53 protein-coding genes, 1 tRNA gene and 11 pseudogenes (2 of these 65 only partly in view) are annotated in these 55,195 nt (G+C 65.6%); 19 read left to right on the top strand and 46 right to left on the bottom strand.

Going from position 1 to position 55,195, the window contains the following annotated elements; genetic code table 11:
- The 4 genes from PE067_RS08040 to PE067_RS08025 all read right to left on the bottom strand — a co-directional run.
- Positions 1-1,646: the 5' portion of an aldehyde dehydrogenase family protein gene (locus PE067_RS08040; RefSeq protein WP_276188714.1), read on the bottom strand. 685 nt of this gene lie to the left of the window's left edge; the window shows 1,646 of its 2,331 coding nt (coding positions 1-1,646); its start codon is at positions 1,644-1,646; its stop codon lies off the left edge, out of view.
- Positions 1,647-1,666: 20 nt separating this feature from the next.
- Positions 1,667-2,617, bottom strand: coding sequence for a deoxyribose-phosphate aldolase (deoC, locus tag PE067_RS08035; protein WP_276188712.1), 951 nt, complete (start codon positions 2,615-2,617; stop codon positions 1,667-1,669).
- 83 nt (positions 2,618-2,700) lie between these two features.
- On the bottom strand, positions 2,701-3,351 hold the full coding sequence (locus tag PE067_RS08030) for a DUF1523 family protein (RefSeq protein WP_276188710.1): 651 nt from the start codon (positions 3,349-3,351) through the stop codon (positions 2,701-2,703).
- Positions 3,352-3,363: 12 nt separating this feature from the next.
- A complete protein-coding gene (locus PE067_RS08025; RefSeq protein ID WP_276188708.1) occupies positions 3,364-3,645 on the bottom strand; it encodes a hypothetical protein in 282 nt (93 codons plus the stop codon).
- Between the two features lie 144 nt (positions 3,646-3,789).
- Here PE067_RS08025 and PE067_RS08020 point away from each other — a divergent pair, with 144 nt between their 5' ends.
- The 6 genes from PE067_RS08020 to PE067_RS07995 all read left to right on the top strand — a co-directional run bounded on the left by PE067_RS08020 (position 3,790) and on the right by PE067_RS07995 (position 9,840).
- Positions 3,790-5,076 (top strand): acetylornithine deacetylase/succinyl-diaminopimelate desuccinylase family protein, encoded by a 1,287-nt coding sequence (locus tag PE067_RS08020; RefSeq protein WP_276188706.1) that lies wholly within the window; start codon positions 3,790-3,792, stop codon positions 5,074-5,076.
- Positions 5,077-5,145: 69 nt separating this feature from the next.
- The gene (locus PE067_RS08015; protein ID WP_276188704.1) at positions 5,146-5,439 is read left to right on the top strand and encodes a septum formation initiator family protein; all 294 of its coding nucleotides are present in this window, start codon (positions 5,146-5,148) and stop codon (positions 5,437-5,439) included.
- 180 nt (positions 5,440-5,619) lie between these two features.
- Positions 5,620-6,642 (top strand): pyruvate dehydrogenase (acetyl-transferring) E1 component subunit alpha, encoded by a 1,023-nt coding sequence (gene pdhA, locus PE067_RS08010; RefSeq protein ID WP_276188702.1) that lies wholly within the window; start codon positions 5,620-5,622, stop codon positions 6,640-6,642.
- A 16-nt stretch (positions 6,643-6,658) separates the two neighbouring features.
- The gene (locus PE067_RS08005; protein WP_276188700.1) at positions 6,659-8,023 is read left to right on the top strand and encodes a pyruvate dehydrogenase complex E1 component subunit beta; all 1,365 of its coding nucleotides are present in this window, start codon (positions 6,659-6,661) and stop codon (positions 8,021-8,023) included.
- A 12-nt stretch (positions 8,024-8,035) separates the two neighbouring features.
- A complete protein-coding gene (locus PE067_RS08000) occupies positions 8,036-9,343 on the top strand; it encodes a pyruvate dehydrogenase complex dihydrolipoamide acetyltransferase (protein WP_276188698.1) in 1,308 nt (435 codons plus the stop codon).
- A 2-nt stretch (positions 9,344-9,345) separates the two neighbouring features.
- Positions 9,346-9,840, top strand: coding sequence for a hypothetical protein (locus PE067_RS07995; protein ID WP_276188696.1), 495 nt, complete (start codon positions 9,346-9,348; stop codon positions 9,838-9,840).
- Positions 9,841-9,843: 3 nt separating this feature from the next.
- On the opposite strand, the gene PE067_RS07990 is transcribed toward PE067_RS07995, so the two are convergent.
- From PE067_RS07990 to PE067_RS07980, 3 genes are all read right to left on the bottom strand, one after another.
- The gene (locus PE067_RS07990) at positions 9,844-12,942 is read right to left on the bottom strand and encodes an efflux RND transporter permease subunit (RefSeq protein WP_276188694.1); all 3,099 of its coding nucleotides are present in this window, start codon (positions 12,940-12,942) and stop codon (positions 9,844-9,846) included.
- Between the two features lie 39 nt (positions 12,943-12,981).
- Positions 12,982-14,178, bottom strand: a complete 1,197-nt coding sequence (locus tag PE067_RS07985; RefSeq protein WP_276188692.1) for an efflux RND transporter periplasmic adaptor subunit — start codon at positions 14,176-14,178, stop codon at positions 12,982-12,984.
- Between the two features lie 61 nt (positions 14,179-14,239).
- Entirely contained in the window at positions 14,240-15,019 is a 780-nt protein-coding gene (locus tag PE067_RS07980; protein ID WP_276188691.1) for a division plane positioning ATPase MipZ, read from the bottom strand.
- A 265-nt stretch (positions 15,020-15,284) separates the two neighbouring features.
- On the opposite strand from PE067_RS07980, the gene PE067_RS07975 reads away from it, so the two are divergent.
- Positions 15,285-15,536: a hypothetical protein gene (locus PE067_RS07975; protein ID WP_276188690.1), complete on the top strand. Its 252-nt coding sequence runs from the start codon at positions 15,285-15,287 to the stop codon at positions 15,534-15,536.
- Positions 15,533-15,763 (top strand): hypothetical protein, encoded by a 231-nt coding sequence (locus tag PE067_RS07970; RefSeq protein WP_276188689.1) that lies wholly within the window; start codon positions 15,533-15,535, stop codon positions 15,761-15,763. Before PE067_RS07975 ends, PE067_RS07970 begins: the two co-directional genes overlap by 4 nt.
- 111 nt (positions 15,764-15,874) lie before the next feature.
- Here the strand turns inward: PE067_RS07970 and rpmE are convergent, their stop codons facing one another.
- From rpmE to PE067_RS07925, 9 genes are all read right to left on the bottom strand, one after another.
- A complete protein-coding gene (rpmE, locus tag PE067_RS07965) occupies positions 15,875-16,096 on the bottom strand; it encodes a 50S ribosomal protein L31 (RefSeq protein WP_276188687.1) in 222 nt (73 codons plus the stop codon).
- An 11-nt stretch (positions 16,097-16,107) separates the two neighbouring features.
- Complete coding sequence (gene rplS / locus PE067_RS07960) at positions 16,108-16,488, bottom strand: 50S ribosomal protein L19 (protein ID WP_276188685.1); 381 nt, start codon at positions 16,486-16,488, stop codon at positions 16,108-16,110.
- Between the two features lie 2 nt (positions 16,489-16,490).
- Positions 16,491-17,369 (bottom strand): tRNA (guanosine(37)-N1)-methyltransferase TrmD, encoded by an 879-nt coding sequence (gene trmD, locus PE067_RS07955; RefSeq protein WP_276188683.1) that lies wholly within the window; start codon positions 17,367-17,369, stop codon positions 16,491-16,493.
- Positions 17,366-17,872 carry a ribosome maturation factor RimM gene (gene rimM, locus PE067_RS07950; RefSeq protein ID WP_276188682.1) on the bottom strand — a complete coding sequence of 169 codons (507 nt, stop codon included), beginning with the start codon at positions 17,870-17,872 and terminating at the stop codon, positions 17,366-17,368. Before rimM ends, trmD begins: the two co-directional genes overlap by 4 nt.
- A gap of 211 nt (positions 17,873-18,083) precedes the next feature.
- Positions 18,084-18,458, bottom strand: a complete 375-nt coding sequence (rpsP, locus tag PE067_RS07945; protein WP_276188681.1) for a 30S ribosomal protein S16 — start codon at positions 18,456-18,458, stop codon at positions 18,084-18,086.
- Between the two features lie 47 nt (positions 18,459-18,505).
- Positions 18,506-18,802: a chorismate mutase gene (locus tag PE067_RS07940; protein WP_276188680.1), complete on the bottom strand. Its 297-nt coding sequence runs from the start codon at positions 18,800-18,802 to the stop codon at positions 18,506-18,508.
- Positions 18,803-18,890: 88 nt separating this feature from the next.
- Positions 18,891-19,397 carry a GNAT family N-acetyltransferase gene (locus PE067_RS07935; RefSeq protein WP_276188679.1) on the bottom strand — a complete coding sequence of 169 codons (507 nt, stop codon included), beginning with the start codon at positions 19,395-19,397 and terminating at the stop codon, positions 18,891-18,893.
- A gap of 51 nt (positions 19,398-19,448) precedes the next feature.
- Positions 19,449-20,948 (bottom strand): signal recognition particle protein, encoded by a 1,500-nt coding sequence (gene ffh, locus PE067_RS07930; RefSeq protein ID WP_276188677.1) that lies wholly within the window; start codon positions 20,946-20,948, stop codon positions 19,449-19,451.
- A 171-nt stretch (positions 20,949-21,119) separates the two neighbouring features.
- Positions 21,120-21,377, bottom strand: a complete 258-nt coding sequence (locus PE067_RS07925) for a hypothetical protein (protein WP_276188675.1) — start codon at positions 21,375-21,377, stop codon at positions 21,120-21,122.
- A gap of 574 nt (positions 21,378-21,951) precedes the next feature.
- Here PE067_RS07925 and PE067_RS07920 point away from each other — a divergent pair.
- From PE067_RS07920 to PE067_RS07905, 4 genes are all read left to right on the top strand, one after another.
- On the top strand, positions 21,952-22,524 hold the full coding sequence (locus tag PE067_RS07920; protein WP_276188674.1) for a peroxidase-related enzyme: 573 nt from the start codon (positions 21,952-21,954) through the stop codon (positions 22,522-22,524).
- Positions 22,521-23,471, top strand: a complete 951-nt coding sequence (locus PE067_RS07915) for a DMT family transporter (protein ID WP_276188673.1) — start codon at positions 22,521-22,523, stop codon at positions 23,469-23,471. Before PE067_RS07920 ends, PE067_RS07915 begins: the two co-directional genes overlap by 4 nt.
- A gap of 222 nt (positions 23,472-23,693) precedes the next feature.
- Positions 23,694-24,176: a GNAT family N-acetyltransferase gene (locus PE067_RS07910; RefSeq protein ID WP_276188671.1), complete on the top strand. Its 483-nt coding sequence runs from the start codon at positions 23,694-23,696 to the stop codon at positions 24,174-24,176.
- Between the two features lie 227 nt (positions 24,177-24,403).
- A tRNA-Arg gene (locus PE067_RS07905) sits at positions 24,404-24,480 on the top strand.
- A gap of 82 nt (positions 24,481-24,562) precedes the next feature.
- Here the strand turns inward: PE067_RS07905 and PE067_RS07900 are convergent.
- On the bottom strand, positions 24,563-24,859 hold the full coding sequence (locus PE067_RS07900; RefSeq protein WP_276188669.1) for a hypothetical protein: 297 nt from the start codon (positions 24,857-24,859) through the stop codon (positions 24,563-24,565).
- Between the two features lie 262 nt (positions 24,860-25,121).
- Positions 25,122-26,528, bottom strand: a complete 1,407-nt coding sequence (locus PE067_RS07895; RefSeq protein ID WP_276188667.1) for a peptidoglycan -binding protein — start codon at positions 26,526-26,528, stop codon at positions 25,122-25,124.
- Between the two features lie 130 nt (positions 26,529-26,658).
- On the opposite strand from PE067_RS07895, the gene PE067_RS21830 reads away from it, so the two are divergent.
- A complete protein-coding gene (locus PE067_RS21830; protein WP_346429670.1) occupies positions 26,659-27,906 on the top strand; it encodes a hypothetical protein in 1,248 nt (415 codons plus the stop codon).
- A 435-nt stretch (positions 27,907-28,341) separates the two neighbouring features.
- On the opposite strand, the gene PE067_RS07885 is transcribed toward PE067_RS21830, so the two are convergent.
- Positions 28,342-28,920, bottom strand: a complete 579-nt coding sequence (locus tag PE067_RS07885) for a gamma-glutamylcyclotransferase (protein ID WP_276188665.1) — start codon at positions 28,918-28,920, stop codon at positions 28,342-28,344.
- Positions 28,921-29,012: 92 nt separating this feature from the next.
- On the opposite strand from PE067_RS07885, the gene PE067_RS07880 reads away from it, so the two are divergent.
- Complete coding sequence (locus tag PE067_RS07880) at positions 29,013-30,191, top strand: DUF2125 domain-containing protein (protein ID WP_276188663.1); 1,179 nt, start codon at positions 29,013-29,015, stop codon at positions 30,189-30,191.
- Between the two features lie 48 nt (positions 30,192-30,239).
- On the opposite strand, the gene PE067_RS07875 is transcribed toward PE067_RS07880, so the two are convergent.
- From PE067_RS07875 to yajC, 13 genes and pseudogenes are all read right to left on the bottom strand, one after another.
- Complete coding sequence (locus tag PE067_RS07875) at positions 30,240-31,148, bottom strand: prephenate/arogenate dehydrogenase family protein (RefSeq protein WP_276189503.1); 909 nt, start codon at positions 31,146-31,148, stop codon at positions 30,240-30,242.
- A gap of 28 nt (positions 31,149-31,176) precedes the next feature.
- Positions 31,177-32,288: pseudogene (gene hisC / locus PE067_RS07870) on the bottom strand (histidinol-phosphate transaminase).
- A 66-nt stretch (positions 32,289-32,354) separates the two neighbouring features.
- Positions 32,355-32,870 carry a DinB family protein gene (locus tag PE067_RS07865; RefSeq protein WP_276188659.1) on the bottom strand — a complete coding sequence of 172 codons (516 nt, stop codon included), beginning with the start codon at positions 32,868-32,870 and terminating at the stop codon, positions 32,355-32,357.
- 1 nt (position 32,871) lies between these two features.
- Positions 32,872-33,012, bottom strand: coding sequence for a hypothetical protein (locus tag PE067_RS21825; protein WP_346429669.1), 141 nt, complete (start codon positions 33,010-33,012; stop codon positions 32,872-32,874).
- A complete protein-coding gene (locus PE067_RS07860; RefSeq protein ID WP_346429668.1) occupies positions 33,009-33,419 on the bottom strand; it encodes a redoxin family protein in 411 nt (136 codons plus the stop codon). The genes PE067_RS21825 and PE067_RS07860 overlap by 4 nt, the downstream gene beginning before the upstream one ends.
- Positions 33,412-33,555, bottom strand: a complete 144-nt coding sequence (ccmD, locus tag PE067_RS07855) for a heme exporter protein CcmD (protein WP_276188657.1) — start codon at positions 33,553-33,555, stop codon at positions 33,412-33,414. Before ccmD ends, PE067_RS07860 begins: the two co-directional genes overlap by 8 nt.
- Positions 33,552-34,277, bottom strand: a complete 726-nt coding sequence (gene ccmC / locus PE067_RS07850) for a heme ABC transporter permease CcmC (RefSeq protein WP_276188655.1) — start codon at positions 34,275-34,277, stop codon at positions 33,552-33,554. Before ccmC ends, ccmD begins: the two co-directional genes overlap by 4 nt.
- 51 nt (positions 34,278-34,328) lie before the next feature.
- Complete coding sequence (gene ccmB / locus PE067_RS07845; protein WP_276188653.1) at positions 34,329-34,985, bottom strand: heme exporter protein CcmB; 657 nt, start codon at positions 34,983-34,985, stop codon at positions 34,329-34,331.
- On the bottom strand, positions 34,982-35,617 hold the full coding sequence (ccmA, locus tag PE067_RS07840; RefSeq protein ID WP_276188651.1) for a heme ABC exporter ATP-binding protein CcmA: 636 nt from the start codon (positions 35,615-35,617) through the stop codon (positions 34,982-34,984). The genes ccmB and ccmA overlap by 4 nt, the downstream gene beginning before the upstream one ends.
- The gene (locus PE067_RS07835) at positions 35,614-35,970 is read right to left on the bottom strand and encodes an Mth938-like domain-containing protein (RefSeq protein ID WP_276188649.1); all 357 of its coding nucleotides are present in this window, start codon (positions 35,968-35,970) and stop codon (positions 35,614-35,616) included. The genes ccmA and PE067_RS07835 overlap by 4 nt, the downstream gene beginning before the upstream one ends.
- A pseudogene (gene secF, locus PE067_RS07830) lies at positions 35,970-36,943 on the bottom strand (protein translocase subunit SecF). Before secF ends, PE067_RS07835 begins: the two are co-directional and overlap by 1 nt.
- A 12-nt stretch (positions 36,944-36,955) precedes the next feature.
- Positions 36,956-38,620: a protein translocase subunit SecD gene (gene secD, locus PE067_RS07825; protein ID WP_276188647.1), complete on the bottom strand. Its 1,665-nt coding sequence runs from the start codon at positions 38,618-38,620 to the stop codon at positions 36,956-36,958.
- A gap of 15 nt (positions 38,621-38,635) precedes the next feature.
- Positions 38,636-38,872 carry a preprotein translocase subunit YajC gene (yajC, locus tag PE067_RS07820; RefSeq protein ID WP_276188645.1) on the bottom strand — a complete coding sequence of 79 codons (237 nt, stop codon included), beginning with the start codon at positions 38,870-38,872 and terminating at the stop codon, positions 38,636-38,638.
- Positions 38,873-39,317: 445 nt separating this feature from the next.
- On the opposite strand from yajC, the pseudogene mazG reads away from it, so the two are divergent.
- Positions 39,318-40,072: pseudogene (gene mazG, locus PE067_RS07815) on the top strand (nucleoside triphosphate pyrophosphohydrolase).
- 107 nt (positions 40,073-40,179) lie between these two features.
- Here the strand turns inward: mazG and dusA are convergent.
- From dusA to PE067_RS07765, 11 genes and pseudogenes are all read right to left on the bottom strand, one after another.
- Positions 40,180-41,163, bottom strand: a complete 984-nt coding sequence (gene dusA / locus PE067_RS07810; RefSeq protein ID WP_276188644.1) for a tRNA dihydrouridine(20/20a) synthase DusA — start codon at positions 41,161-41,163, stop codon at positions 40,180-40,182.
- A gap of 112 nt (positions 41,164-41,275) precedes the next feature.
- Entirely contained in the window at positions 41,276-42,619 is a 1,344-nt protein-coding gene (locus PE067_RS07805; RefSeq protein ID WP_276188642.1) for an MFS transporter, read from the bottom strand.
- A 649-nt stretch (positions 42,620-43,268) separates the two neighbouring features.
- A complete protein-coding gene (locus PE067_RS07800) occupies positions 43,269-44,054 on the bottom strand; it encodes a crotonase/enoyl-CoA hydratase family protein (RefSeq protein ID WP_276188639.1) in 786 nt (261 codons plus the stop codon).
- A 3-nt stretch (positions 44,055-44,057) separates the two neighbouring features.
- Positions 44,058-44,921, bottom strand: coding sequence for a hydroxymethylglutaryl-CoA lyase (locus PE067_RS07795; RefSeq protein ID WP_276188637.1), 864 nt, complete (start codon positions 44,919-44,921; stop codon positions 44,058-44,060).
- Positions 44,914-45,114 carry a hypothetical protein gene (locus PE067_RS21820; RefSeq protein ID WP_346429667.1) on the bottom strand — a complete coding sequence of 67 codons (201 nt, stop codon included), beginning with the start codon at positions 45,112-45,114 and terminating at the stop codon, positions 44,914-44,916. Before PE067_RS21820 ends, PE067_RS07795 begins: the two co-directional genes overlap by 8 nt.
- A gap of 283 nt (positions 45,115-45,397) precedes the next feature.
- Positions 45,398-45,523: pseudogene (locus PE067_RS21815) on the bottom strand (glutathione S-transferase); the annotation flags it as partial.
- A gap of 46 nt (positions 45,524-45,569) precedes the next feature.
- On the bottom strand, positions 45,570-45,776 hold the full coding sequence (locus PE067_RS07785) for an acetyl-CoA carboxylase biotin carboxyl carrier protein subunit (RefSeq protein ID WP_276188635.1): 207 nt from the start codon (positions 45,774-45,776) through the stop codon (positions 45,570-45,572).
- Between the two features lie 11 nt (positions 45,777-45,787).
- Positions 45,788-47,134 (bottom strand): annotated as a pseudogene (locus PE067_RS07780) (3-methylcrotonyl-CoA carboxylase); the annotation flags it as partial.
- A gap of 135 nt (positions 47,135-47,269) precedes the next feature.
- Positions 47,270-47,503: pseudogene (locus PE067_RS07775) on the bottom strand (biotin carboxylase N-terminal domain-containing protein); the annotation flags it as partial.
- A 562-nt stretch (positions 47,504-48,065) separates the two neighbouring features.
- A complete protein-coding gene (locus tag PE067_RS07770; RefSeq protein WP_276188633.1) occupies positions 48,066-48,416 on the bottom strand; it encodes a hypothetical protein in 351 nt (116 codons plus the stop codon).
- Positions 48,417-48,725: 309 nt separating this feature from the next.
- Positions 48,726-50,332 (bottom strand): annotated as a pseudogene (locus PE067_RS07765) (carboxyl transferase domain-containing protein); the annotation flags it as partial.
- 137 nt (positions 50,333-50,469) lie between these two features.
- Here PE067_RS07765 and PE067_RS07760 point away from each other — a divergent pair.
- Positions 50,470-51,082 (top strand): annotated as a pseudogene (locus PE067_RS07760) (OmpW family outer membrane protein).
- A 68-nt stretch (positions 51,083-51,150) separates the two neighbouring features.
- Here PE067_RS07760 and PE067_RS07755 read toward each other — a convergent pair.
- Positions 51,151-51,678: a DUF1311 domain-containing protein gene (locus tag PE067_RS07755; RefSeq protein WP_276188631.1), complete on the bottom strand. Its 528-nt coding sequence runs from the start codon at positions 51,676-51,678 to the stop codon at positions 51,151-51,153.
- Positions 51,678-52,838, bottom strand: a complete 1,161-nt coding sequence (locus PE067_RS07750) for an isovaleryl-CoA dehydrogenase (protein WP_276188629.1) — start codon at positions 52,836-52,838, stop codon at positions 51,678-51,680. The genes PE067_RS07755 and PE067_RS07750 overlap by 1 nt, the downstream gene beginning before the upstream one ends.
- Before the next feature lie 199 nt (positions 52,839-53,037).
- Here PE067_RS07750 and PE067_RS07745 point away from each other — a divergent pair.
- The 3 genes and pseudogenes from PE067_RS07745 to PE067_RS07735 form a co-directional block, all read left to right on the top strand.
- A pseudogene (locus PE067_RS07745) lies at positions 53,038-53,373 on the top strand (hypothetical protein); the annotation flags it as partial.
- A gap of 73 nt (positions 53,374-53,446) precedes the next feature.
- A complete protein-coding gene (locus tag PE067_RS07740) occupies positions 53,447-53,782 on the top strand; it encodes a histidine phosphatase family protein (RefSeq protein ID WP_346429684.1) in 336 nt (111 codons plus the stop codon).
- A pseudogene (locus PE067_RS07735) lies at positions 53,779-54,676 on the top strand (CobD/CbiB family cobalamin biosynthesis protein); the annotation flags it as partial. The gene PE067_RS07740 and the pseudogene PE067_RS07735, both read left to right, overlap by 4 nt.
- A 303-nt stretch (positions 54,677-54,979) precedes the next feature.
- On the opposite strand, the pseudogene hemC reads toward PE067_RS07735, so the two are convergent.
- Positions 54,980-55,195 (bottom strand): annotated as a pseudogene (hemC, locus tag PE067_RS07730) (hydroxymethylbilane synthase) (it continues 725 nt past the right edge of the window).

The raw sequence follows: 55,195 nt of genomic DNA, 5'->3' as shown, positions 1-55,195 counted from the left end.
GCCTCGACCGCGTTGCGGATGTCCTTGCGGCTGCCAAGCGGGATCAGCGCGCCCTGCGCCTGATAGCTGGCGCCGCCATCAGGGCGCTTCTGCGCGCCGCCGATATACAGTTTCGGCGTGCGGTCGATCTGGCCCGGCGTGCCGTAACCTTCGGGCAGCGCGGAAATCGGTTTCGGGGCGGGGTCGCGCTTTTCGCGGACCTTGGGCGCGGCCAGATAATCCAGCATCCCCGCGCGCCCGCCTTCGCGACCGTAACCGCTTTCACGCACCCCGCCAAAGGGCGCGGCGGCATCGAAGATATTGGCGCAATTCACCCAGACCACGCCCGCCCTGACCCGCGCGGCCATATCGGTCGCGACGGTCGCGCTTTCCGACCAGATGCTGGCGGCAAGGCCGTAGCGGGTGTTGTTGGCCAGATCGGCGGCTTCGTCCGGAGTGCGGAACGTGGACAGGGTCGCGATCGGGCCAAAGATTTCCTCGGACATGCCGGGGTTTGCCGGGGCGATGTTGCGCAGATAGCCGGGCGCGATGAAACAGCCCTCCTCTGCCGCGCCGCCGACCAGTTCAGCACCCGCCGCGACCGCACGGTCGCAAATCGACAGGATGCGGGCCTTTTGGATCGGATGAACGATGGCCCCGACATCGGTGGATTTGTCCAGCGGCGCGCCGACCCGCAACCGTTCCATCCGCGCGCACAGCAGCCTTTCGAACCGCGCCGAGACCGATTCCGCGACCAGAATCCGCGACCCCGCGCAACAGACCTGTCCCTGATTGAACCAGATCAGATCGACGACGCCCTCGACGGCGGCATCCAGATCGGCGTCGGGCATGACGATGAACGGCGACTTGCCGCCCAGTTCCAGCGTCAGCCGCTTGGCGCTGCCCGCCGTGGCGCGGGCAATCGCCCGGCCCACCTCGGTCGAGCCGGTGAATGCCACCTTGTCCACATCGGCGGAGACCAGCAATTCGCCGGTTTCCCCATCGCCGGTGACGATATTGACGACGCCCGCAGGCAGGCCGACCTCGGCGCAGATCTCGGCAAAGGCCAGCGCGGTCAGGGGGGTGAATTCGGCGGGCTTCAGCACGACGGTATTGCCCGCAGCCAGCGCGGGCGCGATTTTCCAGGCCAGCATCAGCAGCGGGAAATTCCACGGAATCACCTGCGCGCAGACGCCAAGCGACGTGTGGCCGGGAAATTCGCTGTCGCGCAATTCCGCCCAACCGGCGTGGTGATAGAAATGGCGCACGACCAGCGGCACGTCGATATCGCGGCTTTCGCGGATCGGCTTGCCGTTGTTCAGGGTTTCCAGCACCGACAGAAACCGTTCGCGTTTCTGGATCACCCGCGCAATCGCATACAGGAACCGCGCCCGTTCATGCCCGGACAGCGCCGCCCATTTCGGTTGCGCCTTGCGCGCGGCGCGGACGGCGCGGGCGACATCATCGGCGCTGCCCTGCGACACCTGCGCCAGCACGGCCCCGCTGGCCGGGTCGATGACCGCGAACGGCCCGACTGGCGCGGTAAAGGCGCCGCCGATGAAATGGCCGAAATCGCCGCGCGCGGCCAGCCATGCGCGCACCGCGCCCGCATCCTCGACCGAGGGGCCGTATTCCATCGTTTCCATGATCCCGCTCACGCTTGGCATGATATCAGCCCTTGTTCCCGTCAGCCCGCAGCCAGTCGATAAGAGGCGGCGTAGCGCCCGGTGACATGATGCGAGACCTGTCTTTCAATATCGCCAAGCAGCGACGAGGCACCGATGCGGAACAGATCCGGGGCCAGCCAGTCGCGGCCCAGTTCTTCCAGCATCATCACCTGCCAGTTCAGCGCATCTTTCGCGGTTTTCAGCCCGCCCGCCGGTTTGAAGCCGACGATATGGCCCGATTGCGCGCGATAGTCGCGGATCGCGCGCAACATGACCAGACTGACCGGCAGGGTCGCGTTGACGGGTTCCTTGCCGGTCGAGGTCTTGATGTAATCCGCCCCGGCCTGCATCGCGACATGGCTGGCGCGGGCGACGTTTTCCAGGGTCTTCAGCTCTCCGGTGGCCAGGATCGTCTTCATCCGCGCCGCCCCGCAGGCCTCGCGCATGGCGCGGATTTCATCGTAAAGCGCCGACCATTCGCCGCGCAGGGCAAGGCCGCGCGAAATCACGATGTCGATCTCATCCGCGCCCTGATCGACGGCATAGCGGATTTCAGCCAGCCGCAGATCCAGCGGCATCAGCCCGGCGGGAAAGCCGGTCGCGACGCTGGCCACGGGGATATCGGTGCCCTGAAGCGCGCGTTTCGCCGCCGCGACCATCGTCGGGTAAACGCAGACCGCGCCGGTGGTCAGGCCGGTGACGCCAAGCGCCTCCAGCAGTTCGGGCGCAATCGGCTGGCGCGCCTTGGCGCACAGCCGGGCCACGCGGTCATCGGTGTCATCGCCCGACAGGGTCGTCAGGTCGATGCAGCGCACCGCATTCAGCAACCACGCGACCTGCCATTCCTTTTTCAGGCTGCGCCGCGCCGTCAGGCTGGAGGCGCGGCGTTCGACCGCAGGCGTGTTGATTCGGATCTGGTCGAACCAGTCGGGCTGGAAACCGGTGCCCGGATTTCGTGTTTCGGTGCTCATGGATCGCGCCTTGCCCGGGTTGCGAAAAGCCTAGACGCAGCGGCCCGGCACGGCAAGCCGGGCCTTGCGGATGTGCGGCCGGGTCATTTGCGCCCCGTCAGCCCGGCCCACCAACGCCCGATCCGGCCCCTTGCCCGGTCGGCGCGGGCGTCGGCGCGGTCCCATGCCTGATCAATGGACCGCGCGGCCGGGTCGATGGTGCGTTCGCGGAACTGGTTCCACATCCGCCAGATCAGCACCAGCAGCAGCCCGATCACCACCAGCACGATCTGCGCGCCCCAGTTGACGGGCCGCGCATCCGGGCCGTCGACCTGCCTGATCGACACGGCATTGGGATAGACCGACAGCCAGTCGATCCGCCAGCCATAGGACGTGACCGACACCCACAGCGGATCATTGCGGTTCGAGACCAGATCCGCCGCCCGGCCCTGCAGGGTCGAGCTGTTGTATTTGAAATAGGGCGGCCAGACCCAGCCCGTATCCTCGTTGCGGTAAACCCGGACCTTGCCGTTCGGACGCACCACGTCGATGAACAGAACGTCACGCCGCCCGGTGGTGTTCTGCGCCGTACCGGTATCGTCGGCGGCGAAAAAGATGCCGTTCGCGCCGATCTCGATCTGGCGGTTATAGGTGTTCGCGATCCGCACCGTCTGTTTCGACGGCAGCGCGTAATCCAGAAACAAGAAGACGGCGATGCCGAAAGCCACGCCCAGCCCTGTCATAAAATAACGCATCCCGGTTCCTGTTCAGCGATAGTTGACGAAAATGATGATGGTCGAAATCGTGACGAAAGGCACCACGATGACCAGCAGAAACAAGGGTATGCGGATGCGCCCGCCATAACCCGACATCGCGCGGCGGACGAATTCCCGCCGTTCGGCGGAATGGCCCCTGCGGTCGGGGTGCCTGCGGTCCCATTCCCTTTCCAGCGATCTGCGGCGGGTGCTGTGCATGTATAGCCAGATCAGGACGAAAAAGATCGCCTCGATCAGCAAGATGACCAGTCCCAGCCTGAATAACGCAGCCATCCGCCGCTCCACCACCCTGCGAATCGCACTCGCGCCGAAACGGCGCCCTTCTTTGCAACATGGCGCGTGGCGGGGGGACACCGCAAGTTGGCAGGCGCGGAAATCTGCGTTGCCGGGCCAGCTGCGCAAGGTTAGCCTGACCGCATGAGCGATGATTTTCCCGACACCCTGACCCCGCTGATCGCAGAGCGGCGCGGCGACCTGATCCGGCTGACGCAGGATCTGATCCGCATTCCGACGCTGAACCCGCCGGGACGCAACTATCTGCAGATCTGCGAATTCCTGCAGGCGCGGATGGCGGCGCAGGGCTGGGAATGCGAATTGCTGCGCGCCACCGGAACGCCCGGCGATTGCGCCGAATATCCGCGCTGGAACCTGATCGCCCGGCACCGTGGGCCCCGCCCCGGCCCCTGCGTGCATTTCAACAGCCACCATGACGTGGTCGAGGTCGGCCACGGCTGGACCCGCGATCCCTTTGGCGCAGAACTGGTCGATGACCGGATTTATGGCCGGGGCGCCTGCGACATGAAGGGCGGGCTGGCCGCCAGCATCATCGCGGCCGAGGCGTTCGTCGCCGCCCACCCCGATCACGCGGGCAGCATCGAAATCAGCGCCACGGCGGATGAGGAATCGGGCGGTTTCGGCGGCGTCGCCTGGCTGGCCGCGCGCGGCGATTTCGCCCATGTCGATCACGTCATCATCCCCGAACCCCTGCACAAGGACCAGATATGTCTGGGCCATCGCGGCGTCTGGTGGGCGGAAATCGAAACGCAGGGGCGCATCGCCCATGGCTCGATGCCCTTTCTGGGCGATTGCGCGGTCCGTCACATGGGCGCCGTTCTGGATGAAATGGAACGCAGCCTGTGGCCGCTGCTGGCCGCGAAGCGCACCGAAATGCCGGTGATCCCGGAAGGCGCGCGGTCATCGACCCTGAACATCAACGCGATCCACGGCGGCGCGTCGGAACCGCCCGAGGGCTTTACCGGCCTGCCCGCGCCCTGCGTCCCCGACCGCTGCCGCATCACCATCGACCGCCGCTTTCTGATCGAGGAAGACATCGCCACCGTCAAAGCCGAAATCGCCGGCCTGCTGGACCGCATCCGCGCCACCCGCCCCGGATTTTCCTATGAAATCCGCGACCTGTTCGAGGTCCAGCCGGTAATGACCGACCGCGACGCCCCCGTCGTGACGACCACCGCCGCCGCCATTCGGCGCGTGCTGGGACGACAGGCGCGCTATGTCGTCAGCCCCGGCACCTATGACCAGAAACACATTGACCGCATCGGCAAGCTGCACAACTGCATCGCCTACGGGCCGGGCATCCTGTCGCTGGCCCATCAGCCCGACGAATGGATCGGGGTGCAGGACATGATCGACAGCGCCCGCGTCATGGCGCTGGTCTTGCAGGACCTGCTGGTCACGGCGGCCTGACCGCGCATCAACAGGGATTCCCTAAGCGCGGGGGATATGGCATGATCGCCGCAAAAGAATGAGCAGCACATGTCCCAACGCCTCTCGATCAGTGCGATCGTGTTCTTTATCCTGATGCTGGCCGCCGGGCTGTATTTCGCCTTTGCCGCCGTGCAGGGGCCTTCGGGCATCCTGCGCCGGGTGCAGTTGCAGTCCGAAACCCAGGATCTCAAGGCCGAACGCGACCGGCTGCAGGCCGAGGTCGACCAGATGTCGAATCTGACGAAACGCCTGTCCGACGAATTTCTGGACATCGACCTGCTGGACGAACGCGCCCGCGCCGTGCTGGGCGTGATCCGCGCCGACGAAATCGTCATCCGCTGACCCCCACCACCCGCGAAACGCCGGCGAAACGGGCAGTCGCGCGCGCCCTGACCGCGCATGCGCGTTTTCCTGCGGCATGTCGGCCGCGGATTGCAGATGGCCGGTTTACTTCCCCCGATTGCTTGCCATAGAATTAGTTTAACGCTGAACTATATTCATTTCGCCCCGGAGGAGGCCCTTATGGTCAGAAAGCCTGCAGCGAAGCAGAGCACATCCAACGTGTCCAAGGACGAGTTGCTGAAATACTATCGCGACATGCTGTTGATCCGCCGCTTCGAAGAAAAGGCGGGTCAGCTCTACGGGATGGGCCTGATCGGGGGCTTTTGCCACCTGTATATCGGGCAAGAGGCCGTCGTCGTCGGGCTGGAAGCCGCCGCCAAGGAAGGCGACAAGCGCATCACCAGCTACCGCGATCACGGCCATATGCTGGCCTGCGGCATGGATGCGCGCGGCGTCATGGCCGAACTGACCGGGCGCGAGGGCGGCTATTCAAAGGGCAAGGGCGGCTCGATGCATATGTTCTCGAAAGAGAAACATTTCTACGGCGGCCATGGCATCGTCGGCGCGCAGGTGCCGCTTGGTGCGGGCCTGGCCTTCGCCGACAAATATCTGGGCAATGACAACGTCACATTCACCTATTTCGGCGACGGCGCGTCCAACCAGGGACAGGTCTATGAGACCTACAACATGGCCGAGCTGTGGGAATTGCCGGTGATTTTCGTCATCGAAAACAACCAATATGCCATGGGCACCTCGATGAAGCGGTCGACCAAGTCGACGACGCTGTTCGGGCGCGGCGAGGCCTTCGGCATCCCCGGCGAACAGGTTGACGGCATGGACGTTCTGGCCGTCAAGGCGGCGGGCGAAAAGGCCGTGGCGCACTGCCGCGCGGGCAAGGGCCCCTATATTCTGGAAGTGATGACCTATCGCTATCGCGGCCATTCGATGTCCGACCCGGCGAAATACCGCACCCGCGAAGAGGTGCAAAAGATGCGCGACGAACGCGACGCCATCGAACATGTCCGCGAACTGCTGCTGCAAGGCAACCATGCGACCGAAGACGATCTGAAAGCGATCGACAAGGAAATCAAGGACATCGTCAACGATTCCGCCGAATTCGCCAAGGAATCGCCAGAGCCCGCGCTGGACGAGCTTTGGACCGATATCTACGCCGCAGAAACCAGCGCCGAAACGACCGCCTGAGCGAGGAGACAGACATATGGCAACCGAAATTCTCATGCCCGCCCTGTCCCCGACGATGGAGGAAGGCACGCTGGCCAAATGGCTGGTGAAAGAAGGCGACACCGTCAAATCCGGCGACATTCTGGCCGAGATCGAAACCGACAAGGCCACGATGGAATTCGAGGCCGTGGACGAAGGCATCGTCGGCCGCCTGCTGGTCGCCGAGGGCACGCAGGGCGTCAAGGTGAACACCGCCATTGCCGTGCTGGTCGAGGAAGGCGAATCGGCTGATGCCGCGCCCGCGCCGAAGGCCGAAGCTGCTGCACCATCCGCCGCCGAACCGGCACCCGCCCCCGCACAGGCCGCCGCACCATCGGCCCCCGCCCCCGACCAGTCCCCCGACTGGCCCGAAGGCACGCCGATGAAAACCATGACCGTCCGCGAAGCCCTGCGCGAAGCGATGACCGAGGAAATGGAGCGGGACGAAACCGTCTTCATCATGGGCGAAGAGGTCGGCGAATATCAGGGCGCCTACAAGATTTCTCAGGGCCTTCTGGAAAAATTCGGCCCCCGTCGCGTCGTCGATACGCCGATCAGCGAAATGGGCTTTGCCGGGATCGGCACCGGCGCGTCATGGGGCGGGCTGCGTCCCATCGTCGAATTCATGACCTTCAACTTCGCCATGCAGGCGATTGACCACATCCTGAACTCGGCGGCGAAAACCCTGTATATGTCGGGCGGCCAGATGGGTTCGCCCATGGTCTTTCGCGGCCCGAACGGTGCCGCCGCCCGCGTCGGCGCCCAGCACAGCCAGGATTACGCGGCATGGTATGCCCAGATCCCCGGCCTGAAAGTGGTGATGCCCTATTCGGCGGCCGACGCCAAAGGCCTGCTGAAAACCGCGATCCGCGACAACAACCCAGTCGTCTTTCTTGAGAATGAAATCCTTTACGGCCGCTCGTTCGAGGTGCCGGATATGGACGATTTCACCATCCCCTTCGGCAAGGCGAAAATCGTGCGTCCGGGCAAGGATGTCACCATCGTCAGCTTTGGCATCGGCATGACCCATGCGCTGGATGCGGCGGAAAAACTGGCCGAAGACGGGATCGAGGCCGAGGTCATCGACCTGCGCACCCTGCGCCCGATCGACTACGCCACCGTCATCGAATCGGTCCAGCGCACCAACCGCTGCGTGACGGTCGAGGAAGGCTTCCCGGTCTGTTCGATCGGCAACCACCTGTCGGCCTATATCATGGAAAACGCCTTCGATTATCTGGATGCGCCCGTGATCAACTGCACCGGCAAGGACGTCCCCATGCCCTATGCCGCGAACCTTGAAAAACACGCGCTGATCACCGCCCCCGAGGTGGTCGAGGCCGTGAAAAAAGTCACCTATCGTTAAGGAGCAAGCGCCATGCCGACAGAAATCCTGATGCCCGCGCTGTCCCCCACGATGGAGGAAGGCACGCTGGCCAAATGGCTGGTCAAAGAGGGCGATACCGTCAAATCCGGCGATATCCTTGCCGAAATCGAAACCGACAAGGCCACGATGGAATTCGAGGCCGTGGATGAGGGCACCCTCGGCAAGATCCTGATTGCCGAGGGCACCCAAGGCGTCAAGGTCAACACCGCGATTGCCGTCCTGCTGGAGGAAGGCGAAAGCGCAGATGACATCGGCGCGGCCCCCAAATCCGCCGCCCCGGCGCCGGCGGCAAAAGCCGAAGCAGCACCCGCAGCAGCGCCCGCGCCTGCTGCTGCGGCCCCTGCCCCGGCTGCGCCCAAATCGGCTGATGGCGGGCGCGTCTTTGCCTCGCCCTCGGCCCGTCGCATCGCGGCCGACAAGGGCATCGACCTGTCGTCCATTCAGGGTTCCGGCCCGCATGGCCGTATCGTCAAGGCCGATGTCGAAGGCGCGACACCCGGCGCGGCGAAACCGGCAGCCGCCCCGGCTGCGGCGGCCCCCGCCGCTGCGGCACCTGCCGCCGCGCCCGCAGGGCCTTCGGCGGAAACGGTGCTCAAGATGTATGCGGATCGCGATCACGAGGTCGTGCAACTGGACGGCATGCGCCGCACCATCGCCGCCCGCCTGTCCGAGGCCAAGCAGACCATCCCGCATTTCTACCTGCGCCGTTCGGCCAAGCTGGATGAGCTGATGAAGTTCCGCGCCACGCTGAACAAGCAGCTGGAAACGCGCGGGGTCAAGCTGTCGGTCAACGACTTCATCATCAAGGCCTGCGCGCTGGCCCTGCAAGCCGTGCCGGATGCGAATGCGGTCTGGGCAGGTGACCGGATCGTCAAGCTGAAGCCCTCGGATGTCGCCGTGGCCGTCGCCATTGAAGGCGGGCTGTTCACCCCGGTTCTGAAGGATGCGCAGATCAAATCGCTGTCGGCCCTGTCGGCGGAAATGAAGGATCTGGCGACCCGCGCGAAAACCAAAAAGCTTGCGCCCCACGAATATCAGGGCGGCAGCTTTGCGATTTCCAACCTCGGCATGTTCGGGATCGAAAATTTCGACGCGGTCATCAATCCGCCGCATGGCGCCATTCTGGCCGTGGGTGCGGGCATCCAGACCCCGGTCGTCGAGGGCGGCGAGATCGTCATCCGCAATGTCATGTCGATGACCCTGTCGGTCGATCACCGCGTCATCGACGGCGCGCTTGGGGCGCAACTGCTGCAGGCGATTGTCGAAAACCTGGAAAATCCGGTCGGCATGCTGGCCTGAGGATGAGCGATCCACACTCGCTGCATTCTTCACTACGCGAGACGATCCTGGAGCATATCATAACCGGCGAAATTCTTCGCCGGTTATGGCAAATGGAAATATATGACGCCGAAATCCTGCATTCTGAATTCGATGCTGGCGGCTTCGACATGGTGTTGAGCGTCGGCAGGATCACCCGGCACATTCAACTCAAGGCAAGCCGGGTCAGCGCGAAAACCGCCCGTCAAACGATTCATAGACGGCTGTTTGATCGTGCTGCCGGATGCGTCATCTGGATTGTCGTCAATGATGACCTGACCGCCAACCACTATCTGTGGCTGGATGTCAGCAGTTTGAACCCGGAACGTCTTGGCGTTGCCAAGCACACAAAGGGCAATAGCGAGGGTCACAAGGCAGAGCGCCCGAACTTGCGCACGGCACCCCGGTCGCTTTTTACACGCATTGCCACGTTGGACGATCTGTTGCACCTGCTCCTTGAAGAAAAACCCCTGCCCTGACGGCTAGTGCCCGCGCGGGCTGTTGATCCCGACCCCGTCCGCCAGCCAGCGCCCGATGCGCTGCTGTCCGCCATGGATCAGCGAAAACAGCGAAGGCACGAACAGCAAGGACAGCAGCGTCGACAGGATCAGCCCGCCGATCACGGCGATGGCCATGGGGGAACTGAACTCGCTGCCCTCGCCCGTGCCGATGGCGGATGGCACCATGCCCGCCGTCATCGCGATGGTCGTCATGACAATGGGGCGGGCGCGTTTGTGGACGGCATCCAGAATCGCCTGACCTTTCGGCACGCCCGCGTCGATGGCACTCAGCGCGAATTCGACCAGCATGATCGCGTTCTTGGTCACGATCCCCATCAGCATCAGAAAGCCGATGACCACCGACATGGAAATCGCGTTATTGGTCAGCGCCAGCGCAATGATCGCCCCACCGATCGCCAAGGGCAGCGACAGGACGATGCTGACCGGCGTGACGAAATTGTGAAACAGCAAGACCAGCACGACATAGACCAGCATCGCGCCCATCAGCATCGCGGTCGAGAAACTTTCGAACACCTCGCCCATGATTTCCGCATCGGCGGCGGGGCGGATCTCGGTGCCTTCGGGCAGTTCCAGCTCGCCCTGCAACTCCAGCACCTGCGCATTGACCGGGCCAAGCAGGGCGCCATCGGCAAGGTTTGCGGAAACCGTCGTGCTGAAGCGCCGGTCGTAGCGCCCGATCTGGCTGGCGCCCGCCGCGATATCGACAGCGGCCACCGCGAGCAGCGGCACCTGACCATTGGCACCGGGCAGGCGCAGGTTTTCAAGCTGGGTCAGATCCATCCGCGCCTGTTCGTTCAGGCGCACGACGATGGGGATCTGTTCATCCCCCGCGTTGAATTTCGCCAGATTCGATTCCGTGTCGCCGATGGTCGCGATGCGCATGGTCGTGGCCAGTTGCGCGGCGCTGACGCCCAGTTGCGCGGCCAGTTCCGGGCGCGGCGTGATCTGCACTTCGGGACGCAACAGGCTGGCCGATGATGTCACGCCTTTCAGCGTCGGCAGGGTGCGCATGACCTGGACCAGCCGGTCCGCCGCCTCGGCCGCCGAATCCTGCGTGTCGCCCAGAACGGTAATGGCGAAATCATTCTGACCCGCTTCGTTCTGGAAATTCACGCGCAGGTCGGGGATCCGGTCCAGCGCGGCCTGCAGGTCGGCCTCGATCGCGAAGCTCGAACGTTCGCGTTCCTTTTTCGGCCCGTAATTCACCATGAAACGCGAGACGTTGATATCCCCGTCCCCGCCGATCACGAAAACCGAACGGATTTCGTCATCCACCGCCAGAATGCGGCGCGAGAGGTCGCGGCCGGTATCCTCGGCCTCTTCGATGGTGGCACCGGGGGGCAGTTCGACCCGGATCTGGCTGCGGCCGACATCGCTGGCGGGCAGGAATTCGGTGGGCAGCAAGGTCGCCGAGAAAATCGAGACGGCAAAGACCATGAACCCGAACAGCAGCGTCAGCCAGCGGTGGCGCATCGTCCAGCGCTGCACCGCCATCAGCCGGCGCATGATGAAACCGTCCTGCGGTTCGGTGTGTTTGCCGTCGCGCATCAGATAGGCGCCCATCATCGGCGTGATGGTGCGCGCGACCAGCAGCGAAAACAGCACGGAAACCGCGACAGTCAGACCGAACTGCTTGAAATACTGCCCCGGAATTCCGCCCATCAGCCCGACCGGCGCAAAGACCGCGACGATGGAAAAGCTGATGGCGATGACTGTCAGGCCGATTTCGCTGGCGGCTTCCTCGCTCGCCTCATAGGCGGGCAGACCCATCTGGATATGGCGGTCGATGTTTTCGATTTCCACGATGGCGTCATCGACCAGAATCCCGGTGACCAGCGTGATCGCCAGCAGGCTGATGCCGTTCAGCGTGAAACCCAGCCATTCCATCACGAAAAACGTCGGGATGATCGACAGGGGCAGCGCGACGGCGGCGATCAGCGTCGCGCGCCAGTTGCGCAGGAACAGAAAGACCACGATGACAGCCAGCGCCGCGCCTTCATACAGCGTCTCCATCGTCGAGTGGTAGCTGCTGAGCGTGTAGGTCGTGGCATCGTCGATCAGGTCGATCCGGACCGAGGGGTAGCGTTCGGCAATCGCCGCCAGCCGCGCCTTGGCATTGTCGCCCGCGACCAGATCCGATTTCCCCGAGGCGCGATAGACCGCGAAAGCCACGACCGGGCTGCCGTCCAGCAGGGCAAAGCCGCGTTCCTCGCTGCCGCCATCCGTGACGCCGCCAAGCTGGTCCAGACGCACCGTCCGGTTTTCCGCGACCGTGATCGGGGCGGCGGCCAGCGCCTGAACCGAGGTCGCGGAACCAAGCGCGCGGATCGAATATTCCGTGCGCGCCAGATCGCCACGCCCGCCGCCAAGGTCGATATTGCGCGCCCGGAGCTGGTCCGAAACATCCGCCGCCGTCAGCCCCATCGCCTGAATGCGGTCGGGGTCCAGTTCGACATTGATCTGGCGATCCGCGCCCCCGATGCGGGTCGTGCTGGCCACGCCTTCGGCCGTGGACAGGTCGCGGCCGATCACGTCATCGACGAATTTCGACAATTCCTCGATGGTCATGTCGGGTTCGCTGACGGCATAGGTCAGGATCGGCATGCCTTCGACATCAATGCGCTTGACGACGGGTTCCAGGATCGATTCGGGCAGATCCTGACGGACATTCGCGACCGCGTCCTTGATGTCATTCACCGCCCGGTCGGTGTCGGTTTCCAGCTCGAATTCGATGCTCAGCGTGGCCGCGCTATCCGTCGCGGTCGAGGTGATGTGGCGGACGCCCGTGACATTGGCGATCGAATCCTCGATCGGCTGGATGACCTGCCTGATCAGTTCGGCGGGTGCCGCGCCGGGCTGCGAGACGCTGACGCTGACAAAGGGCAGGTCGATATTCGGCATGGCCGTGACCGGCAGGCTGCGAAAGCTCATCAGCCCCAGCACCACCAGCACCAGAAAGATTGCCATCGGCGGGACCGGATGGCGGATCGACCAGGTCGACATGTTCATCGGCGGCGGTGCTGCGTCGCCGTGGTCAGAGGGCTTGCCCGGCGCGCTCATTGCGCGGCCTCGGAAGTCGTCGCGGGGGTTGCAGCGGATTCAGGGGCGGATCTGGGCGTGATCGGCTGGACGCGGTCGCCGGTGCGGAAAAAGGCGCCCGCGCGGGCCAGAACGGTTTCGCCCGCAGCCACGCCCTCCAGGATCTCGCGCCGGGCCATCCCAGATCAGGCCCGCCGTGACCGGCCGGGTTTCGATCACGCCATCCTTGACGACCTGAACGTGGTTTTCGCTGCCATCCGACAGGATCGCGGTGGTCGGAACGGTCAGCGCCTCGCGCCGCTCAAGCAGGATCCAGCCGCTGGCGAACAGCCCTGTGCGCAGGCGCGGATCGGCGTCCAGACGCAGCCGGACAATCGCCAGTCGGGTCAGCGGATCGACCTCGGCCGGCAGCAGGCGGACCCTGCCGCTGATCGCGCCGATCCCGGCAATCCGCAGCGTCGCCGGGGCGTCCTGCACCAGTTCGGCCACGGCGCTTTCGATCACCTCTCCGGCCAGTTCGATCTGACCATCGGCGATGATCGTGAACATCGGCTGCGCAGCCGAACCCGACAGTTCGCCCAGGCTGGCATTGCGCTGCGCGACCACCCCGGCGACGGGCGCGGTGATCCGGGCATTGTCGAAATCCAGCCGGGCGATGCGGCGCGCGGCATCGGCCTGCGCCAGCGCGGCGCGCGCCACGCTCAGCCCGTCGCGGGCGCTGTCGGCATTTGCGCGGGCCGAGGCATCCGCCGCAATCGCCTGATCCAGCGTCGCCTGAGAGGTATTGCCGCTGCCCCGCAGCCGCCGCGTCCGTTCCAGCGTGGCCGAAACCTCGGTCAGGGTCGCATCGGCGCTGGCGATCTGGCTTTCGGCCTGTTTCACCCCTGCGGCGGCGCGTTCATGTTCGGCCTCGGCCTGCGCCAGCAGCGCCGACAGCGCGTCGGATTGCAGCGTCGCCAGCACCTGCCCCGCCTGCACATGGTCGCCGACATCCACCAGCAGCCCATCGACGGCATGACCGCTGACCTTGGCATAGACCAGCACCCGTTCGCGCGCGACCAGCGATCCGCTGACCGGCACCCGCTTTTCGATCGGGGCCGGCCGCGCGATATCGACGGTGACGGCGGGGGCGCTGTCCGGGGCTGCAGTTTCTTCTGTGGTCTCTTCTGGGGCGGCAAGGGCCATGCGTCCGGGCAAGGCTGCGACAGCGAGCATCCCGATCAGCGCAAGCGTCACGGCGCCGGGCACGGTCTGCATCTTCAAGCTCCTGTTTCGGATCGCGCGACATCAGAAACCGAATGGCGTGCCGCAGCAAGTGTCAGAAGTTCACAGTGACGCCGGGTAGCTGCAATTCGCTGATCAGATCGCGCAATTCCTGCCGCGCCGCGATATTCGACATGCTGAGCTGTTCGGTGCCCAGATCGCGCAGGTCCAGCAGCGTCAGACCGCGCGGAAACAGTTCGCGAAAGATGACGCGTTCGGAAAAACCGGGCGCGACGCGAAAGCCGATGCGCTTCGACAGGCTGTCCAGCGCGCCGCCGACCTTGCGTTTGTTGTGCATGGCCTGCGTGCCAAGCCGGTTGCGCAGGACCAGCCAGTCGATCGGCCCTGCCCCCGCCTGCGCCCGCATCTGCCGCGCCGCCCAGACCATTTCGGCATAGATTGAGGGGCCCAGCACCTTGCCTTCGGGCGACATCCGCGCCAGCAGGTCGAAATCGACGAAACTGTCATTCATCGGCGTGATCAGCGTATCGGCCAGCGTATGGGCCATCTGGCTGAGCTTGGTATGCGAACCGGGGCAGTCCAGCAGGACGAATTCGCAATCGCCATCCAGCGCGGCCACGGCGCGCGACAACGGGTCGCCATCCGCCCCCTCTGCCTCAAGCCTGCCAAGGATCGGCATGGGCAGGTCCAGATTTTCGCGCTGCGCAAAGCTCATGCGGTTTTCCAGATAGCGGCCAAAACTGCGCTGCCGCACGTCCAGATCAAGCGCGCCGACCCGGTGCCCCATCCGCGCCAGCGCCGTCGCGACATGCATCGAGGTGGTGGATTTGCCCGAGCCGCCCTTTTCATTGCCGACGACGATGATATGCGCCACGATTCCCCCGTTGTCCGTGATCCCAGAACCGGCGGGACCATAGGCTGACGCAAGCGCGAAGAAAAGCCGCGAATCCCCTGCCCGGACCGCATTTCCGCCACGCCGCTGCGCCTTTTCCCTTTCTGGCACGGACAGCTTAACAAACTGTTTCCGAAATGTTTTTTAATCACGACCGGACATGGCGATTTTATTCTTGCAAAACACGATTGAACGTGTCGTAATATAAACACCGAAGCCCGGAAACCACCGATGGAAAGGAGCAGCGATGACCATGTTGAATCATCTCACCGCCTTTGCGGAACGTGCGCGCCGGATCGCGATCCAGTCGGATGTGCCCTGCTACGCGATCCGTCTGGTCAACCGCCACACCGGCGAGGCGCACCAGGTCGACAGCGCCCCCCTGACCGTGATGACCAGCGACCCGATTTCCGCCGCCAACCAGCTAATGCGCAACCGCGATCCCAAAGACTGGGACGCCTTTGTCTCTTGCACCGACCGCAACGGAGCCATCCAATGACCTTCGCAGCATTTTCCGCCGTCCCGCAATCGGCCGGTTACGCCACCATCGCCCTGTCGCGTCATCAAAGCGCGCAGGGTCCGATCCTGCGCCAGTTCCGCGATGGGCGCGTGCAGATCGACAGCGGCAATGGCATCGTGACCGGCCATCCGCTGAACGCGGAGACCCCATGTCCTGCCCCGCGTCCCGCCGCGAACTGGCTGCCGCTGTTCGCCGGGATGCATTGAAGCCGCGCCGATAAAAGCAGCATCGGGTAAAAACGGCATGACGAAAAACGCCGCCCTGTCCGGGGCGGCGTTTTCAATTCCATCGGTCTTCCGCCCGTGGGGCGGAAAGGGCTAGAAGCCCAGGCCGGCGTATTTGTTCTTGAACTTGGAAACGCGGCCGCCGGTATCCATCAGCTTGGCCGAGCCGCCGGTCCATGCCGGGTGCGAGGTCGGGTCGATGTCCAGCGACATGGTGTCGCCTTCCTTGCCCCAGGTCGAGCGGACCTGATAGGTGGTGCCATCGGTCATCTTGACGTCGATGAGGTGATAGTCGGGGTGAATGCCTTGTTTCATGACGTCTCTCCTCAGGCCTTGGCTTCGGCTTTGGGCTTGTAGTTGGTGACTTCCTTGATCCGTGCCGATTTGCCGCGACGATCACGCAGATAGTACAGCTTGGCGCGGCGCACGCGGCCACGGCGCACGACGGTGATCGAATCGACATTGGTCGAATACAGCGGGAACACGCGTTCCACACCTTCACCGAAGGAAATCTTGCGCACAGTGAACGAGGCACCGATGCTGCCGCCCTTGCGCGAGATGACGACGCCTTCGTACATCTGGACGCGGGTGCGGGTGCCTTCGGTCACCTTGTAACCGACGCGGACGGTGTCACCGGCCTTGAAATCCGGAATTTCCTTGCCGAGCGAGGCGATCTGCTCGGCTTCGAGTTGGGCGATCAGGTTCATCGCTATTCCCCTTGTTGCTCGCGGTAGCGCCGCGATTGGTCTGATGCGCCCGAGAGCTGTCGGTCCTTTGTCGGGTCCATACCGGATTTGCGGTCCTGATATGCCCGCCACAGGTCGGGGCGGCGTTCCTTGGTCAGCCTTTCGGCCATGTCACCGCGCCAACTGGCAATAGCCGCGTGATTGCCCGACAGCAGAACCTCGGGGATCGCGCGGCCTTCCCATAGGGCGGGCTTCGTATACTGGGGATGTTCAAGAAGGCCGTCGGAAAAGGATTCCTCGGCCAAGGATTCGTGATTCCCCAGCACGCGCGGTATAAGGCGAACCGTCGCGTCGATCAAGACCTGAGCGGCCAATTCTCCGCCGGTCAGGACATAGTCACCAATGCTGATTTCCTCGATGTCATAGGCGTCCAGAACGCGCTGGTCCACGCCCTCGAAACGGCCGCAGATCAGCGTGACGCCCGGCCCCTGCGCCAGTTCGCGGGCGCGTCGCCGCGTCAGCGGCTTGCCGCGCGGCGACAGGTAGATCACGGGCAGCGCCTGCCCCACCGCATCGCGGCGCGCATCGTCCAGCGCGCGGGCCATGACATCGGCGCGGATCACCATGCCCGCGCCGCCGCCCGCAGGCGTGTCATCGACATTGCGATGCCGCCCCTCGCCAAAGGGGCGCAGGTCGATGGGGCGCAGGTTCCACAGCCCTTCGTTCAGCGCGCGGCCGGTCAGGGACAGGCCGAGGATACCGGGAAACGCCTCGGGGAACAGGGTGATGACCTGCGCGGTCCAGGCGTCCCGGACCTGCGGGCGGGCCATCAGGTCAGAGGGCTGGGCCGACAGCCGCACCGACAGGCGGCCATGCGAGCGCGGTTTTGGCTCGTCGCTCATGTTTCGGCGTCCTGCGCATCTTCGGGCGGGTCGGCGACGATGCGGCGCGCGCCCAGATCGACGGTCGGGACGAATTGCCGGGTAAAGGGCAGCATCAGCGGGCGCTTGCCCGTCACTTCCAGAATGTCGCCCGCGCCGTGGTCATAGATGGCCCGCACCCGGCCCAGGATTTCGCCGCCGGTATCGACGACCTCCATGCCGATCAGATCGGCATGGTAGAATTCGTCATCGGGCAACGAAGGCAGCGCCGTGCGTTCGGCCCAGAGGGTCACGCCCTTCAACGCCTCGGCCTCCTCTCGGGTCTGGACGCCCGACAGCCGCGCGCCGAGACCGCCGGTGACCGGGCGGGTCAGGCGGATCTGAAAGCTGCGCCGCCCGTCTTCGGATGTCAGGGGACCGTAGGTCGCGATATCTTTCGGCTCGGTGCAGAAGCTTTTGAGCCGCACCTCGCCCTGAATGCCAAAGGCGCCCGCGATCGCGCCCACGCAGACCTTGTCACTCATGGCCCATTCCCCCGCAGAACCCGCCGTCCAGCCAATTTCCGCCCGCCGTCACGCATGCGTCCCTTTGATGGCCGCGTTCGACCATCATACCGGCGAAAAACGCCAGAAACACAAAGATGAGCAGCCGGATCAGCCTGAACATGCGCAAAACGGACGATGCAGGCCCGGCGCGAATTGCGCGGGCCTGCACCGGTCACCTGTCTGGTGGCGATTATTCGGCCGATGCGTCTTCGGCCGGTGCGTTGGCGGCTGCTTCGCGGGCCGCACGCTTTTCGGCGCGCTCTTTCGCGGCCTTGCCCGGCTCGCCCTTTTTCAGGTTCTGGCGTTCGGTTTTCGGGGTCACGCCAGCGGCTTCCAGAAAACGGGCCACGCGGTCGGTCGGCTGCGCGCCCTTGCTCAGCCAGTATTGCACGCGTTCCATGTCCAGCTTGACGCGCTCTTCGGAATCCTCGGGCAGGAGCGGGTTGTAGGTGCCCAGTTTTTCCAGGAAGCGGCCGTCACGCGGCATGCGCAGATCGGTTGCGACGACAGCGTAATGCGGGCGTTTTTTCGAGCCGCCACGGGCCAGACGGATTTTCATTGCCATTGGGTAGTCTCCTTTGAAATGGCGAGGTGGTGGGGTTGAACCCCACCCTACGATTGAAGGGTTTCGTGGTGCCGGATCACTTCGGCGATCACGAAGTTCAGGAATTTGCGCGCGAATTCCGGGTCGAGGTCGGCCTCGCGCGCGAGGCGTTCCAGCCGCTCGATCTGCTGCGCTTCGCGCGAGGGATCCGAGGGCGGAAGGTCGTGGTCGGCCTTGAGACGGCCGACGGCCTGAGTGCGTTTGAAACGCTCGGCCGAGGTATAGACGAGAATCGCGTCCGGGCGGTCGATCGAGGCGCGGTGGTCGCGCAGCAATTCGGCGGCGCGGTTCACGGGGTCGGTCATGCGGCCTCCTGCGGGTTGACGGGGCAGCGCCGGGGGCTTCGCGCCCCCGGACCCCCGCGGGGTATTTCGGTGATGAAGAAAAGCGCGATCATGCGTCACCTGCCGGGTGGCGATAGATCAGAGCGTTTTTTCCCATAACAGTTGTTTCGCCTTCGATCCGCGCACCAAGGCGTTCGGCCAACGCGCGCGACGCAGCGTTTTCCGGGGCGATCAGGGAAATCAGCGGGCCAAGGCCCATGCGGGCGGCCTGCTTGCGGGCGGCCGTCGCCGCTTCATATGCGTAGCCCATGCCCTCGAAGCCATCGAACAGCTGCCAGCCGAGTTCCGGAGCAGGCCATTCGACGTCATGGAAATGAATGCCCGTGCGCCCGACGATCCGGCCGGTTTCGCGCTGTTCGACGGTCCAGTAACCATAGCCCCGCACCTGCCAATGTCCGAATATGCTCAGCATCTGGCGCGAGGATTCGTGGCGCGTCATCGGGCCGCCGACATAGGTGGCGCGCGGCGAGGACATGAAACCGGCAATCGCGTCCAGATCTTGCGCGCGTGGCTCACGCAGGATCAGGCGCGCTGTCCGCAGCACGGGAACGGACACGGACTGGACCGTGACATCTGTTGCCGGATGAAGGACGGGCGAGGTTGTCACTTATTTCTTGCCCTTGAACAGGCCCGACAGACCGCCGGGCAGGTTCATGCCACCAAGCTGACCGCCCAGCCCCTTGGGATCCTGCAGCATCTTGCTGGCCTCGGCCATTTTCGCGGGATCGACATCACCCATGTCGGGCAGCCCGCCGCCGCGGCCGGTCATGGCGCGCATGGCCTGTTTCAGCATGCCGCCCTTGCCCATCTTGCCCAGCTTTTTCATCGTATCGGCCATCTGTTTCTGCATTTTCAGCAGCTTGTTCAGTTCCGACACCTCCATGCCGGCACCGGCCGCGATGCGTTTCTTGCGGCTGGCCTGCAGCATGTCGGGATTGGCCCGTTCCTTTTTCGTCATCGAGTTGATGAGCGCGATCTGGCGGCGGATCGCCCTGTCGTCGAAACCGGCCTCTTCGGCCTGTTTCGCCATTTTGCCCATGCCCGGCATCATCGACATGATCGACTGCATGCCGCCCATCTTCATCATCTGTTCCAGCTGGCTTTTCAGGTCGTTCATGTTGAACAGGCCCTTCTGGAAGCGCTTCATCATGCGCTCGGCCTGCTCGACCTCCAGAACTTCCTGTGCCTTTTCGACAAGGGCCACGATATCGCCCATGCCCAGAATGCGGCCTGCGACGCGCTGCGCGTCAAAGGTTTCCAGCGCATCCATTTTCTCGCCCAGGCCGACGAAGCGGATCGGCTTGCCGGTCACCGCGCGCATCGACAGCGCCGCACCGCCGCGCCCGTCGCCATCCATCCGGGTCAGCACGACGCCCGAGATGCCGACCTTGGCGTCGAATTCCTGCGCGACCTCGACCGCGACCTGACCGGTCAGACCATCGACCACCAGCAGGGTTTCGCGCGGATTGGCGACGTCGCGGACGGCCTGGACCTCGTCCATCAAGACTTCGTCGATATGCAGACGGCCGGCGGTGTCCAGCATATAGACGTCGTAACCGCCAAGCGTCGCCTGTTGCTTGGCGCGTTTCGCGATCTGCACGGCATTTTCACCCGGCACGATCGGCAGGGTATCGACGCCGATCTGGGTGCCCAGAATCGCCAGCTGCTCCATCGCGGCGGGACGCTGCGTGTCGAGGCTGGCCAGCAACACGCGTTTCTTTTCACGGTCCTTCAGACGGCGGGCCAGTTTCGCGGTGGTTGTGGTCTTGCCCGAACCCTGCAGGCCGACCATCAGGATCGGCGCGGGCGGGTTGTCGATTTTCAGCGCGTCGGGTTCGCCTTCGCCCTGCAGGACCTTGATCAGCTCGTCATGGACGATCTTGACCACCTGCTGACCGGGCGTGACCGATTTCGTGACCGAGGCCCCCGTCGCCTTGGCCGTCACCGTCTTGACGAAGCTGCGCGCGACGGGCAGCGACACGTCTGCTTCCAGCAGCGCGACGCGCACCTCGCGCATGGCGGCGGTGACGTCATCCTCGGACAGGGCGCCCTGTTTCGTCAGCCGGTCAAAGACGCCGCCAAGGCGATCGGACAGGTTCTCAAACATCGGCAGCCCTCCTGTGGCCCAAATCGGAAGACGCCCCAAAGCGGTTACGCCCATGGTGTTTTGCCCCCGTGGGCGCAACGCGCTGACGGGGGGCGATCCCCGGCCTGCGGGGACCGGAAGGCTGACCTTCCGGGGAATCGACAGGGAAATAGACCGGGATGGCGGCAAAAGTCAACCCGGCACGGATTGCGCAGGGAGCCACGCGAAAATCTGCCGGCCGGGGGCCTGCGTTAACCGGCGGTTCATGCCTGCCGTGGCATATATGACGAAAGGACCGCGCAGATCAAAGCCATGACGACCGATGACCCGAAGACGACCATCACCCATGCCGATCATCGCGGAGGACCTGTTTCCGCCGCTGATGAGGGTTATCCGGTCATATCCGCAGTTGACGCTGAACTCTGTCGGCGACACGTCGCGGGCCGTCATCGAAGCCGGGTCCATGATCGCCGCATATCCCGACCGGCCCCGACGCGGCGGGGGCCGGGGTCAGATATGTCGGCGGGCTGCAATTCTGCCTGTCCGGCGCCTCTGGCCATATCGTGCAGCGCGGCCAGCCGCAAAGGATCGGGGATATGGAAAGGTTCACATTCATCAGTCAGGGCGAATACATCAACATGACTTTCAGGGAAGGCTGGCTGACGAGGAAGGCTGGCTGAACCGCATCGTCGCCGGTGCGCGCATCGGCATGCGCAGCGATTGCGGCATCGCCCAACGGCTGGCGTCCATCCGGATCAGGGGGATTCTGCCGATGTCGTCGCGACCTTACGACACCGATCTGGTCGCGACGGTGCCCGCGCCTGGCGCATGGACCGCGCCGATCTGGCCGATGGTTGACAGGCGATCATAGCGAAAACCGCTGCTGGCCGATCTTGCGGACAAGCGGCATCGGCGTCCGGCAGAACTGTGGAGCTGATCCCGCCACCTTGCCGCGCCCTCTGGCCGTTCCTGCCCTACGCGCTAAACTGCGTCGGATCGGCACCCATCTGCACGCGAGGAAACCATGTCGGACAAGCCCATCAGCCGCTTCCCCATTCCCGATCTGGCAGCCCTGCCGCAAGATATCGCCGACCGGATCACCGCCGTTTCGGAAAAATCGGGTTTCGTGCCGAATGTCTTTCTGGCGCTGGCCCACCGCCCCGAGGAATTCCGCGCCTTTTTCGCCTATCACGACACGCTCATGGACAAATCCGAAGGGTTGACCAAGGCCGAACGCGAATTGATCGTGGTCGCGACCTCGGGGCTGAACCAGTGCCAGTATTGCGTCGTGGCGCATGGCGCGATCCTGCGCATCCGCGCCAAAGACCCGTTCATCGCCGATCAGGTCGCGGTGAACTGGCGCAAGGCGGATCTGGGCGCGCGTGAAAAAGCCATGCTGACCTATGCCGAAAAGGTCGCGCTGGATGCGCAGCGCATCACCGACGCCGATCATCAGGCGCTGGCCGATGCCGGTTTCACCCAGGATGAAATCTGGGATATCGGCGCGATCACCGCCTTTTTCGGCATGTCGAACCGGCTGGTCAACGCAGGCGACATTCGCCCGAATGACGAATTCTACATGCTGGGACGACAATGAAATCGCCACCTGCTTCGCTGGAGCTGCCTGCACCGCAACTGGCGATCTCGGCCCGGATGGCGCCCTCCGATTGGGCGCAGTTGTTGCTGTTGTCGCTGATCTGGGGCGGGTCGTTCTTTCTGATCGCCGTCGCGGTCAAGGGCCTGCCGGTGCTGACCATCGTGGCGTTGCGCGTGTCGATTGCCGCGCTGGTCCTGTGGGGCGTGCTGTTGGTGACCGGTCGCCGGATGCCGCGCGGCCGCGCGGTCTGGGCCAGCTTTGCCGTGATGGGGCTGGCGAACAACGCGATCCCCTTTTCGCTGATCGTCTTTGCGCAGACCCAGATCCCTTCGGGGCTGGCGTCGATCCTGAATGCCACGACGCCGCTGTGGACGGTACTGGTCAGCGCGATCTTTCTGTCGGATGAACCGCCCAGTGCGGCCAAGCTGGGCGGGGTGGTGCTGGGCCTTGGCGGGGTTGCTGTGATGATGGGGCTGGACAGCCTGGCCGGTCACGGCATGGCGCTGCTGCCCCAGATGGCCATGCTGGGCGCCGCAGTTTCATATGCGCTGTCAGGTGCTTATGGGCGACGTTTCAGCCGGATGGGGATCGACCCGATGGCCTCGGCCACGGGGATGCTGACCGCCTCCAGCGTGATGCTGATCCCCATGGCCCTCGCCACCGGCGGCATTCCGGGGCCAGAGGTTGCGCTGCATGTCTGGGCCGCCGTCGCCACGCTTGGCATCATCTGCACGGGCTTTGCCTATGTGCTGTTCTTCGGGATTCTGGGGCGCGCGGGTGCGACGAATATCTCGCTGGTGACATTTCTGGTGCCGGTCTCGGCGATCATGCTGGGCTGGCTGTTTCTGGGCGAAAAGCTCAGCTTTGCCCATGGGATCGGCATCGCCATGATCGCGGGCGGGCTGGCGCTGATCGACGGCCGGCTGGCGGCGCGTCGTCGCGGATGACCGCGGCCACGCGGGCAATGTTGCCGTTTTCCGTGCCTGTCGCCGGATCCTTTCCCTTGGGCCACCCTTTCCCTTGGTCCTGCGCGCCGCCAATCTGATCGACCCGACCGTGACCGCTGGCACCCTTGCAAACGCCGCCGCGCTGATGTTGCTTTGGCGCGACGCAGAAACGGGCCACGGATCCCGACGACAAGCGACGCACCGCGATCAGGAACAGGCTGAATGACACTGACGATCACCCGCAGATCCCCCCTTAGCCCGGACCTTGGGCTGCTGTTTTCCCGCCACAACGCCGATATGCACGCCGACACGCCCCCCGAGTCGATCCATATGCTGCCGCGCGAGGATCTTGCCGCGCCCGGAATCGATTTCTTCGTCCTGCGCGACGCGGGCCAACCGCTGGCCATGGGCGCGATCAAGCGCCTGCCCGACATGTCCGGCTATCCGCCAGAGGCCGAGATCAAATCGATGCATGTCCTGACCGAAGCCCGGGGTCGCGGCCTGTCGCGCCGGATGTTGCAGGCCCTGATCGACCACGCCCGCGCCTCGGGCATCCGCAGGCTGAGCCTGGAAACCGGCATCCAACCCACATTCATCGCCGCCCGCGGCCTTTACGAACGCGCAGGCTTTGCGGAATGCCCGCCCTTTCGCGGCTATGAAGAGGATCCGAACAGCATCTTCATGACCCTGCATCTTGACGCATGAACCGCCTGCGCCGATCCGGCCCGGTGACTGGCGGCGAAAGGCGATGTCATGGCATCAGCACCGGAAATCGCATTGCGCGAACATGCTGGCCGTCGCTGGACATTTCCAAACCGATATGGAATTTTCGCCGTCGAACGCCGAGAGCATGGGCAGGAATCGCAACATTCCCCAAAGCTGTTGCCTTGGCGCATGAAGCAGAAACGGCAAACCGCTGTCAAAGCGAATACGGCCCCGTAGCTCAACTGGATAGAGCACGGACCTTCTAAGTCTGGGGTTGGGGGTTCAAGTCCTCCCGGGGTCGCCAATGCCGTGTTTCAGACGAACCTCATGAACTATGGCAAGGCGTCGGTTGCCGTTATACCGGCCATGCAGAAAGCGGGCTGCAATCACCGCTTCGGAGCGGACATATAATTGAAAATAGCCGAAATTCCGTCAAGGCAGCTTTCCGTATCCATATGCCGGGCGACGGGACGGATGCCTGCGATCACGTCGATCGCATCGCGCAGGCCCTTGGCATAGCCATTGTCCCAGTCCGAGGCCAGGGGGTCCAGTGGCTCGTGATCCGCATCCTGCCCTGCCCGCTTCCGATTGCGCGCGGCTTCGTCCAGGATGGATTGCCTGATCGTCAGCAGCTTGATGATCTGAGCGTCAGAATTACCGATATTGCTTGATCTGTCTGCCATGATTTTTCCACGACGAGGCAGCAGCCCCGGCTATTTCCTTGTTACCAACGACGATACGGCAGTTGCAGTTAACAAAAGATGTCGACCGCCCCGAAACATCCCTAAGATGTGCATCAAGAATATCGGTTCAGCCAGTTGGTGTTTTGGACAGGTCGGAAAACCGGATAGAATACAGCGCGTTTGCGCCGGTTTTATGTCAATAAATCAACGAACTAAAAAACATCCGCCGTCAGGTCGCCGAGAGCTGGACGCCAAATTGTGATCACCGTTCGGTCAGTTTCAGCTCGATCCGCCGATTCATCGCGCGGTCTTCGTCGGTATCGCCCGTCGCAACCGGGCGCGTATCCGCGAATCCGGTGGCCGCGACCCGATTGGCCGGAAAGCCCAGATCGTCGACCATATAGCGCACGACGGCCAGCGCACGCGCCTGGCTGAGTTCCCAGTTGTCGCGATAGCGCCCCTGCCCGGACAGGGGTTGGCTGTCGGTATGGCCGTCGACGCGGATGATCCAGTCGATATCCGTCGGCATCTCCGCCGAGATCTGTTCCAGCATCCCCGTCACATTGCGGATCTGTTCGCGGCCGGCATCGGAAAGCAGCGCCTCGCCGGTCGAAAACAGCACTTCGGACGAAAAGACGAACCGGTCGCCGACCACCTGAACGCCCTGCCGCCCTTCCAGAATCCGGGACAAACGGCCAAAGAACTCAGAACGGTAGCGGCCAAGATCCGCCGCCTCGGCCTCGGCCTTTTCGCGGGCCTCGCGTTCCAGATCGACACGGCGGCGCTCTTCCTCGGCGGCGCGCAGCAGCGCGGCGTTGAGTTGCTGGCCAAGGTTCTGGACCTGCAATTCGGCGGTCTTCTGATCCTCGTCCGCGATATTCAGGACGGCCTGCAAACTGCCCAGTTGCGCGGAAAGCGCCTCGACCTGCTGGCTCAGCGCGGCGATGCGGCGCTGTTCCTCGCCGGATTTTTCGGATTGGCTGGCCAGATTCCGTTCGGCCAAAGCCAGCAGCGCCGCCTGTTTTTCGGCATCGCTCAACTGGCGATCCACCTGCGCCTGCAAATCCTGTTTCGCGGCATCGGCGGCGGCCAGCAGGGTCAGCGTTTCCTCGGCCTCCTTGCGGGCGGCTTCCAGTTGCAGGGTCATGGCGTCCAGTTCGGCGGTCGAGCCTTCCAGCTTTTCGCGCAGGGCGGCGGCTGCGGCGGCATCGGCCAGACGGGCGGCCTCGGTCTCGGTCAGGCGCAATTCGGTCTGCGACAGCCGAGAGGCGCTTTCCGCGCCGGTGCGGCGCAGATTGGCGACCAGTTCCTCCAGCGCCTCGCGGCGGGCGGCGTCCAGACGCGCGGCTTCGGTCCAGGCGTCGATTTCGCTGCGCGCCGCGGCAATGTCGCGTTCCGCCGCCTCGGATCTGGCGCGTTCCGCCGCAAGATCGCGGTCCAGCGCGCTTGCCCGGTCGCGGGTCGAGGACAGCGCCAGGCTGATCTGCGCGATCTGGTCGCCCAACTGGGTCAGTTCGGTGTCCTGATCGTCGATCCTTTCGCGCAGCACGGCCTGCACGACCATGGCGATGGTCAGCGCGAACATGATGACCATCAGCAGCGTGGTCACGGCATCGACATAGCCGGGCCAGATATTCGACGAAAAGCGCGCGCCGCGGCCAGGTCGCATCGCCCTGCCCCAACAGGCGGATGGCGCGGCTGAGCGCGGCCATTTCGTTGCGCAATTCGCCCACCATATCGGCGCGGCCGGCGGCCATTTCCTCGACCAGGCGGGCAAGCTGATAGTCGATCGAGCGCAGGTGCATCCGCGCCTCGATCACGTCGGATTGTTCCTGTTCGCTGGTCGGGCGGTCAGGATCGGCGGCGAGAACGGGGGCGCGTTCGGTCAGCTTGATCAGGCGGTCCTGCCCGTCGATCAGCTGCGCCAGCAGGGGCGCGACATCGGGCATGGCGCGGGCCGCGTCTTGGGTCAGGCTGGCGGCCAGACGGTCCTGACCATCGGCCAGCCGGGTCAGCGCGGCGCCCATATCCGCACGATGGGCCAGATGGCCGGTCAGTTGTTCTTGCCCCTCGACCAGACGGGCCAGAAGCGGCGCGGTATCGGTCACGACGGGTTTGCGGCTGTCGTCCAGCAGGGTGTCGGCCAGCCGCTCCTGCCCTTCGATCAGGCGCGTCAGCAGGGCCGAGGGATCGACGACTTCGGGCGCCGGGTCGCGCCCGTCCCGCAGCAGCGTTTCCGCCAGCTTTTCCTGCCCCTCGGCCATGCGCAGAAAGGCCTGCCGCGTCACCTCGGACATCTGTCCGGCCGCACGACCCTGTTCCAGAAGCTGCGCCGCCAGACCGTCGATGCCCTGCGCCATGGCGCGGATGCGGGCCTCGGATGCCTCGGCCTCGCGGGCGCGGGTTGCGTCGCGTTGCAGGTAATATTCATGCAGATCGGCCATCTGGCCCGCGACCTGATCCAGAAAGCCCGCGACCGCATGGCCGTCCAGCGCCTCGCCACGCCCCTCGCCCAGATCGACGCGGGTGAAGCCGCTCATCCATTCTTCCAGTTCGCGGTAAAAGCGGTTCTGGCCATGGGTGGCGAACAGTTCCAGCAGGCCGACGACCAGCGACCCGGCCAGACCCAGCAAGGAACTGGAAAAGGCCGTGCCCATGCCGCCAAGCTGGCCTTCCAGCCCCTGCATCAGCTTGTCGAAAACCTCCAGCCCGCTTTCGCCTTCCTGCGGCTGCAGGCCCCGGATGGTTTCGACCACCGCCGGAACGGTGATGGCAAGGCCATAGAACGTCCCCAGAAGTCCAAGGAAAATCAGCAGGTTCGCCACATAGCGCGTGATATCGCGCGATTCGTCGATCCGGGCCGCGACCGATTCGAGGATCGAGCGCGACGAGGCGGTCGAGATCGCGCCATTCCCGCCCGTGCTGAGCAACGCGGCCAGCGGCAGCCAGCGCGCGGCGCGCGGCCTCCGCCTCGCCATCGGGCAGCGCACCCGGGCCGCGCTCGGCCGCGTTGCGGCGGCGGCTGGCGAAACGCTCGATCCAGCTGACCGAGGTGACAAGCTGCGCGACCTGCCAGAAACAGGTCAGCACGCCAAAGACGAAAACCGCAAAGATCGAGCCGTTCAGCGCCGGGTTGACCTGAAAGATCGGGACGATCCGCCCATAGGCCAGCCAGCCGCCAGCCGCCACCAGCCCCAGCACGATCAGCATCAGCAGGACCTGCCGCACGGGCTGCGAGAATTTCGGGGCGGCTGCCTGACTGACCGGGCTTCCGTTCGGGTTTTCGGCCGGGCGGGGACCGCTGCGAATCGCCCTTACCGACGGTCCGCACGCGGGTCATCGCCACCCGTGGTTGCAATGGCACCCTCAAGCCGACCCTGCGGGCCGTTGTCATCGGCGTCAGACATGATCCTGCCCCTTGGCCAGTTTTGCCGCAGAGTGTAGGTAGCCCCGCCGGAATTGCCAAGCACGCCCTTTGTCGGTCAGTCGCTTTGTCCGATCAGCGCGCGAACGGCACGGGCCAGATCGTCCAGTTCGGGGTCCGCGATGCCGATCTGGGTCAGGTGGCGGGTGGTGTTGAACAGATAGTCCCGGTTCGGCCCCCGGTCGCCCACCGCATGGGCGATGATCCGCGCCTGATCGGCGGGGCTGAGGTCGCGGACATATTGCGCATGGTCGCGCCGCATCACATAGGTCAGCCCCGGCACATGGCGACCGTCCGTCAGATGCAGGTCCAGCACGTCTTCGCGATAGGCATAGGTCGCAAGCTCGCGTTCGCGCAGGCCCGCGATGGTTTCGTCCCAATCGGGGGCGGCGACGCGCAGGGCAAGGCCGGTGCAATGGCCGCCGGGTTCTTCGTCAAGGGCAAGGACAAGGCCCGGTTCGTCCACGGTGCCGCGATAGACCACCGATTGCATGCAGAAGCGGCGGGCGGATCCGGTCACGCGGGCCTCGACGCATTCCGCGACCGGAAAGCCCGGATCCCACATCAGCGAACCATAGGCAAAGACCCAATGTTCGTGATGCGCGCCATGGGCCGAATGTGGGGGCGCGTGCAACATTGCGCGATCAACCTTGTCCGGGCTTACACTTTTGCAAAACTTAGGTCACCTTGGCCGCCGTTCCAAGCACCCAGAAGGGAAAGGCAACCGCAATGCGGAGACTGCTTATCACGTTGATCCTGCTTGCCCTTGTGCTGGGCACGATCTGGGCCGGGGCCGAGACGCTGCTGGCGCGCGAGCTGCGCCGGACGCTGGCGGGCGGCGCAGCGACCACGGATATCGCCATGCCCGATCCGATGGCAGGCTCTGTCCCGCCCGGATTTCTGGTCACCGACATGACGGCGGCGCGCGCGACACCGCTGCGCAACCCGGCCCGCTTCGGCGTCAACCTGCTGGATCTGCGCATCGATTCGACGCATGGGACGCTCACCCTGCCCCGTGTCGGAGCCTTTGCCCCGCTGCGCCGCCCGAATGAGCTGCGTCTCGAACTGCCCGGAAACGGGATCATCGAGACGGCGGGCCAGACGCTGCCGCTCGGCCTGCAGGCGCCCCGCGTCGTCGCGCGTCTGGACCCGCTTGGCGGTCTGGTTGTCAGCCGCATGGAAATCGACGCCGCCGGCCTGACGCTGGATGGCCGCAAGCTGTCCGGCCCGCTGGATCTGGATGCAAGGGTGGCGCCATCTGGCGCGGACAGCCCCGCGCAGGGTGGCATGGCCTATGACGTCACGGCCCATCTGTCGGGCGTCGATCTGTCCGCGCTGCCTGCGCTTGGCGGGGTCGATCTGCCGATCGAGGGTCTGCCGACCGGCCCGCTGTCCCTGCAGGAGAAGGCCCGGTTCTGGCTGGACGGAACGACCGCGCCGAGGGCGCTGGCCTCGGGCGTCTATCCGGCGATCACCGGCCTGCGAACGGGCGAGGTCGCCCTGTCCATGGGCGAGGGGCTGCAGGCGACCGTCATCGCCGATCTGCATGCCGATGCGCAGGGCCGGGCCGGGGGTCAGGTCATGGTCTATTCCCGCGACGCGTCCAGGTTGCTGGATCACGTCGTTCAGCTTGGTTATCTGACCGATGGTCAGCGCCGTCTTGCGATGGGCATGTTGCGGCTGATTTCCGACAGCATCGGCGACGCCACTCCCGTCGATGCGGGGCGGGAGGCGCTGATGACAGCCGACCCCGCGCAGGCGCAAGAGCTGCTGGCGCGGCAGACCATGTTCCGCCCCGCCCAAAACGGCGAGCTGCGCCTGCCCCTGAAATTCGAAGACGGCGTGATGTATCTGGGCACGATCGCGCTTGGCCCGGCGCCCTTGATCGGGGCCGCGCCGCCGCGATGACAGCCGCCCCGGGCGACCCGTTGGCCTGAGGCGCGGCGGGGCCTGCCTTCAGGTCTCGTCCGCCTTGGCAGCCCCGCCACCCCGGCCGAAATCCGGCGCGGCCGTGTCCTGGCCCGCATCGATGATGCCGCGACGGATGGCGCGGGTGCGGGTGAAATAATCGTGCAGATGCTGGCCGTCGCCCATGCGGATGGCGCGCTGCAGCACGAAAAGCTCTTCGGTAAAGCGGCCAAGGATATCCAGCACGGCATCCTTGTTTTGCAAGAACACGTCGCGCCACATCACCGGATCGGATGCCGCGATGCGGGTAAAGTCGCGAAAACCGGCAGCGGAATATTTGATGACCTCGGATTCCGTCACGCGCTTGATGTGATCGGCGACGCCGACCATCGTATAGGCGATCAGGTGGGGCGTGTGGCTGGTCACGGCCAGAACCAGATCGTGATGGGCAGCATCCATATCCTCGACATTGGCGCCCATCGCGCGGATCATCCCGGCCAGCCGGTCGACCTGCGCGCGGTCGGCGCCTTCGGGCGGGGTCAGCAGCCACCAGCGGTTCTGGAACAGCGTCGCAAAGCCGGAACGGGGGCCGGAATGTTCCGTCCCGGCAAGCGGATGGCCGGGAATGAAATGGACGCCCGCGGGAATATGCGGGGCCACGGCCTCGATCACCGCCTGCTTGACCGATCCGACATCGGTCACCACCGCGCCCGGTTTCAGATGCGGGGCGATTTCGGCGGCGATATCACCCATTGCGCCGACCGGCACGGCCAGCACCACCAGATCGGCGTCCCGGACAGCCGCGATGGCGCTGTCGGTGACGCGGTCGACCAGACCGATTTCCGCCGCCGTCGCGCGGGTATCGGCGGAACGCTGCATAGCCCGTCGACCTCGCCCGGCCAGCCCCGCCTGACGCATCGCCAGCGACATCGACCCCGCGATCAGGCCCAGCCCGATTCAGGGCGACGCCAGTCGCCGATCACGCTCATTGCGCGGCCCCGCCATCCGCACCGGCGCGGGCGGCCTTGAACAGCCCGATGGCCATGGAGCGACGCGGCGGCGGGATGCCTCATCGCCGATGGTGATGCGCAGGCAGTTCGGCAGGCCATAGCCGCCGACGCGGCGCACGATCAGCCCTTCGGCCTTCAGCGCCTCGTCACAGGCTTCGGCGGTGGCCTGATCGGCAAAGCGGGCCAGAATGAAATTCGCGCAGGAGGTATCGGTCGGCACGCCCTTTTCCATCAGCGCCTCGGCCAGCCAGGCGCGCATCCGGGCGTTTTCGGCGCGGCAGCGGTCGACATGGTCGCGGTCGCGCACGGCGGCCTCGGCCCCCTCCATCGCGGCGGTGGACAGGTTGAAGGGGCCGCGGATGCGGTTCAGCACGTCGATGATCGCGCGCGGGCCATATCCCCAACCGACGCGCAACCCGCCAAGGCCATAGATCTTGGAAAAAGTCCGGGTCATCACGACATTCGGCAGCCGCGTGGCCAGTTCGGCGCCGCCGTCATATTCATCAACATATTCCGCATAGGCGGCATCGACGACGACGATCGCCTGCGGCACGGCGCGGGCCAGCCGTTCCAGATCCGCCAGACCGACCATCGTGCCGGTCGGGTTGTTCGGATTGGCGACAAAGATCAGCCGGGTGTTGTCGGTGGCCCCCGCGATCAGCGCGTCGATATCGGTCACGCGGTCGCGTTCGCGCACCTGCACCGGGGTCGCCCCCGCCGCATGGGCACTGATGCGATACATCAGGAAACCGTGCTCGGTGAACAGAACCTCATCGCCCGGCCCGGCATAGGCCTGACACAGGAAATGGATGATTTCATCCGATCCGACGCCGCAGATGATGCGGTCGGGGTCCAGCCCGTGAACCTCGCCAATCGCGGCGCGCAGGCTGGCGTGATCGGTGTTCGGATAGCGGTGCAGGTTATGCGCGGCCCGGATCACCGCCTCGCGCGCCTTGTCCGACGGGCCAAAGGGGTTTTCGTTCGACGACAGTTTCACCGCATCGCTGCGCCCCGCGACATGGGCGGCGCCGCCCTGATACAGGGCGATTTCCATGATCCCCGGCTGAGGGGCGATATGTCTGGCCATGAGGGCAGCCTCCGGTATTGCGCCCGTCCTCTTATCCCTGCACGGGCGCCAAGAACAAGGGCGGCGTTACAGCGCCTTGCAGGCTTCGGGCATAAAGGGGATGTCGGTCGCCTGCGGCCGCGCCCCCGCCGCCGTCAGCATCGCATGGATCTGGCCGCGATGATGGGTCTGGTGGTTGAACATCTGCAGGATCGCCATGGTTCTGGGCAGGGTGATCCGGCGGCTGGCCGCGCCCGAAAACCACGTCAGATCCTGTGCGAACCAATCGCCGGTCAGCGCCTTGGCCCAGTCGAGGATGTCGAGGTCAAGCCGGCGACGCTCGACCAGATAAAGCTGCCAGTCCCCGATCAGCCCGGTCGATTCAGGGATGCCGATGCCCGGCAGCGGACCGTCGGTAAAACGCCCCAGCCATGTCCGGTCCGCCCAGAGCAGATGCGAAAACGTCCGCTCGATCGAGCCGAAAAAGGCGCCGCGATCCTTTTGGCGTTCCTCGGGCGACAGGGTGCCCGCAGCCTCGGTCAGGCTGTCGTTCTGCCACAGGTTATAGCGCGCCATGGTCTGCGCATATTCGGCATTCGACATGTCACTGACCTTCTGCGGCGATGGCCTTTTCCAGTTCGGGCAGGAAACGCGTGGTGTAATCCTCGCGGATCAGGGGACCGGCAAAACGGTAGAGGATGCGCCCCTGCCCGTCCAGAATGAAGGTTTCCGGCGGCGCGGTCACGCCCCAGTCAATCGCCGTGCGGCCGCGCGGATCGGTCGCGATGGCGGCAAAGGGGTCGCCATCCTGCGCGCAGAAAGGCCTCGCGCGGCATCTTCGGGGTCCTTCAGGTCGACGCCGTAGACGGGCAGACGCTTGGACAGTTCAGTCAGGGTCGGATGTTCGGCGCGGCAGGGCGGGCACCAGCTGGCCCAGAAATTGACCAGCTTGACGCCCGGCTGGCGCAGCATCTCATCGGTCAGCTGGGTCTTGCCCGGCAAGGTGGTCTGGCCGATAGCCGGGGCGGCGCGCAGGGCCAGCGCCGTGTCCATCTCGCCCGGGTTTTCGCGCATCAGGGCCAGACCGGCGATGCCCGCGAAGCCCACGAAAACCGCCAGCGGGATCACCATCATCGGGGAAAACCTAGCCATGTTTCTCATGCTCCTGCAGGGCGCGGCGGGCGCGGGCATTGGCGATCACGGTCTGGACGATGACGCCCACCAGCAGCACCGCAGACAGCCCGTAGGCGGTCAGCACCGGCACCGCATATTTGCCCAGATCCATCATGCGCGGTTTTCCCTTGCCAGCAATGCGGCCAGACGCCGCCTGCGGATTTCGGTGCGGGTGCGGATCAGCAGCAGCGCCAGAAACAGCAGGAAAAAGCCCAGCATCGTCAGATATAGCGGATAGCGGTAGACCGCCGACATGCGTTCGCCGGGCGCGACCGACAGGGACGCGCCCTGATGCAGCCCCTGATTCCAGAACAGCGTCGCATAGCGCGACAACAGCGCGAAAACCGAACCGACAAGGCACAGCACCCCCGTCAGATCGGCCGCGCTGTCGGCATCCTCGACCGAGGCCCAAAGCGCGATATAGCCCAGATAGAACAGGAACAGCACAAGGAAAGAGGTCAGCCGCGGATCCCATTCCCACCACGTCCCCCACATCGGCTGGCCCCAGACCGCGCCGGTGATCAGCGCGATCAGGGTCATGACCGCGCCGATGGGCGCGGCGGCCTTGGCGGCCAGCGCGCTGACATGGTGGCGGCGGATGATCCAGATCGGCGAGGCGACCAGCATCATCAGCCAGACATTGATCGCCATCAGCGCGGCGGGGACATGGATGAACAGGATCTTGATCGTCGATCCCTGCCGGTAGTCGTCGGGGACGCTCAGCCCCCAGATGATCCCGCCTGCGCAGCTCAGCACCGCCGCCGCCACGACAAAGGGCAGCACGGCGCCGGATGTGCGCATGAATTTGGTCGGGTTCGCATATTCCCAAAGTGACATGCAGCCTGCCTATCCCTCACAGGGGTTTCGCTCAAGTAGGACGGAAGTCTATCACCGCAGATTGACCCGCAAGGCGGCGGCTGCGGCAAAGGGCACAAGGGCCAGCGTGAACAGGGTGATCGCGGCCAGCAGGACCAGCGGCGTGGTGGTTTCGGCCGCTGCGGCGGATCGGCGCACGGCCTCTGCCCCGAAAATCAGCGTCGGGATATACAGCGGCAGAACCAGCAGCGACAGCAGCAAACCGCCGCGCCGCAGCCCGACCGTGACCGCCGCGCCAAAGGCGCCCAGCATCGACAGCGCGGGCGTGCCGATCAGCAGGGACAGGACCAGCGTGACATAGGCCGGCCCCGGCAGATGCAGCAGCAGGCCAAAGATGGGCGCGGCCAGCGCCAGCGGCAGGCCCGTGACCAGCCAGTGGGCCAGCGCCTTGATCGCCACCACGCCCTCCAGCGGCAGGGGCGATGTCGCCAGCAGGTCCAGCGAGCCGTCCTCGTGGTCCAGCGCAAAGATACGGTCCAGCGACAGAAGGCAGGACAGCAGCGCGCCGACCCACAGGATGCCCGGCGCGATCCGGGACAGCGTGCCGCCTTCGGGTCCGACGCCAAAGGGGACCAGCGTGCAGGTAATCAGGAAAAACGCCAGCGCAAGGCCGAAGCCGCCGCCCGCACGCACGGCCAGCCGCAGGTCGCGGATCAGCAGGGCGATCACGCGAAAGCCTCGTTGAAGCCCGCGGGTTTGTCGGCTGGGCGGCCGGGTATTGCGCGGAACGGGGACAGGTCCAGTTCCTCGGCCTCGGGCAGGCCAAGGTCGATATGGGTCGCGATGACCGCGCCGCCGCCCTGCCCCAGATGGCTGCGCAGGACATCGGCGAACAGCGCGACGGATGCGCTGTCCAGCGACACGGTCGGTTCATCCAGCAGCCACAGCGCCCGGCCCGTGACCAGCAGACGCGCCAGCCCAAGGCGGCGCTTTTGACCGGCAGACAGCATATGCGCGGGCCGCGCGGCAAGGGCGCGCAGGTTCATCCTGTCCAGCGCGGCATCGACCGCGCCGCCACCAAAGACCTGCGCCCAGAAACGCAGGTTTTCGGCAACGGTCAGCGCGGGTTTCAGCCCGTCGGCGTGACCGGCATAGGCATGGCTTTCGGCAGGCATCCCGATCCGGCCCGAAACCACCGGCTGCAACCCGGCCAGACAGCGCAACAGCGTCGTCTTGCCCAGACCATTGGGACCGCGCAGGATCAGCGCCCGCCCCGGTTGCAGATCGAATGTCACGCCTTCCAGCACCCGCAGCCCGCCGCGCGCGACCGACAGATCACGGACGGACAGAAGCGCCGTCATAGCGGCAGCAGCGCACAGGCGACCCGGCGCCCTTCGGACAGGGTGACGTTGTAGCTGCGCGCCGCTTGCAGGGTGGCCATGGCCTCGGCCATGATGCCGATGGCGTCAAAGCGCGCCTCGAGTTCCGGGGACAGGCGGACGATGTCCTTGCCCATGCCCAGAAACAGCACGTCGATCTGCCCGCCAAGCGCCAGCAGTGCGGCCAGATCATCCATCCCGCCCCAGGGCTGCGCGCCCTCGGCCGTGACGATCACCGGGCCGTAATGGATCTGCCCGCCGACCCGGAAAAAGCCGGGGCCGTAGCCGTCGACCGGCACGGCCCCGTCGGAGTCGGTGGGTGCCATCCCGACCATCAGGGCGCATCCCGGAAGGCCGAAGGGATGTCCTCTTTTTCAGGCTTGGACCAGTCGCGTTTGACGCCCAGCCACAGCACGATGCTTTTCGCCGTATACAGCGTCGAATAGCAGCCGACGAACACGCCCCACAGCATCGCAAAGACAAAGCCGCGGACCACGTCGCCGCCAAAGATCAGCATCGGCAGCAGCGCCAGCGCAGTCGTGACCGAGGTCATGATGGTGCGTGACAGGGTTTCGTTCACCGTCAGGTTCATCACCTCGATCAGCGGCATCTTGCGGAACTTCATCAGGTTTTCGCGCAGCCGGTCGAAGATCACCACCGTATCGTTGACCGAATAGCCGACGATGGTCAGCAGGGCCGCGATGGTCGACAGGTCGAAACGTAGCTGCAACAGCGAAAAGATGCCCACGGTCAGCAGCACGTCATGGATGATCGCGGCGACCGTACCGACCGCGAACTGCCATTCAAACCGCATCCAGATATACAGCATGATGCCAAGCGCCGCCGCCGTGACCGCGTAGATGGCGGCCTTGATCAGCTCGCCCGAGACGCAGGACCGACCGATTCGACCGCGACGAAACGCACATCGGCGTCGATTTCATGCAGCGCCGTTTCGATCCCGTTCAGTTCCTCTGGCGTCATCGCCGCCTCGTCATCGCCCGCCGCGATGCGGATCTGGACGACATGCCGGGTATCGCCGAAGGTCGGGTCATAGACATCGGTGACCGAGACATCTTCCAGCCCCAGATCGGTCAGTTTCTGGCGGTAGGCGCCAATATCGACGGCATTGGCGCTTTCCGAACGGATCGTGGTGCCGCCCTTGAAATCGACGCCGAAATTCAGCCCGTTGATCGCAATGACCACCACCGAGGCGACCATCAGCACGACCGAGATGCCAAAGGTCAGCCACTGGACACGGAACCAGTTGATATGCGTTTCGTCAGGGACGAGCTTGAGACGCCATGCCATGTTCGTTTCCCCCTACAGCACCAGTTCCTTGGGTTTGCGCCATTCGATCCAGAACACGATCATCAATCGCGTGAAATAGATCGCCGTAAAGACCGAGGTGACCAGACCGATGGTAAAGGTCACGGCAAAGCCCTTGACCGGGCCGGAGCCCAGAAAGAACATCACCATCGCCGCGATGAAGCTGGTCAGGTTCGCGTCGATGATCGCGCTCATCGCCTCGCGGAAACCGGTATCGACGGCGCGCACGACATTGGCCCCTTTGCGCAACTCCTCGCGGATGCGTTCGTAAATGATGACGTTCGCGTCAACCGCCGTGCCGACGGTCAGCACGATCCCCGCAATGCCGGGCAGCGTCAGCGTCGCCCCCATCACCGACATGATGCCCAGAATCATCAACACGTTGGTCAGCACCGCGACCGAGGCAAAGACCCCGAACAGCCCATAGCTGGCGATCATATAGGCGACGACGACGACGGTCGCGATGATCGTCGACAGCTTGCCCGCGTCGATGCTGTCCTGCCCCAGTTCCGGCCCGATGGTCCGCTCTTCCAGAAAGGTCATTTCGGCAGGCAAGGCCCCCGCGCGCAGCAGCACCGCAAGCTGGGTCGATTCCTCGATATTCATCGAACCGGAAATCTGCCCCGAACCGCCGGTGATCGCCTGCCGGATGACCGGGGCCGAAATCACCTGATCGTCCAGAACGATGGCAAAGGGCTGGCCGACATTCGCCGCCGTATAGATGCCGAATTTCTGCGCGCCCTGCGCGTTGAACCGGAAATCGACCGAAGGCGCGCCGTTCTGGTCAAAGCTGGGCCGGGCATCGACCAGTTCCTCGCCGGTGACGACGGGACGGTCTTCCAGCACATAGAACACGCCCGGCTCATCCACCGACGGAACCAGCGAATTGCCGGAACCGGGGTTAGCGTTTTCATCGGCGACGCGGCCGACGACCGGGTTGAAGGTCAGCCGCGCGGTCGTGCCGATCAGCGCCTTGAGCTCCTCGGCCGAACCGATGCCCGGCACCTGGATCAGCACGCGGTCGCTGCCCTGACGCATGATCGTCGGTTCGCGGGTGCCGACCTCGTCAACCCGCCTGCGCACGATTTCCAGCGTCTGCTGGACGGTGCGGTCGGCCATGGCCGATTTCTCGGCATCGGTGATGCGGATGGTCAGCCGGTTGCCGCTGCCCGCGACGTTCAGATCGTTCTGGCCGACACCGCTGAGCGTCGCGACCGGCGTGACGAAACGCCGCGCGATTTCGACGGCGCGGGTCATGCCTGCGGGATTGCCGATCTCGACGATCAGCTGATCCTCGGGGCTGGTGACGCGGCGCACCGCGCCGACCGTGTCGCGCTCCGCCGCCAGCGCATCGCGGACCTCGGGCCAGAGCGAGGTCATGCGGGCGCGATAGACATCCTCGACATGGACCTGCCCCAGCAAATGCGCACCGCCGCGCAGGTCAAGGCCAAGCGCAACCAGCCGCGAGGGCAGAAAGCCCGGCCAGCCAGCAATCGCCGCCTCATCCTCGGGCGTGGTGACCCCGGTCTTTTCGACACTCGCCAGCGCGTCGTTATGTTGCTCGACACGGGAATAGAATGCGTTTGGCATCGCGAGCAGCAGGCCAAAGCCCACCGTCAGCAGGATAGCGATGCGCTTCCAGAACGGGATCTGCAGCATGTGGAGGGTGATTCCTCAGTTGTTGGCGGCGACCGGCGCGGTGCGGTTGACGACCGACGCGATGGTCGAGCGCACGACGCGCACGTTGACGCCAGACGCGATTTCCACCTCGGCCTCGTTGTCACGCACGGCGACGACCTTGCCGATCAGACCGCCCTGGGTCACGATCTCATCGCCTTTTTTCAGCGCCTCGACCATCGCGCGATGTTCCTTCATGCGCTTTTGCTGGGGACGGATCATCAAGAAATACATGATGACGAACACCCGGAGTCGAAGCGGACAAAGGACGCAAGTCCCGCGGCGCCCGAAGGTTGGCCGGTGGCCTGCGCGAATGCGGGGGTGACGAACATGTGGTTTTCCCCTGGCATGTCAGAACGGCGTGTCGAAGGCGCCCGTGGCGCTGGCTGGCCCACATGGATCGGGGCGCGGATTGGCGCGCAACCTATCTGCGCGCCGGCGACAGAACGTGCGAGAAGCCGCGACAGGCCCGTGCGACAGGCATCCGGTCACCTCTTCGTGGGCATCCCGGCGACAGGTCCGACCCCAACCCTGCGTAGACAAACCGCCGCTCCTGTGGCACAGCCCTGACCAGTTCCCAAACCAGAAGGCCGGACATGCCGAACGCTTCCGCCACCCCGAAAAGTACCCTCTTGCCGCGCCGGACCACGCCGACCAGCTCCAGCGGCTGCGTGCCATCATGGCCGCCCTGCGCGACCCGGAACGGGGCTGCCCTTGGGATATCGAACAGGATTTCGCCTCGATCGCGCCCTATACCATCGAAGAGGCGCATGAGGTCGCCGATACCATCGCGCGTCAGGCCCGGGACGAATTCCCCGGCGAACTGGGCGACCTGCTGCTGCAGGTCGTCTTTCACGCGCAAATGGCGCAAGAGGCCGGGATGCTCGGCTTCGACGATGTCGCGCGCCGGATCTCGGACAAGCTGATCGCCCGCCACCCCCATGTCTTCGGCGACGAAAACCGCGACAAATCCGCCGAACAGCAGGTCAGGGACTGGGAAGAGATCAAGGCCCGCGAACGCGCCGGACGCGCCGAAAAAGGCGTGCTGGACGGGGTCGCGCTTGGCCTGCCCGCATTGACCCGCGCGATCAAGCTGCAAAACCGCGCCGCCCGCGTCGGCTTCGACTGGCCGGGCGCGGCGCAGGTGCTGGACAAACTCACCGAAGAAACCGCCGAACTGGTCGAGGCCCGCGACCACAAGGGCAAGGCCGAACTGACCGAGGAATTCGGCGATCTCCTGTTCGTCATGGCCAATCTCGCCCGCCACCTCGACCTCGACCCCGAAGAGGCGCTGCGCGGCGCCAATGCGAATTCACCCGCCGCTTCCAGTTCATCGAATCCGAACTCGCCCGTCAGGGCCGCCAGCCCAAAGACAGCGATCTGGCGGAAATGGACCGGCTCTGGGACGCCGCCAAGGCCGCGGAACGCAGATGAATCAGGCCGGGAACTATTTCTTCATCATATAAATACCCCCAAAAACCGATCCAGACCCACCGTACGCCACAAGTCGGCAAGCAGCGTTGCCACACCCGGCCGTTCATTCAGTCGGGATCGATCCGGGTCTGGGCCAGGGCCGCGTCACAGACCTCGATCCCGCCGGTGGATGCCCCCTCGGACAGCACCCGGCGCCATTGCCGCGCCCCTGGCCGCCCATGAAACAGGCCCGGCATATGGCGCGTGACCTGATGCAGCCGCCCGCCCCGTTCCAGATGCGCCAGAATCAGGGGCCGCATCGCCAGCGCCGCATCGGTGGGCGTCTCAAAGGGCGGCGCCTCGCCCCACAAACCATCCGCCGCCCCCAGGATATCCCAGGGCTGATGATAGGCCGCGCGCCCGACCATCACCCCGTCCATGACCCGCAGGTGGTCCTGCACCTGATCCAAGGTCGCAATCCCGCCATTGACCGACAGGTCCATATCGGGAAATTCGGCCTTCATCCGATGCACCAGCGGATAGTCCAGCGGCGGAATTTCGCGGTTCTCACGCGGGGAAAGCCCCTGCAACCACGCCTTGCGCGCATGAATCGCCATCCGCCGGACCCCCGCCGCGCGCATCCGGGCGATGAAATCGGGCAGCACGTCTTCGGGGATCTGGTCATCGACGCCGATGCGGCATTTCACCGTGATCTCGACCGGGCTGACCGCGATCATCCCGGCCACGCAATCCGCAACCAGCTCCGGCCGCGTCATCAGCACCGCGCCGAAACAGCCCGATTGCACGCGGTCGCTTGGGCAGCCGACATTCAGGTTGATCTCGTCATAGCCCCAATCCGCCGCGATCCCGACCGCCTGCCGCAACTGCGCCGGATCCGAGCCGCCCAGTTGCAGGGCCACGGGATGTTCGCAGGCATCATAATCCAGCAGCCGCGACAGATCGCCATGCACGATCGCGGCCGAGGTCACCATTTCCGTATACAGCAGCGCCCGGCGGCTGAGCATGCGGTGAAACCGCCTGCAATTGCTGTCCGTCCAGTCCATCATCGGCGCAACCGACAACAGGCTGGCCGGGGGGGAACCCGTCGCCATCCCGGCACTCATTGCAACACCACCCGCACCCGGAACCGGGTTTTCGCAGAACCGGTCACGGCGCAGGACCGGCGGGCAGACAGGGCGGGGTTATCGTGGATCATGCCGCGCATTACCGAAAGACGGCGATAGGGTAAAGACGGGGAAAGGGTAAAGGTGGCACGCCTTCCCGGCCCCTTTGCGATGCGGCCCGACCGGGATCATCCGGGACGCGGCGGCCATGATGGGCGCGGCCCTCGCGGCAAGATCGCGCCCCGCTATCCCCCGACCCGCAGGTGGCGCGAACCATCGTCACCATGTGCCAGCGCATAGCGCCGCGTGAGACCAGCGCGATCATTCCGGCGCAGGACAGGCCAACCCCGACCAGACCGGACGACCGCCAGCCCCAGCCCGCATTCAGCGCCAGACCGGCAACCCAGGGCCCAAGCGCATTGGCGGCATTGAAGGCCGCGTGATTCATCGCCGCCGCCATGGATTGCGCAGGCCCCGCGACATCCATCAGCCGCGTCTGCAAGGGCACCACCATCCCCGACCCAAGCCCGAGGATCAGCGCCGAAGCCACCATCAACGGCCAGCTTCCCACCGCGAAAGAGGCAAAGGCCTGCGTCGCGGCCATAAAGGCGATCAGCGCCGCCGCCGAACGGAACACGCCCAGCCGGATCGTCAGCCGCGCCGCCCCGATGCTGCCCAAAGTGCCGCCGATCCCAAAGGCCGACAGCGCCAGCGGCACGGCCCAGCCCGGCGCCCCGGTCGTGGCGATCATCGCCGCCGACAGATAGGCATAGACCGCGAACAGCCCGCCAAAGCCGATGGCCCCGACCAGCAGAACCTGAATGACGGCGGGGTTGCCAAGCGCGCGCAGCTCTTGCAGGGGGCGCGCATCGGGGTCGCTGCCGACGCGCGGCGCCAGCCTCAGGATCAGGACGGCGGCGATCAGCGCCAGCAGCCCCGGCAGGGCAAAGCCCCAACGCCAGCCCAGCCCCTGCCCGATGGCACTGGCCAGCGGCACGCCGACGATATTGGCGATGGTCAGCCCCAGCAGGATCTGCGTCACCCCCTTGGCGCGCTGTTCGCGTGGCAGGGCGTCGGCGGCAAACAGCATGGCCACGCCCAGAAAACCGCCATGCGGCAGCCCCGCCAGAAAGCGCATGCCGACCAGCGTGTGATAGCCCGGCAGCACCGCCGCCAGCAGGTTCGCGACCCCATAGATCGCGATCAGCGCCGCCAGATAGCGGCAGCGCGGCAGCCGCGCCCCGAGAATCGAGGTCAGCGGCGCACCGATCACCACGCCCATGGCATAGGCGCTGATGACATGGCCCGCCTGCGGTTCGGTCGCGCCCAGATCGGCGGCAAACCAGGGCAGCAGGCCCATGGCCGCGAATTCAGAGGTGCCGATCGCAAAGGCACCAAGGCCCAGCGCCAGAACGGCGAGTGTCAGGTTTGGCTGCGGCGGCATAGGGCACCTGCTAGGAGAATGAGGGATGTTCGCGATTGTTTGCGTTAACAGCGAACGGGCGTCTTGTCAGCCCGGCATTGTCGCATGGCACCCATTCCGCGCCTGCAGGGGCGGATCGCTGTGGGGCTGTGCAACCAGCGCCGGAAAGACGGATCCGCCCGAACAACATCGCGCGCCATCTCGGCCCTCGCCGCCTCCTTTTCGCTGCCAGAAAACTGCGGACGCGCGCGGGTCCCATCGAATCGCTTGCCCGACAAAAACGGGGCATCGCATCCGATCTTTTCATTCGTCACGGCCGCCGTCGCTCGTCCCAACGGGTTCACGGCCTGTTCCGTGCGATCCGCTGCGCCCGATCAACCGCACGAAGGGTCACGCCCGGTATCGTCGTCCACGCTGTCCCATGCCACCCGCACCGGCCCAAGTCCGATGTCGAAACAACCGCCCCGGACCATCTTGCGAAATCCCGGCATCGACCCGCGACCATGTCGCCAGAAAGGAACTTCGTGGTGAAATGCCGCCCCATCAGATCGATGACGGTTCAAACGGCGTCCTTGCCAAAGCCCTGCCCATCTGGATTTCCCGCGACGAATACCATCGGGTTAGCGGCCCGACGCGCCCGAGAAGCACCCTTGACATGCCCGGCGCTGCCTCAGCTCTGCCACGGCGGTTTGCGCTTGTCGAAAAAGGCCGCGATCCCTTCGGGCGCCTCGGCACCTTCCCAGACCGAGACGAGATCGTCGATACTGGCGTCGATCACCTCGGCGTCGATGCGGGGGCCAAGGCGGCGGGCGAGGCGTTTGGCGGCGGCCACCGCGCCCGGCGCGCAGGACAGATAGGGTTCGACCTCGAAGGCCACGGCGGCATCCAAATCCTCCGCGGTCGTCGCGCGGGCCAGCAGGTTCAGCCCCACGGCCTCCTCGGCGTCAAAGACCCGGCCCGACATGAAGACGCGGCGGGCGCGGTCCTCGCCCATGCGGGACAGGACATAGGGGCCGATGGTGGCGGGGATCAGGCCAAGGCGGGTTTCGGTCAGGGCGAATTTCGCGCCCTGCTGGCCGATGGCGACATCGCAGACCGAAATCATGCCGACACCGCCGCCAAAGGCATTGCCGTGAACCCGGCCGATCAGGGGTTTGGGCATTTCGTTCAGGGCGTTCAGCATCATGGCAAGCTCGCGCGCGCCGGCCCTGCGGGTCGTGGCATCGGCGCGCATCTGGTCCTGCATCCAGCCCAGATCGCCGCCCGCGCAAAAGCTGTGCCCCTCGGCGGCCAGAATGACGACGCGGGTGCGGTCGTCATCGCCCAGAGCCAGCGCGGCATCGGTCAGTTCGCGGATCATCTGCGCAGACAGCGCATTGTGTTTATCCGCGCGCGCCAGCCAGAGGGTGGTCACGCCGCGCGCGTCACTGTCGATGCGGATCGTCTCATAGCTCATGCGTCAATCCCCCGTCGTGCCGCGCATGGCCCGCGCCATTCGCGCGGCCTGCCCGATGATGTCCATGTCCAGCCCTGTCGCATGGCCCTGCGCGGCCAGATGCGCGGCGACCCGTTCGGTCGCGACATTGCCCCCGGCCCCCGGCGCATAGGGACAGCCGCCAAGCCCGCCCACCGCGGCGTCAAAGACCCGCAGCCCGCGCGCAAGGCTCGCGTCGATGTTTTCCAGCGCGCGCCCTGCCGTGTCGTGGTAATGCCCGGCCAGACGGTCCGCAGGCAGTTCGTCCAGCACGGCCGTCAGCATGGCGTCGATGGTTTCCGGCCGCCCCTGCCCGATCGTCTCGCCAAGGCTGATTTCATAGCAGCCCATGTCGCGCAGGGCCGCCGCGACGCGGGCGACGTTTCCGGGCGGCGTCGGCCCGTCAAAGGGGCAATCCGTCACCACAGAAACATAGCCGCGCAGCAAGATGCCATCGGCCAGCGCGGCCGCAGCCACCGGGGCCAGACGTTCCAGACTTTCGGCAATCGTCGCGTTCAGATTGGCCCTGGAAAACCCTTCGGAGGCGCTGGCAAAGATCGCGACCTCGGATGCGCGGGCGGCACGGGCGTTCTCATACCCCCTGATGTTCGGGGTCAGCACGGCATAGCTGACACCGGGCGCGCGGGTGATCCCGGCCATGACCCCGGCGGCGTCGGCCATCTGCGGGACCCATTTCGGCGGTACGAAACTGGTCACCTCGATCCGGCGAAAACCGGCGGTGGACAGCAGATCGACCAGCGCGATCTTTTCGGCGGTGGGGATCAGGCGCTTTTCGTTCTGCAAGCCGTCGCGCGGGCCGACCTCGAATATCTCGACCGGGTCAGACATCGGGCACCTCGTAAAAATCACGGGAATAGATCAGCTTTTCACCCGGCGCGGGCAGGCTGCGCTGAAACGCCGGGCGCGCGGCGCAGCGTTCGACGTAACCGGCCAGCGCGGGGCGGGGGTCCAGCGCGGTAAAGCGGCGCGCCAGCCAGACCGACCAGCCGACCGCGCAATCGACGCCGGAAAATTCGCCCATCAGCCAGTCGCGACCGCTCAGCGCGGTTTCGACCAGACGCAGCGCGCGCGACAGCCGGTGCCGATTCCAGTTTCATCACGGTGGGCGAACGCTGCCAATCCTCGCGCAGGACGATATGGTGCTGGGTCAGGTTCGCCAGATGCTGGCCAAGGGTTTCCGCGAAATGCAGCCAGTCCAGCCATTCCCCGCGCCCCGCCTGCCCCGGCCCGCGCATCAGCGCGGGCGCGCGGGTTTCGCACAGATATTCGATCATCGCGCCGGATTCGTGCAGGGTCAGCCCGTCGATCTGCAGGACCGGCACGCGACCCGCCGGATGCAGGCTGGCATAATCATCCGCCCGCATCGAGCCGTCAAAGAAATCGACCCGCCGCAGGTCATAGTCGCAGCCGATTTCTTCCAGCAGCCACATCACCCGCATCGAACGCGACAGCGGGACATGCCACAGGATCGGGATGTCAGGCATCGGCGTCCTCCTCCAGCCGGATCAGGGGGGCGCCCGCCTGAACCTGATCGCCGGGGCGGGCCAGAACCTCGGCCACGCGGCCATCGCGGGCGGCGGTCAGGGTATGTTCCATCTTCATCGCTTCCAGAATGGCCAGCCGGTCGCCCGCCGTGACCTCCTGTCCCGGTTCGACGAACACGGCCTTGACCAGACCCGGCATCGGCGACAGCGTCAGCCCCCGCCGATCTCATCCCCGCCGCGATCCAGCGGGTCCAGCGGGGTCAGCGTCACCGTGCGCCCGCCAAAGACGCTGGTTCCGGCGGCATGGTTGACGATGCGCGACTGTCGCGGGCCGCCATCGACCCACCAGCGCCCGCCGGTGTGGCGGATGTCATGGCTGGTGCCGTCCAGCGTGACGCGCGCGGCGCCGGGGCCCAGCACCTCAGGCACCGCCTGCCCGCCATCCCAGGCGATGGTGCGACGCAGGGGCTGCCACAGCGTCACCCCGCCCCGGATCTGCGGATCATCAAGGCCTGCAAGGCCGATCACCGCCAGCGCGCGGGCGCGCGGATCGGGTTCAGCGGCGGCGACCAGCGCGTCAAGGTCGCGGCCGATCAGGCCGGTATCCACCTCGCCCCGGTTGAAACCGGGATGCCGGGTCAGGGCGATCAGGAAATCGACATTGGTGACCGAACCCGCGACCTCGGTATCGACCAGCGCGGTTTCCAGCGCGCGCAGGGCGATGGCGCGGGTCGGGCCGTGGGTCACAAGCTTGGCGATCATCGGGTCATACCACGGGCTGATCGTGTCGCCCTGCCGCACGCCGGTTTCGACGCGGGCGCTGTCGGGAAAGACCAGATGCGCCAGCGTGCCGGTTGCGGGCAGGAAGCCTGCGGGGACGTCCTCGGCATAAAGTCGGGCCTCGAAGGCGTGGCCGGTGATGGTCAGCTGGTCCTGAGTTGCGGGCAGCGGCTCGCCGCTGGCGACGCGCAGCTGCCACTCGACCAGATCGACGCCGGTGATCAGTTCGGTGACGGGATGTTCGACCTGCAGCCGGGTGTTCATTTCCATGAACCAGAAGCCGTCCGGGCGCAGGCCGTCGCTGCCATCGACGATGAATTCGATGGTGCCCGCGCCGGCGTAGCCGATCGCCTCCGCCGCGCGGGTCGCGGCTTCGCCCATGGCCCGACGCATTTCGGGGTCATGCCGGGGGCAGGGGCTTCCTCGATCACCTTCTGGTGGCGGCGTTGCAGCGAGCAGTCGCGTTCGAACAGATGGACGGCGCGGGTGCCGTCGCCAAAGACCTGCACCTCGATATGGCGGGGCTGCTGGACGTATTTCTCGATCAGCACGGCGGGGTTGCCGAATGCCGTCGCGGCCTCGCCCTGCGCGGATTGCAGGGCGGCGGCGAAATCGTGCGCGCGTTCGACCAGCCGCATCCCCTTGCCGCCGCCGCCGGCGACCGCCTTGATCAGCACGGGATAGCCGATCTGCATCGGCCTGTGCCGCAAGGATGATCGGGGTCCTGATCGCGTCGCCGTGATAGCCGGGCACGACCGGCACGCCGGCCTGCTCCATCAGCGCCTTGGCGGCGTCCTTCAGCCCCATCTTGCGGATCGCATGCCGCCGAGCGGGCCGATGAAGGTCAACCTCGCCGGCAGTGACCGCATCGACGAAATCGGGGTTTTCGGACAGGAAGCCGTAGCCCGGATGGATCGCCTGCGCGCCGGTTTCCTGCGCGGCGGCGATGATCGCATCGCCGCGCAGATAGCTGTCGCGTGGGGCGGGGCCGCCGATATGGACGGCCTCGTCGGCCATGGCGACATGGCGCGCGGCACGGTCGGCGTCGGAATAGACCGCCACCGTGCGCAGGCCCAGCTTGCGGGCGGTGTCGATGATGCGGCAGGCGATCTCGCCCCGGTTCGCGATCAGGATCTTGTCAAACATCGGTCACCCGGCTGGCCGAGGCAGCAGGGCCGCCGCCCCCGGACCCCGCGGGTATTTTCGTGATGAAGAATGGGGATGCGGGCGATCTGTTGGCGGGACGGATCGGCATTGGCGCGGATCGCGGAGTTTGTCGGGCGGCCCGGCCGAGGTTGTTGGCGTGGTGCAGGTCGATGCTTGCGGCGATCGGGATGCGGCGCGTTTTGGCATGACCGCGTTCGGCGGGGCGATGTCGGGCGGAGCGATGTCGGGGCGGCGATCCGGGGTGTGCCGCTGAGGTGGCTGGCGCCGGGGATGACGGCGCAGTCGGTCAGGGGCGGGCGCGCGGTCCCTGTGTGGTCATGCGTATCTGCGGGGCCGTCCTGAGCAGCATTCCCGGCGCCTGCCGCGATCCGTTGGCGGGTGGCGGTGTCCTTGGCATGGGTGGCCAGCGGCAGCGCGGCGCCGTCTTGCGCGCGGCGGGTATTGATCGGGGTGTGTGAACGGGTGACGGGTGCCGCGTCACCCTGCGGGGCTGTGTTGAGCAAGACGCTTCCGGTCATCCGGGAAAGGGTGAACCTGCGGGTCATCCGACGACCTCGACCAGTTGGAAGCCGTGGCAGAGGATCGGCGTGCCGTCCGACAGATCGGGATTTCGGCCCCGCCATTCGTCATGGCCCGCATGGCCCGCGCGGCGGAGGAATTTTTCGGGGATGTCATCTGCGCGGCAGGTTTTGGCATGCGTGGTCGGGATCACGACAGCCGCTTGATCGTCGGCGTCAAGCAGGATGCCGACCTGACCGGACCGGATATCCTGACCGGGCACGGGATGCAGGACCGCCGTCAGGCCATCGGATCGGATACGGTCGAGAAGTTCGGCGGTTTCCGCATCGCTTCGCCCAAGGCGCAGATGCCGCGCATCGGGATGGCGTTGCATCAGGCTGTGATCGGCCTGTGGGTCGGTCGAGATGCGGCGGCGGGTGGCCTGCTGCCGTTCGTCCGGATCCAGCGGCGGGCGTCACGGCGACCAGCAGATGGGGCGCGCTCCTGCAGGCTCTGCCGTCAGGCAGTCGCGGGTTCGCCGCCTGTCGTCCACTTTTGTCACAAGGCGCGTCGCGACCTGCCGAGGTCGAACCTGTCACCCGGCACCGGCTGCTCGGCGGCAAGATGGGTCAGATACAGCCCTGTTTCTGACCCGGCGCCCGGTTGAAACTGTCCTGGATCGTCGCGGCAAGCATCCCCCTGACATCCTGAAGACGCCGAAACGCGTCGGCTGGATCGGAGCGTTCAGGCTGGCGCGGAGCGACAGGGCCAGCACCTCGCGTGTCTTGCGCGGGTCGATGATGCCATCGTCCCACAGCCGCGCCGAGGCATGGAGCGGGTGGCGCTGGCGGTCGAACATCTGAATCGTGGGGCGTTTGAATTCGGCCTCTTCTTCGGGGGTCCATGTGCCGCCGCCGCGTTCGATCCCGTCGCGGCGGACGGTGGCCAGCACGCCCGCCGCCTGTTCGCCGCCCATGACCGAGATCCGCGAATTCGGCCATGTCCGCAGGAATCGCGGCGAATAGGCGCGGCCCTGCCATGCCGTAATTGCCCGCGCCAAAGCTGCCGCCGACCAGCATGGTGATTTTCGGCACATTGGTCGTCGCGACCGCCGTCACCATCTTCGCGCCATGCCGTGCGATCCCTTCGTTTTCATATTTGCGCCCGACCATGAAGCCGGTGACGTTCTGCAGGAAAATCAGCGGGATACCGCGCTGGCTGCAGAGTTCGATGAAATGGGCGCCCTTCTGCGCGGCTTCGGAAAAGATCACGCCGTTATTGGCGATGATGCCGCACGGGGCAGCCCTGCAACATGGGCGAAATCCCGTGACCAGCGTTTCGCCGAACCGCGCCTTGAATTCGTCGAAACGCGAGCCGTCGACCACGCGGGCGATGACCTCGCGGATGTCATAGGGGGTGCGCAGGTCGGCGGGGACGATGCCGCAGGATCTCCTCGGGGTCGTAGGCGGGCGGTTCGGGGGATTGCCAGACCACCGACTGCGGCAGGCGACGGTTCAGGTTGCCGATGGCGCGGCGGGCCAGCGCCAGCGCATGGGCGTCGTCTTCGGCCAGATAATCGGCGACGCCCGACAGGCGGGTGTGGACATCGCCGCCGCCAAGATCCTCGGCGCTGACGACTTCGCCGGTTGCGGCCTTGACCAGAGGGGGACCCGCCAGAAAGATCGTGCCCTGCCCGCGCACGATGATCGTCACATCGGACATGGCGGGCACATAGGCGCCGCCCGCCGTGCAGGACCCCATGACCACCGCGATCTGCGGAATGCCCAGTGCCGACATCTGCGCCTGATTGTAGAAGATGCGGCCGAAATGATCGCGGTCGGGAAAGACCTCGTCCTGATTGGGCAGGTTCGCCCCGCCAGAATCGACCAGATAGACGCAGGGCAGATGACATTCCTGGGCGATTTCCTGCGCGCGCAGGTGCTTTTTCACCGTCATCGGGTAATAGGTGCCGCCCTTGACCGTCGCGTCATTGGCGACGACCATGACATCCTGCCCCTGAACCCGTCCGATCCCGGCGATCACGCCCGCGCCGGGGGCGGCTCCGTCATACATGCCATGCGCGGCCGTGGCGCCGATTTCCAGAAACGGGCTGCCGGGGTCCAGCAAGTTCGCCACCCTGTCGCGCGGCGGCATCTTGCCCCGGCTGATGTGACGTTCGACCGCCTTGGGGCCGCCCCCCGCCGCCGCAGCCAGCGCGGCGTCGCGCGCGGTTTCGATCATCTGCAGATGAGCCTGACGGTTGGCCTGAAACCCGTCCGAGGACGGCAGGGCTGCGGATTTCAGCTTCATGCGAGGCTCCTTGCAAGGCGGGGATGCTGCGGCGCGGCAACATCTGCGGACAAACTCACGGGCGCGTGATCCAGATCAAGGCGGGGGCGGCGCGCAGCGGGTGATTTCGCCTTGCGCGACGAAACAAAAGGTGAAAAATGAAACGTCATATCCTGATTGCCACCGCGCTTGCCGCCCTTGCCGCACCCGCCTGCGCCCAATCGCAGGGCGAATGGACCGTGGGTCTTGGCCTGGCACATGTCAGTCCGAAATCGAACAATGGCACGCTGGCTGGCGGCACGGTTCCGACCAGCATCGGCGACAGCACGCGCCCCTCGATCACCGTCGAATATTTCATCCGCGACAATATCGGGATCGAATTGCTGGGCGCCCTGCCCTTCAAGCATACGATCAGGTCGAACGGGACCGAGATCGGCACCGTCAAGCACCTGCCGCCGGTCCTGTCGCTGCAATACCATTTCGACGCGACGCCGCAGATCAAGCCCTTTGTCGGTCTGGGCGTGAATTTCACCGGGTTCTATGACGCCGATGCGCGCGGCCCGCTGGCGGGCAGGCAGGCTGCGGGTCAAGAACTCCTGGGGGCTGGCCGCGCATCTCGGCGCCGATTTCGCGCTGAATGAAAAAGCCGCGCTGCGCGTCGATGCGCGCTGGATCGACATTTCGGCGGATGTCGAGCTGGACGGGGTCAGGATCGGGTCGGTCGATGTCGACCCCTGGGTCGCGGGCGTCAGCTATGTCATGAAATTCTGATCCGCAGCCGGAAACAGATCCGGGGCGCCCCGACGGGCGCCCTTTTTCATGGGGCGCGGCAGGCCGGATCACTCCATCCCCGCGGTGATATCGCGCAGCCGCAGGGCCTGGGTCGCGGTCAGTTGCAACATGCAATCGGCGCTCGCAGGTCCGCCCATCGTGCCGCCCTGATGGCGCACGGCCTCGAATTCGCAGCTTTTGTCGCGATAGGCGATCCAGTTGCGCTGCGCGGCGCGCAGGGCCGGGGCGGCCTTGGGTGCGGCCGATCCCATATCCGCCAGATCGGCATCGGCGCTTTCCGCGTGGTTCAGCGCCTTGTCATACCAGGCGTTCAGCAGCATGTCCCATTGCCGGGTTTCCCGGCTCAGGCATTCGCCCATGCCATAGGTCGTATCGCCATCCGGCCCCTGCATGCAGGCAACCGCCGCCTGACCGATGCACAGGCGCAGGGGCTCTCCCTCGATATCGGTCTGGGCATGTTCGGCCATCCTGTCGTTCAGGCAGGCATCCAGAATCGAGTCGTCATAGCTGACCCCATCCTGAGCCAGCACGGGCGCGGCAATCACGGCCAGCGCGGTGAATATCGTGAAACGCATCACGCCAACCCCATCAACTCGCGACCGATCAGCATCCGGCGGATCTCGCTGGTGCCGGCGCCGATCTCCATCAGCTTGGCATCGCGGAACAGGCGGCTGACCACGCTGTCGTTCAGGAAACCCGCACCGCCAAGCGCCTGCACCGCCTGATGCGCCTGCACCATCGCCTGTTCGCTGGCGTAAAGCACCGCGCCCGCCGCATCCTGACGGGTCACGCGGCCCGCATCACACGCCTTGGCGACCTCGTAGACATAGGCGCGGGCGGTGTTCAGCGCGACATACATATCGGCGATCTTGCCCTGCATCAGTTGGAACGATCCGATCGGCTGGCCGACTTGCTTGCGGTCGCGGACATAGGGCATGACCTCGTCCAGACAGGCGGCCATGATGCCGGTGCCGATGCCCGACAGGACCAGCCGTTCATAGTCCAGCCCGGACATCAACACGCGCACGCCGCGCCCTTCGGCGCCCAGAATGTTTTCGGCGGGGACATGGCAGTTTTCAAAGATCAGCTCGCCCGTGTTCGAGCCGCGCATCCCCAGCTTGTCGAAATGCGGGCTGGTCGAAAAGCCCGCCATGCCGCGTTCGATGATAAAGGCGGTGATGCCCTTGCTGCCCGCATCCGGGTCGGTCTTGGCGTAAACCACCAGCGTATCGGCGTCGGGGGCGTTGGTGATCCAGTATTTGTTGCCGTTCAGCACATAGCCATCGCCGCGCTTTTCGGCCTGCAGCTTCATCGAGACGACATCGCTGCCCGCCCCTTCCTCGGACATGGCCAGCGCGCCGACCGCGCGGCCGCTGCACAGATCCGGCAGGTATTTCGCGCGCTGCGCATCCGTGCCGTTCAGCGTGATCTGATTGACGCACAGGTTCGAATGCGCGCCATAGGACAGGCTGACCGATGCGCTGGAGCGGGCGATTTCCTCGGTCGCGACGACATGGGCCAGATAGCCCATCCCGGCCCCCCGGAATTCCTCGGGAACCGTGATCCCCAGCAGGCCCAGATCGCCCATTTCGGTCCAAAGCTGGTTCGGAAAGGCATTGCTGCGGTCGACCTCTGCCGCCATCGGCCTGACCCGGTCCTGAGACCAGCGATGCACCATGTCGCGCAGCGCATTCACCTCTTCGCCCAGATCGAATTCCATCCCGCGCGTGAACATCCGAAAGCCTCTCCTCCTGCAGATCATCGCCGTTTATTGAACGATTGTTCAGTTAACCATCGCCTCAAGCCGCAGCGTGCGTCAAGCGGGTCCGCATGGCCACGTCAGGGAAAGTGACGCAGGCCGGGGGCGATGCTGTCAAGCGCGGTCTGGTTTGCGGGGGGTGAACGGCGTTCGAGATATTCGATGATTGCGGTGTATGAATTTGATTATGCCGAATTTTTCTAAACAAAAGGATTGCATCCCTTCCCGGAGCCGCATTTCACCTTGCGCTGCGGCGCGGGGATTGGTCTGGTGCGGGCAAGATGCAAGCACAGGACAGGCCAGGAATGACATCGGCGATATCAGCCCCGCCTTTCAAGGTCGCCCCGCGCGTTGCGGCAACTCCGAGGCGATCGTGACGCGGCTCTGGCTGGTTCGTCACGCGCCGGCGATTGCCGACGGGCGGATCGCGGGACGCCGGGATGTCGCGGCAGATGTGACAGACACACGACAAATCAACGCCTTGCGGCAGCATCTTGCCACGTTGAAAGAGGTGGATATCTGGTCCAGCCCGGCGCGGCGTTGCCAACAGACCTGCGCCGCCCTTGGCCTGACACCCCGTCTGGATCCCAAACCTGTGGGAGCAGGATTTCGGCCTGTGGGAAGATATTCCCGCGACCGAGATCCCCGATCTTGGCCCCCTGACGCCCCGCGAACTGGCCCGCTACCGCCCGCCGGATGGCGAAAGCTTCAACCAGATGTGCGCCCGCGTGCGCCCGGTTCTGGAAAAGGCCAGCGGGCGGGTGGTGGTGGTCGCCCATGCCGGAACCGCCCGCGCCGCGCTGTCGATGGTCGCCGGTCCCGCCGCGCTGTCCTTTGCCATCGCGCCGCTGTCGGTGACGCAGATGACCCTGACGCCGGCCGGTTGGGCGGTGGAATGTGCCAGCCGGACCTTCGCATGAACTGGCCTGCCGACAGCCTGACCGTGGCGCTGGTCGCGCTGGCGCTGGACGCGCTGATCGGCTGGCCCGATGCGGTTTACCGGCGCATCGGCCATCCGGTGACATGGCTTGGCCGGTTGATCGGCTGGCTGGACCGCAACGGCAATCGCGGCGGGCATCGGGTGTTGCGCGGCGTGATCGCCAGCCTGACGACCATTGCCGCCGCTGTCCTGCCCGCGCTGGCACTGCCCGCGTGGCTTGGGGCCCTGCCCTTTGGCCCCGTCCTGCTGGGCGTTCTGGCCTGGCCGCTGGTCGCCAGCCGGTCGCTGCACGACCATGTCAAGGCCGTGGCGGATCCGCTGGCACAAGGCGATATCCCCGCCGCCCGCGCCGCCGTGGCGATGATCGTCGGGCGCGATCTGGACGACCGCCCCGAACCGATTGCCCGCGCGGCACTGGAAAGCCTCGCCGAAAATGCATCGGACGGGGTGATTGCGCCATTGTTCTGGGCGGCGGTGGCAGGCCTGCCGGGGATTGCCGCCTATAAGGCGATCACCACGCTGGATTCGATGATCGGCCACCTGAACGCGCGCCACGGCGAATTCTGGCGCTTTGCCGCGCGGCTGGATGATCCGGTCAACCTGCCCGCCTCGCGCCTGACCGGGCTGCTGATCGCCGCTGCCGCATGGTCGCGCGATGCGCTGCGGGTGATCCGGCGCGATGCCGCCCGGCACCGCCCCCCCCAATGCCGGCTGGCCTCGAGGGCGCGATGGCGGGCGCGCTCGGCATCCGCTCTGCCGGGGCCGGCGCAGCCATGGCGGGGTGGTCTCGGACGAACCCTGGCTGAACGGCATGGCACACGACCCCGGCCCGCGGGATTCGCCGCGCGGGCTGGCGCTGCATCGCCGGGCGGTGGCGGAACGGCGGTCCTGGGATGTGGCTGTTGCTGGCTCTGTAGCCGCCCTCCGCGACCGGCAACCTGCGCCGATCCGACAAAGACCCGAGAGAACGCCCATGCCCGCCGGTCACATGCGCGGCACGTCAGACCAGCGCGCGCCCCGGGATCTCCTGTCGCGATCCGAATTCCCTGCGCAGGCAATGGCTTTTGCACAGGCAGGGCGGCGGGCCGCGCGAAGGACGTCAAACGCCCCGCAACCGGACGAGCAAAATAAGCCAGGACGAACTCCGCGCCTTGGCGGGCGCCCCTTCACGACCCGGTCAATGCCCGGCCAGAAAGCCCGGCCCGGCGCGTCCCAGCAACTCGCGCGCCAGATCGTCGCCCATCGCGGGACCATCGCCGACCGGCCCGCGACATTCCGCCGCAAGCGATTGCGAACCATCCGGCCGCAGGATTTCGCCACGCAGGCGCAGCTCGCCACCCGAAATCTCGGCCAGCCCGGCGATCGGAGTCTGGCACGACCTGTCCAGCCGCGC

This window comes from Paracoccus sp. DMF-8 (assembly GCF_029309835.1).
Classification (GTDB): Bacteria; Pseudomonadota; Alphaproteobacteria; order Rhodobacterales; family Rhodobacteraceae; genus Paracoccus.
This window is presented reverse-complemented; position numbering and strand designations above follow the sequence as displayed.

Bases quoted from the DNA above. Each gene is read 5' to 3' on its own strand.
- deoC (WP_276188712.1), bottom strand. From the start codon at position 2,617: ATGAGCACCGAAACACGAAATCCGGGCACCGGTTTCCAGCCCGACTGG.
- PE067_RS08030 (WP_276188710.1), bottom strand. From the start codon at position 3,351: ATGCGTTATTTTATGACAGGGCTGGGCGTGGCTTTCGGCATCGCCGTC.
- PE067_RS08025 (WP_276188708.1), bottom strand. From the start codon at position 3,645: ATGGCTGCGTTATTCAGGCTGGGACTGGTCATCTTGCTGATCGAGGCG.
- PE067_RS08020 (WP_276188706.1), top strand. From the start codon at position 3,790: ATGAGCGATGATTTTCCCGACACCCTGACCCCGCTGATCGCAGAGCGG.
- PE067_RS08015 (WP_276188704.1), top strand. From the start codon at position 5,146: ATGTCCCAACGCCTCTCGATCAGTGCGATCGTGTTCTTTATCCTGATG.
- pdhA (WP_276188702.1), top strand. From the start codon at position 5,620: ATGGTCAGAAAGCCTGCAGCGAAGCAGAGCACATCCAACGTGTCCAAG.
- PE067_RS08005 (WP_276188700.1), top strand. From the start codon at position 6,659: ATGGCAACCGAAATTCTCATGCCCGCCCTGTCCCCGACGATGGAGGAA.
- PE067_RS08000 (WP_276188698.1), top strand. From the start codon at position 8,036: ATGCCGACAGAAATCCTGATGCCCGCGCTGTCCCCCACGATGGAGGAA.
- PE067_RS07995 (WP_276188696.1), top strand. From the start codon at position 9,346: ATGAGCGATCCACACTCGCTGCATTCTTCACTACGCGAGACGATCCTG.
- PE067_RS07990 (WP_276188694.1), bottom strand. From the start codon at position 12,942: ATGAGCGCGCCGGGCAAGCCCTCTGACCACGGCGACGCAGCACCGCCG.
- PE067_RS07985 (WP_276188692.1), bottom strand. From the start codon at position 14,178: ATGCAGACCGTGCCCGGCGCCGTGACGCTTGCGCTGATCGGGATGCTC.
- PE067_RS07975 (WP_276188690.1), top strand. From the start codon at position 15,285: ATGACCATGTTGAATCATCTCACCGCCTTTGCGGAACGTGCGCGCCGG.
- PE067_RS07970 (WP_276188689.1), top strand. From the start codon at position 15,533: ATGACCTTCGCAGCATTTTCCGCCGTCCCGCAATCGGCCGGTTACGCC.
- rpmE (WP_276188687.1), bottom strand. From the start codon at position 16,096: ATGAAACAAGGCATTCACCCCGACTATCACCTCATCGACGTCAAGATG.
- rplS (WP_276188685.1), bottom strand. From the start codon at position 16,488: ATGAACCTGATCGCCCAACTCGAAGCCGAGCAGATCGCCTCGCTCGGC.
- trmD (WP_276188683.1), bottom strand. From the start codon at position 17,369: ATGAGCGACGAGCCAAAACCGCGCTCGCATGGCCGCCTGTCGGTGCGG.
- rimM (WP_276188682.1), bottom strand. From the start codon at position 17,872: ATGAGTGACAAGGTCTGCGTGGGCGCGATCGCGGGCGCCTTTGGCATT.
- rpsP (WP_276188681.1), bottom strand. From the start codon at position 18,458: ATGGCAATGAAAATCCGTCTGGCCCGTGGCGGCTCGAAAAAACGCCCG.
- PE067_RS07940 (WP_276188680.1), bottom strand. From the start codon at position 18,802: ATGACCGACCCCGTGAACCGCGCCGCCGAATTGCTGCGCGACCACCGC.
- ffh (WP_276188677.1), bottom strand. From the start codon at position 20,948: ATGTTTGAGAACCTGTCCGATCGCCTTGGCGGCGTCTTTGACCGGCTG.
- PE067_RS07925 (WP_276188675.1), bottom strand. From the start codon at position 21,377: ATGACGGCCCGCGACGTGTCGCCGACAGAGTTCAGCGTCAACTGCGGA.
- PE067_RS07920 (WP_276188674.1), top strand. From the start codon at position 21,952: ATGTCGGACAAGCCCATCAGCCGCTTCCCCATTCCCGATCTGGCAGCC.
- PE067_RS07915 (WP_276188673.1), top strand. From the start codon at position 22,521: ATGAAATCGCCACCTGCTTCGCTGGAGCTGCCTGCACCGCAACTGGCG.
- PE067_RS07910 (WP_276188671.1), top strand. From the start codon at position 23,694: ATGACACTGACGATCACCCGCAGATCCCCCCTTAGCCCGGACCTTGGG.
- PE067_RS07900 (WP_276188669.1), bottom strand. From the start codon at position 24,859: ATGGCAGACAGATCAAGCAATATCGGTAATTCTGACGCTCAGATCATC.
- PE067_RS07895 (WP_276188667.1), bottom strand. From the start codon at position 26,528: ATGCGACCTGGCCGCGGCGCGCGCTTTTCGTCGAATATCTGGCCCGGC.
- PE067_RS07885 (WP_276188665.1), bottom strand. From the start codon at position 28,920: ATGTTGCACGCGCCCCCACATTCGGCCCATGGCGCGCATCACGAACAT.
- PE067_RS07880 (WP_276188663.1), top strand. From the start codon at position 29,013: ATGCGGAGACTGCTTATCACGTTGATCCTGCTTGCCCTTGTGCTGGGC.
- PE067_RS07865 (WP_276188659.1), bottom strand. From the start codon at position 32,870: ATGTCGAATGCCGAATATGCGCAGACCATGGCGCGCTATAACCTGTGG.
- PE067_RS07860 (WP_346429668.1), bottom strand. From the start codon at position 33,419: ATGGCTAGGTTTTCCCCGATGATGGTGATCCCGCTGGCGGTTTTCGTG.
- ccmD (WP_276188657.1), bottom strand. From the start codon at position 33,555: ATGATGGATCTGGGCAAATATGCGGTGCCGGTGCTGACCGCCTACGGG.
- ccmC (WP_276188655.1), bottom strand. From the start codon at position 34,277: ATGTCACTTTGGGAATATGCGAACCCGACCAAATTCATGCGCACATCC.
- ccmA (WP_276188651.1), bottom strand. From the start codon at position 35,617: ATGACGGCGCTTCTGTCCGTCCGTGATCTGTCGGTCGCGCGCGGCGGG.
- PE067_RS07835 (WP_276188649.1), bottom strand. From the start codon at position 35,970: ATGGTCGGGATGGCACCCACCGACTCCGACGGGGCCGTGCCGGTCGAC.
- secD (WP_276188647.1), bottom strand. From the start codon at position 38,620: ATGCTGCAGATCCCGTTCTGGAAGCGCATCGCTATCCTGCTGACGGTG.
- yajC (WP_276188645.1), bottom strand. From the start codon at position 38,872: ATGTATTTCTTGATGATCCGTCCCCAGCAAAAGCGCATGAAGGAACAT.
- dusA (WP_276188644.1), bottom strand. From the start codon at position 41,163: ATGGCGACGGGTTCCCCCCCGGCCAGCCTGTTGTCGGTTGCGCCGATG.
- PE067_RS07805 (WP_276188642.1), bottom strand. From the start codon at position 42,619: ATGCCGCCGCAGCCAAACCTGACACTCGCCGTTCTGGCGCTGGGCCTT.
- PE067_RS07800 (WP_276188639.1), bottom strand. From the start codon at position 44,054: ATGAGCTATGAGACGATCCGCATCGACAGTGACGCGCGCGGCGTGACC.
- PE067_RS07795 (WP_276188637.1), bottom strand. From the start codon at position 44,921: ATGTCTGACCCGGTCGAGATATTCGAGGTCGGCCCGCGCGACGGCTTG.
- PE067_RS21820 (WP_346429667.1), bottom strand. From the start codon at position 45,114: ATGGGCGAATTTTCCGGCGTCGATTGCGCGGTCGGCTGGTCGGTCTGG.
- PE067_RS07785 (WP_276188635.1), bottom strand. From the start codon at position 45,776: ATGCCGGGTCTGGTCAAGGCCGTGTTCGTCGAACCGGGACAGGAGGTC.
- PE067_RS07770 (WP_276188633.1), bottom strand. From the start codon at position 48,416: ATGCAACGCCATCCCGATGCGCGGCATCTGCGCCTTGGGCGAAGCGAT.
- PE067_RS07755 (WP_276188631.1), bottom strand. From the start codon at position 51,678: ATGCGTTTCACGATATTCACCGCGCTGGCCGTGATTGCCGCGCCCGTG.
- PE067_RS07750 (WP_276188629.1), bottom strand. From the start codon at position 52,838: ATGTTCACGCGCGGGATGGAATTCGATCTGGGCGAAGAGGTGAATGCG.